At 63.7% G+C, this 57,671-nt stretch carries 45 protein-coding genes (1 of these 45 running past the window's edge); 18 read left to right on the forward strand and 27 right to left on the reverse strand.

Features of this window, described 5'->3' with window-relative positions:
- Positions 1–125: 125 nt before the first annotated feature.
- From BZL41_RS06125 to BZL41_RS06135, 3 genes are all read right to left on the reverse strand, one after another.
- Complete coding sequence (locus tag BZL41_RS06125; RefSeq protein WP_095598463.1) at positions 126–848, reverse strand: DUF892 family protein; 723 nt, start codon at positions 846–848, stop codon at positions 126–128.
- A gap of 10 nt (positions 849–858) precedes the next feature.
- The gene (locus BZL41_RS06130; protein WP_095598464.1) at positions 859–2,028 is read right to left on the reverse strand and encodes a hypothetical protein; all 1,170 of its coding nucleotides are present in this window, start codon (positions 2,026–2,028) and stop codon (positions 859–861) included.
- 409 nt (positions 2,029–2,437) lie between these two features.
- A complete protein-coding gene (locus tag BZL41_RS06135; RefSeq protein WP_095598465.1) occupies positions 2,438–2,908 on the reverse strand; it encodes a hemerythrin domain-containing protein in 471 nt (156 codons plus the stop codon).
- A gap of 297 nt (positions 2,909–3,205) precedes the next feature.
- On the opposite strand from BZL41_RS06135, the gene BZL41_RS06140 reads away from it, so the two are divergent.
- Together BZL41_RS06140 and cydB are read left to right on the forward strand one after the other, a co-directional pair.
- Positions 3,206–4,654 carry a cytochrome ubiquinol oxidase subunit I gene (locus BZL41_RS06140; RefSeq protein WP_095598466.1) on the forward strand — a complete coding sequence of 483 codons (1,449 nt, stop codon included), beginning with the start codon at positions 3,206–3,208 and terminating at the stop codon, positions 4,652–4,654.
- Positions 4,644–5,648 (forward strand): cytochrome d ubiquinol oxidase subunit II, encoded by a 1,005-nt coding sequence (cydB, locus tag BZL41_RS06145; RefSeq protein ID WP_095598467.1) that lies wholly within the window; start codon positions 4,644–4,646, stop codon positions 5,646–5,648. The genes BZL41_RS06140 and cydB overlap by 11 nt, the downstream gene beginning before the upstream one ends.
- 145 nt (positions 5,649–5,793) lie before the next feature.
- Here cydB and BZL41_RS06155 read toward each other — a convergent pair whose 3' ends face one another.
- The 5 genes from BZL41_RS06155 to BZL41_RS06175 form a co-directional block, all read right to left on the reverse strand.
- Positions 5,794–6,801, reverse strand: coding sequence for a TRAP transporter substrate-binding protein (locus tag BZL41_RS06155; RefSeq protein ID WP_095598469.1), 1,008 nt, complete (start codon positions 6,799–6,801; stop codon positions 5,794–5,796).
- A 457-nt stretch (positions 6,802–7,258) separates the two neighbouring features.
- On the reverse strand, positions 7,259–8,692 hold the full coding sequence (locus tag BZL41_RS06160; protein ID WP_095598470.1) for an efflux transporter outer membrane subunit: 1,434 nt from the start codon (positions 8,690–8,692) through the stop codon (positions 7,259–7,261).
- Entirely contained in the window at positions 8,689–11,859 is a 3,171-nt protein-coding gene (locus BZL41_RS06165; RefSeq protein ID WP_095598471.1) for an efflux RND transporter permease subunit, read from the reverse strand. The genes BZL41_RS06160 and BZL41_RS06165 overlap by 4 nt, the downstream gene beginning before the upstream one ends.
- Positions 11,860–11,946: 87 nt before the next feature.
- The gene (gene mexE / locus BZL41_RS06170) at positions 11,947–13,173 is read right to left on the reverse strand and encodes a multidrug efflux RND transporter periplasmic adaptor subunit MexE (RefSeq protein ID WP_095598472.1); all 1,227 of its coding nucleotides are present in this window, start codon (positions 13,171–13,173) and stop codon (positions 11,947–11,949) included.
- Between the two features lie 197 nt (positions 13,174–13,370).
- Positions 13,371–14,291, reverse strand: a complete 921-nt coding sequence (locus BZL41_RS06175; RefSeq protein WP_095598473.1) for a LysR family transcriptional regulator — start codon at positions 14,289–14,291, stop codon at positions 13,371–13,373.
- Between the two features lie 310 nt (positions 14,292–14,601).
- Between BZL41_RS06175 and BZL41_RS06180 the strand changes: the two genes are divergently transcribed.
- The 4 genes from BZL41_RS06180 to BZL41_RS06195 all read left to right on the forward strand — a co-directional run bounded on the left by BZL41_RS06180 (position 14,602) and on the right by BZL41_RS06195 (position 18,274).
- The gene (locus BZL41_RS06180; RefSeq protein ID WP_095598474.1) at positions 14,602–15,618 is read left to right on the forward strand and encodes a zinc-dependent alcohol dehydrogenase family protein; all 1,017 of its coding nucleotides are present in this window, start codon (positions 14,602–14,604) and stop codon (positions 15,616–15,618) included.
- Between the two features lie 435 nt (positions 15,619–16,053).
- On the forward strand, positions 16,054–16,284 hold the full coding sequence (locus tag BZL41_RS28995; RefSeq protein ID WP_095598475.1) for a DUF3077 domain-containing protein: 231 nt from the start codon (positions 16,054–16,056) through the stop codon (positions 16,282–16,284).
- A 180-nt stretch (positions 16,285–16,464) separates the two neighbouring features.
- Positions 16,465–17,325 carry an SDR family oxidoreductase gene (locus BZL41_RS06190; protein ID WP_095598476.1) on the forward strand — a complete coding sequence of 287 codons (861 nt, stop codon included), beginning with the start codon at positions 16,465–16,467 and terminating at the stop codon, positions 17,323–17,325.
- Positions 17,326–17,350: 25 nt separating this feature from the next.
- Positions 17,351–18,274 carry a Ku protein gene (locus BZL41_RS06195; protein ID WP_095598477.1) on the forward strand — a complete coding sequence of 308 codons (924 nt, stop codon included), beginning with the start codon at positions 17,351–17,353 and terminating at the stop codon, positions 18,272–18,274.
- Between the two features lie 279 nt (positions 18,275–18,553).
- On the opposite strand, the gene BZL41_RS06200 is transcribed toward BZL41_RS06195, so the two are convergent.
- From BZL41_RS06200 to BZL41_RS28465, 3 genes are all read right to left on the reverse strand, one after another.
- Complete coding sequence (locus BZL41_RS06200) at positions 18,554–18,730, reverse strand: general stress protein (RefSeq protein ID WP_084335279.1); 177 nt, start codon at positions 18,728–18,730, stop codon at positions 18,554–18,556.
- 178 nt (positions 18,731–18,908) lie between these two features.
- The gene (locus BZL41_RS06205; RefSeq protein WP_095598478.1) at positions 18,909–19,568 is read right to left on the reverse strand and encodes a DUF6766 family protein; all 660 of its coding nucleotides are present in this window, start codon (positions 19,566–19,568) and stop codon (positions 18,909–18,911) included.
- 72 nt (positions 19,569–19,640) lie between these two features.
- On the reverse strand, positions 19,641–19,799 hold the full coding sequence (locus tag BZL41_RS28465; protein WP_168190954.1) for a hypothetical protein: 159 nt from the start codon (positions 19,797–19,799) through the stop codon (positions 19,641–19,643).
- Between the two features lie 265 nt (positions 19,800–20,064).
- On the opposite strand from BZL41_RS28465, the gene BZL41_RS06210 reads away from it, so the two are divergent.
- Genes BZL41_RS06210 through glgB form a run of 3 tightly spaced genes read left to right on the forward strand, consistent with a single transcriptional unit; the run spans position 20,065 to position 27,645 of the window.
- Positions 20,065–22,062, forward strand: coding sequence for an alpha-1,4-glucan--maltose-1-phosphate maltosyltransferase (locus tag BZL41_RS06210; protein ID WP_095598479.1), 1,998 nt, complete (start codon positions 20,065–20,067; stop codon positions 22,060–22,062).
- 22 nt (positions 22,063–22,084) lie between these two features.
- Positions 22,085–25,429, forward strand: a complete 3,345-nt coding sequence (treS, locus tag BZL41_RS06215) for a maltose alpha-D-glucosyltransferase (RefSeq protein ID WP_095598480.1) — start codon at positions 22,085–22,087, stop codon at positions 25,427–25,429.
- The gene (glgB, locus tag BZL41_RS06220) at positions 25,426–27,645 is read left to right on the forward strand and encodes a 1,4-alpha-glucan branching protein GlgB (protein ID WP_095598481.1); all 2,220 of its coding nucleotides are present in this window, start codon (positions 25,426–25,428) and stop codon (positions 27,643–27,645) included. The genes treS and glgB overlap by 4 nt, the downstream gene beginning before the upstream one ends.
- 302 nt (positions 27,646–27,947) lie before the next feature.
- Here glgB and BZL41_RS06225 read toward each other — a convergent pair whose 3' ends face one another.
- From BZL41_RS06225 to BZL41_RS06235, 3 genes are all read right to left on the reverse strand, one after another.
- A complete protein-coding gene (locus tag BZL41_RS06225; RefSeq protein WP_095598482.1) occupies positions 27,948–28,280 on the reverse strand; it encodes a thioredoxin family protein in 333 nt (110 codons plus the stop codon).
- A gap of 124 nt (positions 28,281–28,404) precedes the next feature.
- Positions 28,405–29,442 (reverse strand): RNA methyltransferase, encoded by a 1,038-nt coding sequence (locus BZL41_RS06230; protein ID WP_095598483.1) that lies wholly within the window; start codon positions 29,440–29,442, stop codon positions 28,405–28,407.
- Positions 29,443–29,967: 525 nt separating this feature from the next.
- Positions 29,968–30,297 (reverse strand): DUF5629 family protein, encoded by a 330-nt coding sequence (locus BZL41_RS06235; RefSeq protein WP_095598484.1) that lies wholly within the window; start codon positions 30,295–30,297, stop codon positions 29,968–29,970.
- A 390-nt stretch (positions 30,298–30,687) separates the two neighbouring features.
- Here BZL41_RS06235 and BZL41_RS06240 point away from each other — a divergent pair, with 390 nt between their 5' ends.
- The 4 genes from BZL41_RS06240 to BZL41_RS06255 are packed head-to-tail and all read left to right on the forward strand — an operon-like array spanning position 30,688 to position 35,814.
- The gene (locus tag BZL41_RS06240; protein ID WP_095598485.1) at positions 30,688–31,170 is read left to right on the forward strand and encodes a formate dehydrogenase subunit gamma; all 483 of its coding nucleotides are present in this window, start codon (positions 30,688–30,690) and stop codon (positions 31,168–31,170) included.
- Positions 31,164–32,723, forward strand: coding sequence for an NADH-quinone oxidoreductase subunit NuoF (locus BZL41_RS06245; RefSeq protein WP_095598486.1), 1,560 nt, complete (start codon positions 31,164–31,166; stop codon positions 32,721–32,723). The genes BZL41_RS06240 and BZL41_RS06245 overlap by 7 nt, the downstream gene beginning before the upstream one ends.
- Positions 32,720–35,596 (forward strand): formate dehydrogenase subunit alpha, encoded by a 2,877-nt coding sequence (fdhF, locus tag BZL41_RS06250; RefSeq protein ID WP_095598487.1) that lies wholly within the window; start codon positions 32,720–32,722, stop codon positions 35,594–35,596. The genes BZL41_RS06245 and fdhF overlap by 4 nt, the downstream gene beginning before the upstream one ends.
- Positions 35,593–35,814 carry a formate dehydrogenase subunit delta gene (locus BZL41_RS06255; RefSeq protein WP_084335268.1) on the forward strand — a complete coding sequence of 74 codons (222 nt, stop codon included), beginning with the start codon at positions 35,593–35,595 and terminating at the stop codon, positions 35,812–35,814. The genes fdhF and BZL41_RS06255 overlap by 4 nt, the downstream gene beginning before the upstream one ends.
- A gap of 393 nt (positions 35,815–36,207) precedes the next feature.
- Here the strand turns inward: BZL41_RS06255 and BZL41_RS06260 are convergent, their stop codons facing one another.
- Together BZL41_RS06260 and metH are read right to left on the reverse strand one after the other, a co-directional pair.
- The gene (locus BZL41_RS06260; protein WP_095598488.1) at positions 36,208–36,468 is read right to left on the reverse strand and encodes a hypothetical protein; all 261 of its coding nucleotides are present in this window, start codon (positions 36,466–36,468) and stop codon (positions 36,208–36,210) included.
- Between the two features lie 49 nt (positions 36,469–36,517).
- The gene (gene metH / locus BZL41_RS06265) at positions 36,518–40,210 is read right to left on the reverse strand and encodes a methionine synthase (RefSeq protein ID WP_095598489.1); all 3,693 of its coding nucleotides are present in this window, start codon (positions 40,208–40,210) and stop codon (positions 36,518–36,520) included.
- Between the two features lie 160 nt (positions 40,211–40,370).
- Here metH and BZL41_RS06270 point away from each other — a divergent pair, with 160 nt between their 5' ends.
- The 5 genes from BZL41_RS06270 to BZL41_RS06290 all read left to right on the forward strand — a co-directional run bounded on the left by BZL41_RS06270 (position 40,371) and on the right by BZL41_RS06290 (position 46,636).
- Positions 40,371–42,650, forward strand: a complete 2,280-nt coding sequence (locus BZL41_RS06270; protein WP_095598490.1) for a fatty acid cis/trans isomerase — start codon at positions 40,371–40,373, stop codon at positions 42,648–42,650.
- A 184-nt stretch (positions 42,651–42,834) separates the two neighbouring features.
- On the forward strand, positions 42,835–43,869 hold the full coding sequence (locus BZL41_RS06275; RefSeq protein ID WP_095598491.1) for an acyltransferase: 1,035 nt from the start codon (positions 42,835–42,837) through the stop codon (positions 43,867–43,869).
- Positions 43,870–43,927: 58 nt separating this feature from the next.
- Positions 43,928–44,512 (forward strand): Fe-S biogenesis protein NfuA, encoded by a 585-nt coding sequence (gene nfuA / locus BZL41_RS06280; protein ID WP_084335262.1) that lies wholly within the window; start codon positions 43,928–43,930, stop codon positions 44,510–44,512.
- Between the two features lie 154 nt (positions 44,513–44,666).
- A complete protein-coding gene (locus BZL41_RS06285; RefSeq protein ID WP_095598492.1) occupies positions 44,667–45,668 on the forward strand; it encodes a response regulator in 1,002 nt (333 codons plus the stop codon).
- A gap of 2 nt (positions 45,669–45,670) precedes the next feature.
- Positions 45,671–46,636 carry a sensor domain-containing diguanylate cyclase gene (locus tag BZL41_RS06290; protein ID WP_095598493.1) on the forward strand — a complete coding sequence of 322 codons (966 nt, stop codon included), beginning with the start codon at positions 45,671–45,673 and terminating at the stop codon, positions 46,634–46,636.
- A 2-nt stretch (positions 46,637–46,638) separates the two neighbouring features.
- Here the strand turns inward: BZL41_RS06290 and BZL41_RS06295 are convergent, their stop codons facing one another.
- The 11 genes from BZL41_RS06295 to purB form a co-directional block, all read right to left on the reverse strand.
- Complete coding sequence (locus BZL41_RS06295) at positions 46,639–47,811, reverse strand: MFS transporter (RefSeq protein WP_095598494.1); 1,173 nt, start codon at positions 47,809–47,811, stop codon at positions 46,639–46,641.
- A 13-nt stretch (positions 47,812–47,824) separates the two neighbouring features.
- On the reverse strand, positions 47,825–48,055 hold the full coding sequence (locus BZL41_RS06300; RefSeq protein WP_095598495.1) for a DUF1272 domain-containing protein: 231 nt from the start codon (positions 48,053–48,055) through the stop codon (positions 47,825–47,827).
- Positions 48,048–49,073, reverse strand: coding sequence for a GlxA family transcriptional regulator (locus tag BZL41_RS06305; protein WP_095598496.1), 1,026 nt, complete (start codon positions 49,071–49,073; stop codon positions 48,048–48,050). The genes BZL41_RS06300 and BZL41_RS06305 overlap by 8 nt, the downstream gene beginning before the upstream one ends.
- Before the next feature lie 89 nt (positions 49,074–49,162).
- Entirely contained in the window at positions 49,163–49,750 is a 588-nt protein-coding gene (locus BZL41_RS06310) for a hypothetical protein (RefSeq protein ID WP_256578089.1), read from the reverse strand.
- A 160-nt stretch (positions 49,751–49,910) separates the two neighbouring features.
- On the reverse strand, positions 49,911–51,911 hold the full coding sequence (locus BZL41_RS06315; RefSeq protein WP_095598498.1) for a PhoX family phosphatase: 2,001 nt from the start codon (positions 51,909–51,911) through the stop codon (positions 49,911–49,913).
- 223 nt (positions 51,912–52,134) lie between these two features.
- Positions 52,135–53,733, reverse strand: a complete 1,599-nt coding sequence (locus BZL41_RS06320; protein WP_095598499.1) for an isocitrate lyase — start codon at positions 53,731–53,733, stop codon at positions 52,135–52,137.
- Between the two features lie 501 nt (positions 53,734–54,234).
- A complete protein-coding gene (locus BZL41_RS06325) occupies positions 54,235–55,044 on the reverse strand; it encodes a secretin N-terminal domain-containing protein (RefSeq protein WP_095598500.1) in 810 nt (269 codons plus the stop codon).
- The gene (locus BZL41_RS06330; protein WP_095598501.1) at positions 55,041–55,676 is read right to left on the reverse strand and encodes a histone acetyltransferase HPA2; all 636 of its coding nucleotides are present in this window, start codon (positions 55,674–55,676) and stop codon (positions 55,041–55,043) included. Before BZL41_RS06330 ends, BZL41_RS06325 begins: the two co-directional genes overlap by 4 nt.
- A gap of 6 nt (positions 55,677–55,682) precedes the next feature.
- Positions 55,683–56,108, reverse strand: a complete 426-nt coding sequence (locus tag BZL41_RS06335) for a GNAT family N-acetyltransferase (protein ID WP_095598502.1) — start codon at positions 56,106–56,108, stop codon at positions 55,683–55,685.
- Positions 56,101–57,267: a cupin domain-containing protein gene (locus BZL41_RS06340; protein WP_095598503.1), complete on the reverse strand. Its 1,167-nt coding sequence runs from the start codon at positions 57,265–57,267 to the stop codon at positions 56,101–56,103. Before BZL41_RS06340 ends, BZL41_RS06335 begins: the two co-directional genes overlap by 8 nt.
- Positions 57,268–57,327: 60 nt before the next feature.
- On the reverse strand, positions 57,328–57,671 hold the end of the coding sequence (purB, locus tag BZL41_RS06345) for an adenylosuccinate lyase (RefSeq protein ID WP_095598504.1). It continues 1,027 nt past the right edge of the window; only the last 344 of its 1,371 coding nucleotides appear in the window; the start codon falls outside the window, past its right edge; its stop codon occupies positions 57,328–57,330.

Genomic DNA, 57,671 nt, shown 5'->3' on the forward strand with positions numbered 1-57,671 from the left:
TAGCGTGATACGGACGGCCAGCCTTCTTTGAGGGCTGGCCGTGCCCCCTTCTAGGGGGCCAAAAGCAAGTCCACGTTCTACGAACGTGGATGTTTACTCACCCAAGGAGCACAAGACCAGTGGCCTCAGCTCAATTGGCTGGTCAGGTCTCTTTCCAGCCAGGCGCGGACGGTGACGAGGTGGTGCTGCTCCTGCTTCAGCGCCTTGCCGAAGGCTTCGGCGATTTCCGCCTGACCGGCCTGGCGGGCCAGCGCGATGAGCAACTCCCAGCCCGCGTTATCGGTCAGCTCGGCCATGAGGATGGCGTTGAGCGATTGCGACAGGGTGGTGCGCGGGTCGGTGATGACCTGCATGATGCCCATCGAGGCGACGCCGGTGACGTCGGCACAGGGCGTCTGCGCGGTCGGGTCGGCGCCGAGGCGTTCGATGGCTTCCGCCACCAATTGCATGTGGTCGGCCTCTTCCTTCTGGAAATGACGCAGGTCGCGCAGCATCGCCTCCGGCGTACCGTCCAGGGCTTCCGCCTTGGCGATCAGTGCTTCGTACAGGCGGGTGCCAGAGCGCTCGAAGGCCAGGCGTTCACCGAGCTTATCGATGAGCACTTCGGGTTGCTTGCCCATCAGCTTGTTGATGGCGGTTTTTACCATGCCCTTGGCCGTGCCAGGAATCGGCACCGAACCCACCTGGTCGGATTCCACCACGCGCAGGCGGCGCTGTTCGGCGATGCCCTTGGTGGTGCCCTTGACGTCGGGCTTGATCGACAAGGCGGCGTCGAGCATGCGTTCGCTGTCATCGGGCGACATCTGCGCCCCGGTCATGTTCAGGCCGGTCTTCACTTTGTTCTGCATGCTGATCTCCTCAGGCGCGCTTGCGTGCCAGTTCGGTGCCAGGTGCCCAGGTGTAGCCGGCCGAGACGATGTCGGCGGCGACCCCTTCGGAATTGAGCTGTTCGCGGTAAGCGATGCTCGCCTTGCTTTCCTGATTCAGCGGAACGTATTCGGTGCCCTTGCTGCGCAGGTCGACTTCTTCGGCGAGCACCTTGCGCACGAAGTCGCGCTGGCTCTTGAACTCCACCATGGCCGGCAGCTCGCCGCCGAGCACTTCTTCCGGGTCGCGCCGTTCGTATTTCTTGAACAGCTCGCAGACCAGGTTCAGATGGCCCAGTTCGTAGTCCAGGAAGCGCTCCCAGATCGCCTTGACCCGAGGATTCGGCTCCTGCTCGGCACAGCCGTGGTAGTTGTAGACCTCCATGGCCTCGTGGATCAGCCATTTCTCCAGGAAGCTCTCGTCCGGGTCCTGCAACGAGCCGTACTGGGTCACGTGCTGCTCTTCCACCGAGGCGATCTCGGCGTAGAGCTGACGCGCGATCGGGTCGGCGAAAGTCGGGCCGATGTTCATGTAGTAGTCGTGGGTCTGGTACTCCGCCGCGGTGATCATCGCCGCGTGGATCTTGGTGATCAGCGCGGCGTTCTCTTTGTCGTAACTCTCCCGCAGGTCGTCCTCGGGGGCGCGGAATTCCAGGGCGGTGCGGCGACCGGGGACGATGTCGGTATAGCCCTGGAGGATGTTGTTGGCATCCTTGCCTTCCACCCGGTCGAGCAGGGCGGAATAGCGGTAGAGGTGATCGAAATCCTCCAGCAGACCGTAGCGGTAGGTCTGGGCCTGATAGGGGTCGGGCTCCGTCTGGGCGACCGCGGCGGTCACTTCGATGGCCACCTGCTCGTAGGCGATGGTGGTTTCGATCGGCGAATGGTCGGCGGACAGCAGCCAGTTGACCATGGTGGCCTGGAAGTGCTCGACCCGCCGCACTTCCGCCAGCGGCAGGCGCAGCTCTCGGTTCATGCGTGCGCCGATGTGCTTCAGGCGCAAGGCATCGTTCTCTATGCCATTCATCAGGATGACCCGCACCCGGGTGAAGGCATCGTCATCCAGCTTGCTGATGGGCTTGCCGGTCAGGTCCTTCCAGGTGAACTTCTGTTTCTCGAGCGGGTACCCCTTTGCATCTAGCAGACTCGATAGTTTCTTCATGATTGCTCCCAATGGGTTGCGGATGGGGCCGTTGCGTTCAGGGTTGGGAGAGCCGTGGACGAAGCAGTCCTGCGATCCCAGGCAGCGCGGGCCGGACCATGTGGCGCGGCAGGCGGGCGGTGGCGACGGCGATGCCTCCTCCATGGGTGCTGGGGATCGGGGATTCGACTTCGTTTCTATCGACGACGGACATGACGGCAACTCCTCATGCGTAATCACGGAACCACCGGAGACCGGCGGAGGAGGGCTCGCAAGAGCGCGGGCACTCGAACAGTCGAACGACCGTACCAGCGATAGTTCGGGCCAGGCGGATGAGTGGTCGGCGGTTGTCGGGTCGTCGTTCCGATGAAGGCAGACCAAGCCGCGGGCCGAACATCGGGTCCGGCCCGCGGCGCCCGGCATCGGGCGATCAGGCAGCCTTGCGCTGCTCGCGCATCAGTTCCTTCTTGCGGTTCTCCATCCGCTCGCCCAGCTCCTGCAATTGCTGCTTGCCGAACAGCTCGCGGGCGCGGGGGAACATCGATTGCTCCTCTTCCTGGACGTGGTGCTCGACCAATTCCTTGAGGACCTTGACCCGGCCGGCGAACTCGGTGCCGATTGGCGAGGTTTTCTTCAGGTCCGGTACCACCAGGGCTTCCACTGCGCGGTGTTCCTCGACCGCCTCGAAGAACATCTTCTTGTCCTCCTTGGTGCCGGCGTCGCGGAAGGCGGGGTAGAAGATTTCTTCCTCGATAGTGGTGTGAACGTGCAGTTCCATTTCGATCTTTTGCAGTAGCTCCTGACGCTTCTTCTCGGCGCGGTCGGTGGTCTGGCTGAGTTCCTCCAAGAGGCCGCGTACCTTCTCGTGATCGCTGATGAGCAGTTCGATTGCGTCTTTCATGTCGTCTCCTTATCACGGGCTTCTTTGAATCACGGCAACGCTGGGCCACGGAAGCGGCCCTTGAAAGAGTGGATCGCACCCGCTTGCGGTAGTTCAGGGCGTGTCGCCGGATGGCGGTGCGCAGAAGCGCAAGGGAGAAACTTTGCCCACGCTTGCCCGTCATAACCCAGGGTATGGGTTGGCCAGGATCGGCGGCTACCCGCCGCAGCGGATCGGATGCCGGCTGATCGCGACCTGCCACCTGGAACGCCTGGCCCGTCGCCAGGGCCCGGCGTTTCGCCACCTGGGGGATGATTCATGTTCGGTCTGGACGCTTTCGAACTCGCGCGAATCCAGTTCGCCTTCACCATTTCGTTCCACATCATTTTTCCGGCCTTCAGCATCGGCCTGGCCAGCTACCTGGCGGTGCTGGAGGGGCTCTGGCTGCGCACTCACCAGGAGGTCTATCGCCAGCTCTATCGCTTCTGGCTGCAGATCTTCGCCGTTACCTTCGCCATGGGCGTGGTGTCCGGGGTCGTGATGAGCTACCAGTTCGGCACCAACTGGGCCGGTCTGTCGGAGAGTGCCGGGGCGATCATGGGGCCGCTGCTCACCTACGAGGTGCTCACCGCGTTCTTTCTCGAGGCGGGCTTCCTCGGGATCATGCTGTTCGGCTGGAACAAGGTGGGCCGGGGGCTGCACTTCTTCGCCACGCTGATGGTCGCCATCGGCACGTTGATCTCGACCTTCTGGATTCTCTCGTCGAACAGTTGGATGCACACACCCCAGGGTCACGAGCTGGTGGACGGGGTGTTCCGGCCGGTGGACTGGCTGCAGATCGTCTTCAACCCCTCGTTCCCGTTCCGTCTCGCCCACATGGCGATCGCCGCGTTCATCAGCACCGCCTTCATCGTCGGCGCCACCGCCGCCTGGCACCTGCTCAAGGGGCGCAGCGAGGAGCCGGGCATCCGCATGATGTTTTCCATGGCCATGTGGATGGCGCTGCTGGTGGCGCCGGTGCAGGCGGTGGTCGGCGACCTGCACGGGCTCAACACGCTGGAACACCAGCCGGCGAAAATCGCTGCCATCGAAGGCCACTGGGAAACCGGGCGCGGCGTGCCGCTGCTGCTGTTCGGCTTGCCGGACATGGAGGCGGAGACCACCCGCTATGCGCTGGGCATCCCCGGGCTCGGCAGCCTGATCCTGGCGCACGACTGGGAGGGCGAGATTCGCGGGCTGAAGGAGTGGGCCAAGGAGGACCGGCCCAACTCGCTGATCGTGTTCTGGAGCTTCCGGGTCATGGTCGGGCTCGGCCTGCTGATGATCCTCGCCGGGCTGATCGGCGGCTACCTGCGCTGGCGCGGCCGCCTGTACGACTCTCCCGGCTTTCACCGCTTCGTCATGCTGCTCGGCCCGTCGGGGCTGCTGGCATTGCTGGCCGGCTGGATCACCACCGAGGTCGGCCGCCAGCCCTGGGTGGTCTACGGCCTGCTGCGCACCTCCGACGCGGTGTCGGACCATGGGGTGGGGCAGATGAGCGTATCGCTCGGCATCTTCGTGGTGGCCTACATCGTGGTCTTCGGCGTCGGCATCACCTATCTGCTGCGCCTGATGCGCAAGGGCCCGCAGGAGATCGGCGAGATTCCCACGCCGGAAGATTCAGGCCCCGGCCATACCCGCCATCCGATGCGTCCGCTGTCGGGCGCCGAGCCGGATATCGAGGACGACGAGCGTCAGGATGTGAGGAGCGACCGCAATGGACATTGATCTTCCGCTGATCTGGACCGCCATCATCGGCTTCGGCATTTTCATGTACGTGGTGATGGATGGCTTCGACCTGGGCATCGGCATCCTCTTTCCGTTCATTCCGGAAAAGGACAACCGCGACGTGATGATGAACACCGTGGCGCCGATCTGGGACGGCAACGAAACCTGGCTGGTGCTTGGCGGTGCCGGTCTCTTCGCAGCCTTCCCGCTGGCCTATTCGGTGGTGCTGACGGCACTCTACATGCCGTTGATCCTGATGCTGGTGGCGCTGATCTTCCGGGGCGTGGCCTTCGAGTTCCGTTTCAAGGCCAAGCGCACCCGGCACTTGTGGGACGCCGCCTTCATTGGCGGCTCGGTGCTCGCCACCTTCGCCCAGGGTGTGGTGCTCGGTGCCTTCATCGACGGGATACCGGTGGAGGGGCGACGCTTTGCCGGCGGACCGTTCGACTGGCTGTCGCCGTTCCCGCTGTTCACCGGCCTGGCGCTGATCGTCGGCTACGCCATGCTCGGTTGCGGCTGGCTGATCATGAAGACCGCCGGCGACCTGCAGCAGCGCATGTTCAAGCTGATGCTGCCGCTGGCCTGCCTGCTGCTGGCGGCCATCGCCATCGTCAGCTTGTGGACGCCCTGGACCCATCCGGCCATCGCCGAACGCTGGTTCAGCCTGCCGAACCTGTTCTATTTCATGCCGGTGCCGATCCTGGTCGGGGTGACCATGCTGGCGCTGGTGCGGGCGGTGGTGCGGCACCGGGAGGTCCAGCCGTTCGTGCTGACCCTGGTGCTGATCGTGCTTTCCTACCTGGGGCTGGCCATCAGCCTGTGGCCGAACATCGTGCCGCCGTCGGTCTCTATCTGGGAGGCTTCGGCGCCGGAGAAAAGCCAGCTCTTCACCCTGGCGGGCGTGGTCATCCTGCTGCCGATCATCCTGAGCTACACGGTCTACAGCTACTGGGTGTTCCGCGGCAAGATCCACGTCGGCGAGGGCTATCACTGATGCACACGCGCTGGCGGCAACTGGCCTGGTTCGTCGGGCTCTGGTGCGGTGGCGTGGCGGCGGTGTCGCTGCTGGCCTACGGGGTGCGCTGGGCGATGGGCATGGGCTGAGCGCGGGCCGCCGCTCGGGCGGCCCGCAGGGGCGGTTACTGGCGTTGCTTGCGGTTGACCGCTTCGGCGGCCTTGATCACGTCCCTGCCGATCTGATCCTCGAACTGCTGCCACACCGGGCGCATGGCGGCGCGCCAGGCTTCGCGTTCTTCCGGGTTGAGGGTGATCAACTGGGTGCTGCCGGACGCCTGGATGCGGGCGCGGTCGGCGGTGTTGAGGGCTTCGGCCTCGCGGTTCACCGCGTAGGTCACTTCATCGATGATCGCTTCCAGCTCGACGCGGGTGCGATGCGGGATGCCGTACCAGAACTTGGCATTGCTCACCAGCATGTAGTCGAGCACACCGTGGTTGGTCTCGGTGATGTAGGGCTGCACTTGGTGCAACTGCTTGCTGTAGATGTTCGACCAGGGGTTCTCCGCGCCTTGCACCGTGCCGCTCTTCAGCGCGTTGAAGACCTCCGCGAACGGCAGCTTCTGGGTCTTCGCACCGATCTGCGCGAATTGCGCTTCAAGGACGCCGGAGGGCTGGATGCGGAAGTTCAGCCCGGCGGCATCCGCCGGAACACGCAGCGGGTGGGTAGCGGACAACTGTTTCATCCCGTTGTGCCAGTAGGCGAGGCCGACGATGTCGTGCTTCTCCATCGCGCGCAGCAACTGGCGGCCTTTGGAGCGCTTCTGGAAACGGTTGACCGCTTCCAGGTCGTCGAACAGGAACGGCAGATCGAAGACCTGCAATTGCTTGGTGTACTGCTCGAACTTGGCCAGCGACGGCGCCAGCAGCTGGACCTGGTTGTTGGCCAGGGCCTCCAGCTCGTTAGCGTCGCCGTACAGAGTGGAGTTAGGGTAGACCTCCACCTTGACCTGGCCCTCCAGGCGCTCTTCCACCAGTTGTTTGAAGAGCAGGGCACCGTGACCCTTGGGCGTGTCGTCGGCGACCACATGGGAAAACTTGATGACGATCGGCGAGCCGGGTTGGGCGCCGTGCGCGCTGGTCGAAACCAGCAGCAGGGCGCAGGCGGCCGAGGCGAAGAGTGACTTGAGCATGGCTGTCCTTTTTCTTTTTTATTCATCGATGTCGGGCGGCGAGGAGCTGCCCGGTGTGTGTCGGCTGTGGTTCGGATGACCTGATCGGCGAGAAGCGCCGTTCCCCATCGAAGGTCCATCCCAAACTTTGGCGCGACTGCATCGCAATGCCTGTGCCAAATAGTTGGCATTTGGCCATGCCTGATTTTAGCCAACGAATTGACGTGTCTAGCGCTGGATGTGGCGAAAGTTCGCCATTTTTGGTTTTGCGGTGAGCGGATTTTTGCCGATCCGCTCTAGGCCAACTCTGCTGACGAAGTTTCTGCGCTGTCGATTTCGCGAGCAGAGCTCGCTCCTACAATGGCAACGCCGAGCCTCCTCGTAGGTGAGACAGAGCTAAATAAAAAAGCCCGCGACCAGGAGCGTGGGGGTCGCGGGCTAGGCGATCGGCCAGGAGCACCGATCAGGGAGGAAACAATCAGGCCTGGGGCTGCCAGCCACCCCCGAGCGCCTTGTAGATGGCCACGATGCCCTGGTACAGCTCGACTTCCGCCTGGGCCTGGGCGTCTTCCGCCGACAGGCGTTCGCGTTCGGCATCGAGCAGCACGAGGAAATCCACCGTGCCTTCGCGGTAGCGGATCGCCGCCTGTTCGGCCGCCGCGCGGCTGGCTTCGGATTGGCGCAGCAGCGACAGCAGCCGTTGCTGGGTCTTGCCGTAGTCGCTGAAGGCGTTTTCCGACTCTTCCAATGCCAATAGCACCTGCTGCTCGTACTGGGCGAGGGCACCGTCGGCGTCGGCTTTCGCACCGCGCAGGCGGGCGCGGACGCTGCCCAGATCGAAGGCGGCCCAACTGATGGTCGGTGCCACGCCCCAGGCCCTGGCCGCCGAGGAACCGATCTGCGAACCGCGCCCGGCGGTGAAACCGAGGAAGCCGGACAGGCTGACCCGCGGGAACAGGTCGGCTGTGGCGACGCCGACGTTCGCCGTGGCGGCGGCCAACTGGCGCTCGGCCGCGCGGATGTCCGGCCGGCGGCGCAGCAGCTCGGCCGGGTCGCCCACCGGCAGGGCCTTGGCGATGGCCGGCAGCTCGCGGGGTGCCAGGTCTTCGCTCAGCTGATCCGGGCGCTGGCCGAGCAGGGTGGCGATACGGTTGCGCGCCCGCACCTGTTCGGCTTGCAGGCGCGGCAGCGTGGCCTCGGTAGATGCCAGACGGGCATCGGCGCGCAGCACGTCCAGCTCGCTGCCGACGCCGGCCTCGCGCAGTTGCTCGGTCAGGGCCCGCGATTCCTGCTGGTTCTTCAGGTTTTCCCGGGCAATCCGCTCGCGCAACTGGGCGCCGCGCAGGTTGCCGTAGGCGTCCACCAGCTCGGCGATCAGGCTGACCTGCAATTGCTGCAGTTCGGCCTCGGCGACGCCGATCTCGGCATCGCTGGCCTCGATCTGGCGCTGGATGCGGCCGAACAGGTCCAGCTCCCAGGCCATGTCCAGGCCGAGGTCGTAACGCTCGGCATTGACCCGGTTCTCGGTCTGCCCCGGCTGCTGGCCCTTGCCGATCTCGGCGCTGGCGCGGCTGGTGACCGTGGGCAACGGGTCGTTGCCGACATCGTCGCGGATCGCTCGCGCCGCCTGCAGGCGGGCATAGGCGACACGCAGTTGGCGGTTTTCCGCCAGGGCCTTGTCGACCAGGCGATCCAGGGTCGGATCGTCGAACTGGTGCCACCAGGCCGACTCGAAGCGCGCACGGTCATAGTCCGCGTCCTGTGCTTGGGCGAGGCGCGCCGGCTCGGTTTGCGGCGCCTGGTAATCGGGGCCCACGGCACAGGCGGAAAGGACCAGGCTCAGCGCCAGGGCCAGCGGCGCGTGTAGCGCCGTGGGCCGCGAGGTGGTCGGGGTTGCGAACGGCCGCGTCATGCGTGGGCCTCCTTCAGCAGGGCTTTCTTCGCTTCGCGTTTCTCCACGAACGCACGGATCAACAGGTAGAACACCGGGGTCAGCAGCAGGCCGAAGAAGGTCACCCCGAGCATGCCGGAGAACACCGCCACACCCATGGCGTGGCGCATTTCGGCACCGGCGCCGGAGGAGAGCACCAGCGGCACCACCCCCATGATGAAGGCGAAGCTGGTCATCAGGATCGGTCGCAGACGCAGGCGGCAGGCTTCCAGCACCGCGCTGAGACGATCCATGCCTTCCTCCTGCTTGTCCTTGGCGAACTCGACGATGAGGATCGCGTTCTTGCACGCCAGGCCCACCAGTACGATCAGGCCGATCTGGGTGAAGATGTTGTTGTCGCCGCCGGAGAGAATCACCCCGGTGATGGCGGACAGCAGGGTCATCGGCACGATCAGGATCACCGCCAGCGGCAGGCTCCAGCTTTCGTACTGCGCGGCCAGCACCAGGAAGGCCAGCAGCACGCAGAGCGGGAAGACGAAGATCGCGGTGTTGCCGGCGAGAATCTGCTGGTAGGTCAGGTCGGTCCATTCGTAGGTCATGCCGTTGGGCAATTCCTCGCGCAGCAGTTTTTCCATGGCGGCCTCGGCCTGGCCGGAGCTGTAGCCCGGTGCGGCGGCGCCGTTGATCTCGGCGGTGAGGAAGCCGTTGTAGTGCATCACCCGGTCCGGCCCGGAGGCATCGCTGACCTTGACGAAGGTGGACAGCGGGACCATCTCGCCCCGGTTGTTGCGCACCTTGAGCTGGCCGATCTGCTCGGGTTCCAGGCGGAACTGCTGCTCGGCCTGGACGTTCACCTGATAGGTACGGCCAAAGCGGTTGAAATCGTTGGCGTACAGCGAGCCCAGGTAGATCTGCAGGGTATCGAAGATGTCGCTGATCGCCACGCCATGGGTCTTGGCCTTTTCGCGGTCGATGGCGGCGTCGATCTGCGGCACGTTCACCTGGTAGCTGGAGAACAACCCGGCCAGCTCCGGTACGCTCTGGCTCTTGGCGATGACGTTCTGCATCTGGGCGTAGAGTTCTTCATAGCCGAGGCTGCCGCGATCCTGGATCTGCACGCGGAAACCGCCGATGGTCCCGAGCCCCATGACGGGCGGCGGCGGGAAGATGGCGATGAAGGCTTCCTGGATCGCACCGAACTGCCCTTGCAGCGCGCCGGCGATGGCATTGGCCGAGAGCGACGGGTCCTTGCGCTGGTCGAACGGCTTCAGCGTGACGAAGACGATGCCGCTGTTCGGGCTGTTGGTGAAACCGTTGATCGACAGGCCGGGGAAGGCCACGGTGCTTTCCACGCCTGGATGCTTGCTGGCGATGGCCGACATCTGGCGGATCACGTCTTCGCTGCGGTCGAGGGTGGAGGCGTCGGGCAACTGGGCGAAGGCCACCAGGTACTGCTTGTCTTGCCCCGGCACGAAGCCGGTCGGGGTGCTGGAGAAGCCCAGGTAGGTGAGACCCATCAAGCCGCCGTAGACGATCAGCGCGATGGAGCTGCCGCGCAACACGCGGCGCACGGTACCGACGTAGCCATGGCTGGCACGGTCGAACAGGCGGTTGAACGGCTTGAACAGCCAGCCGCCGAGCAGCTTGTCGAGGAAGCGCGAGAAAGCGTCCTTCGGCTCGTGATGCCCCTTGAGCAGGGTGGCGGCCAGGGCCGGCGACAGAGTCAGCGAGTTGAACGCCGAGATCACCGTGGAGATCGCGATGGTCAGTGCGAACTGCTGGTAGAACTGGCCGGTGAGGCCGGAAATGAACGCGGTCGGCACGAACACGGCGCAGAGTACCAGGGCCGTGGCGATGATCGGCCCGGTCACTTCCTTCATCGCCTGCTTGGTGGCCTCCACCGGCGTCTTGCCGAGGCCGATGTTGCGCTCGACGTTCTCCACCACCACGATGGCGTCGTCCACCACGATACCGATGGCCAGCACCAGGCCGAACAGCGACAGCGCGTTGAGCGAGAAGCCGAACAGGTGCATCACCGCGAAGGTACCGATCAGCGATACCGGAACGGCCGCCAGCGGGATGATCGAGGCGCGCCAGGTCTGCAGGAACAGCACCACCACCAGGACCACCAGAACGATGGCCTCCAGCAGGGTGTGCACCACGGCCTCGATGGAGCCACGGACGAAGATGGTCGGGTCATAGACGATGGAATAGTCCACGCCTTCCGGGAAGTTCTTCTTCAATTCCGCCATGCGCTCGCGCACCAAGTCGGAGATGGCGATGGCGTTGGAGCCGGGCCGCTGGAAGATCGGGATGGCCACCGCCGGCTTGTTGTCCAGCAGCGAGCGCAGGGCGTACTGGCTGGAGCCCAGCTCGATGCGGGCGATGTCCTTCAGCCGGGTGATCTCGCCGTCGTCGCCGGCGCGGATGATGATGTTCTCGAACTCTTCCTCGGTGACCAGGCGGCCCTGGGTGTTGATGGACAACTGAAAGCTGGTTTCGCCCGGCGCCGGCGGAGCGCCCAGGGAGCCGGCCGCCACCTGGCGGTTCTGCTCGCGGATGGCGTTGACCACATCGGTGGCGGTGAGGTTGCGCGAGGCCACCTTGTTCGGGTCCAGCCAGACGCGCAGCGAATAGTTGCCGAGGCCGAAGAGCTGCACGTCGCCCACGCCGTCCAGCCGTGCCAACTCGTCCTTGACGTTGAGCGCGGCGTAGTTGGACAGGTAGAGCATGTCGTAGCGGTCGTCCGGCGAGGTCAGGTGCACCACCATGGTCAGGTCGGGGGAGGCCTTGTCCACGGTCACGCCGAGACGCTGCACCTCGGTGGGCAGGGTCGGCATGGTGCGGGTCACCCGGTTCTGCACCTGGACCTGGGCGTTATCCAGGTCGGTACCGAGGGCGAAGGTGATGGTCAGTGTCATCTTGCCGTCGGCGGTGGCCTGGGACGACATGTACAGCATGCCCTCGACGCCGGTGATCGCCTGTTCCAGCGGCGAGGCGACGGTTTCGCCGATCACCTTGGGGTTGGCGCCGGGGAAGTTGGCGCGCACCACCACGGTGGGCGGTACCACGTCCGGGTATTCGCTGATCGGCAACTGGAACAGCGAGATGGCTCCGCCGATCAGGATGATCAGCGAGAGCACCGCGGCGAAGATCGGCCGCTGGATGAAGAATTGCGAGAATTTCATGGAAGCGCTCCTGGAAAATGCCGCACGCAGGCAGCAGTCCGCTTCGGTGTTCTGTCATGGCGGCGGGTTGGTCCGGCCGCTCGGTTATCAGCTTCTCGGTTTGGCCGGTGCGCGCTGGTCGGCGACTCGTGGCGCCTCGGCCGCTTCCACGGCACGGCGCTCTTCCCGTAGGGCGGCGATGGTTTCCTCGTCGGCCATCGGTACGTCCTTGGCTTCTACCGCCATGCCCGGGCGTACCCGTTGCAGGCCGTTGACCACGATGCGGTCGCCTTCGCCAAGACCGTTGCGGACGATTCGCAGGCCGTGCAGCTTCGGGCCGAGGTCGATGGAGCGGTAATTCACCTTGCCTTCCGCGTCGAGTACCAGGACGAACTTCTTGCCCAGGTCGGTGCCCACCGCGACGTCCTTGATCAGCACGGCGTCGTAGGTGCCGCTGCCGACCAGCTTGAGGCGGGCATAGAGGCCGGGGGTGAAACGGCCGTCTCGGTTGTCGAACACGGCACGACCACGGATGGTGCCGGTACGCGGGTCGACCTGGTTGTCCATGAAGTCCATGTGGCCCAGATATGGGTGGCCGTCCTCGTTGCTCAGGCCGAGGTAGACCGGGCTTTCCTCGCTGCGCGCGCCCTGGCGGGCCAGCTCGTTGTACTTGAGGAAGACACGCTCGTCGGCCTCGAAGTAGGCGTAGACCTTGTCGGTGGAAACCAGGGTGGTGAGCAGCGATTCGCCGGTATTGACGAGGTTGCCGGCGGTCACTTCGGCGCGGCCGACGCGGCCATCGATGGGGGCGGTGACCTGGGTGAAGCTGAGGTTGAGGCGGGCAGCCTCCAGTTGCGCCTGGATCGCGGCGACCGCGGCCTTGGCTTCCTGGGCGGCGCTGGCGCGGGCATCGGCCAGTTCGGCGGAGATCGCGTTGCTCGAACGCAGGCGCTCGCCACGCTGGGCCTCGCTGGCGGTACGGGTCTGGTTGGCGCGGGCCTGTTGCAATTGCGCTTCCAGACGCTTCACCTCAGCCTCGAACGGACGCGGGTCGATCTGGAACAGCAGGTCGCCTTTCTTCACCAGCGAGCCTTCGGTGAAGGCGACGCGGTCGATATAGCCGGAAACGCGCGGGCGTATCTCCACCGATTCCGGTGCTTCCAGGCGGCCGGTGAGTTCGTCCCATTCATTGATGGGCTGCTGAATCACCTTGGCCACGCTGACGCTGGGCACCGGAGCCGCGGTAGTGGCTTCCGGCGCACGGCCGCAAGCACTGAGTACGACGACGGCAAGAGCGGCCAGGGGCAAACGCAAGGCCTTGAGTGACTGTTCCATTGCTGACTCCGCTAGTCGGATTAGTAGACCCGTGAAGTCTGCTGGCGGCCCCTGCCGAGCGCTAATCGAACGCTAAGATTTTGATTATCACGAACAATGATGTTTGCACTGCACCAAGGTGGCGCCATCGATGGACGGAAAGACGGCGGTCGGCCCGAATGGACGGGCATCGTGAGCCATGACGGTGCCGCCCGAAGTCATTGCAGGCTGTCCGGATCGCCGACGAACATCTGGATGCGCGAGCGCAGCCAGCGCTCGGCGGGGTCGTTGTCCAGGGCACCGCGCCAGGCCATGGACAGCTCGAAGGAGCGTTCGGTCTCGAAGGGTAGATCCTCCACCCGCAGGCCGCCACCGGCTGCCAGCACGTCGGCGGCGTAGTCCGGCACCGTGGCGACCAGATCGGTGCCGGCCAGCAGGCTGCCCAGGCCATTGAACTGCGGCACCGCCAGGACCACCTTGCGGGTGCGGTCGAGCACGGCCAGTTCTTCATCGATGAAGCCGTCGAGGTCGCCGGCGAACGACACCATGGCATGCGGGCGGGTGCAGAAGTCGTCCAGGCTCATGGGCCCCGGCGCCGAGTCGGCACGCAACAGCTTGGGACGGCTGCGTCGCAGCGTCTTGCGCTTGGAGTTGGCCGGCAGCTCGTCGGTGTAGCTCACACCTACGGAAATCTCGCCGGAGGCCAGCAGGCTGGGCATCAATAGATAGTTGGCGCGTCGCACCACCAGCACCACCCCCGGCGCCTCGGTGCGGATGCGCCGTAGCATCGGCGGCAGCAGGGCGAATTCCACTTCGTCGGACAGGCCGATGCGGAACACCGCCTCGGCGGTGGCTGGGTCGAAGCTTTGCGAGCGGCTGATGGCAGTGGAGATTGAGTCCAGCGCCGGCGACAGGTGGTTGAAGATCTCCTGGGCCCGGGCGGTGGGCTCCATGCTGCGGCCAGTACGGACGAACAGCGGGTCGTCGAACAACGAGCGCAGGCGGGCGAGGGCGGCGCTGATCGCCGGCTGGCCGAGGAAGAGTTTTTCCGCCGCGCGTGTCACGCTGCGCTCGTGCATGAGCGTTTCGAACACGATCAGCAGGTTGAGGTCGACGCGGCGCAGGTCGTTGCGATTCATTCCCTTTCACTCGAAATGCCGGGGGCTCGATCAGTGTCCAATGCTACGCCTGTGCCCGCCAAGCCGAACCGCGCTTTCAAAGCGAAATTGCCAGGGTAACCACAGCAGGGGTGTATAAATATACACATGTTTTTCCACGTGAACAGTCTCACGTGCATTGGCGGAACCATCGCACGGGAGCCCATAATGCGCTCCCGCTGCCGCCTTGAATCACTCTCAGGCATGACAACTATCGATCCGGGCGGGTAGTTTTGTCGAACGACAGGGGCTAGAGTCCCCAAGCAATGAAGTGTCAATCCGTGAGGTAGCAATGTCCCGGGTTATCCGTTTTCACCAGTTCGGCCAGGCCGACGTGCTCAAATTCGAAGAGCAACCCACGCCGCAGCCGGGGCCGGGCGAGGTGCTGGTCCGCGTGGCGGCCATCGGCGTGAGCTGGAGCGACGTGCTCTGGCGCCAGGACTTGGCTCCGCAGCATGCGCGGCTCCCGGCCGGGCTCGGCCATGAACTGGCGGGCGAGGTGCTGGCCGTCGGCGAGGGCGTCGACGACCTGCCGGTGGGCTCGCGTGTCGCCAGCTTCCCGGCGCATAGCGTCAACCAGTACCCGGCCTACGGCGACTGCATGCTGATGCCGCGTACCGCACTGACCCGCTATCCGGACCTGCTGACCCCGGTCGAGGCCAGCGTCCATTACACGCCGCTGCTGATCGCCTATTTCGCCTTCGCCGAGCTGGCCCGCCTGCAACCCGGCCAGCGCGTATTGGTGACCGACGGCAGCCGCTGTTCCGGACCGGCTGCGATCCAGTTGGCCAAGGCCATGGGCGCCCAGGTGATCACTACCACGTCGACGGAAGACGATCGTGAGTACCTGGTCCAGCTCGGCGCGGACAAAGTGATCAATACCGAAGAGGAAGACCTCGTCGGACGCATCGCCAAGCTCACCGACAGCCGTGGCGTCGAGGTGGTCTTCGATGCCCTGGGCGGCCCACAGATGTGCATGCTCGGCGACGTGATGGCGCCGTGCGGCAAGCTGATCCTCTACGGTCTCAACGGTGGTAACCAGACGCCGTTCCCGGCCTGTGCGGCGTTCAAGAAGAACTTCAAGTTCTTCGTTCACTGTGTCTTCGATTTCACCGGTGACCCCGAACTGGGCATCGTCCAGGAGCGCGAAGCGCTGGAACGCGCCCTGGCGCGGATCAACCAGATGACTGCCGACCGGCTGCTCACGCCGCAGATCGACCGGGTTTTCGCCTTCGACAAGGTGCAGGACGCCCATCGCTACATGGAAACCTGCCCGAGCCGCGGCCGGGTGGTGTTGCAGGTGGAGTGAGGGTTGCTGGGCGGAGTTTGTTTGCGAGTGGGGCAATGCAAAGAGCTTCGCCAGTAGAGCTGGCTCCTACGAAAAGCGGGCGGGTGTCGCGCTCAGCAAGTCACGACCGGGGCATCGCTGGACGAATGAATTCGCCCCTACAGGTGTATCTGCGAAGTTAAACGCCCGCACGGACTGCCCCTCGCCCCACTGGGGAGAGGGCTGGGGTGGGGGCGGAGTTGAGGGCGACACGAATTCATCGGCGATCATTGGCTTAGGTGCAACCAGCATTCGCGAATGAATTCGCTCCCATCGCAATGTGCGCTTGCCCGTTTCTTTGCCTACGTCCTATGCCGTCGCCGCGGCAGAATCCGTGTCCGGGCTTGGCCGCCCGATTTGTTAGGTTCAGCAGCTCTCCCTGTCTGCTGACGTACTTTCGCGTCTGCAACGTGCGTTATCCAGGTTGCGTGGGGACACCTTCGGGGGGCCGGTGTCCGGTTTGATAGGGGCAAGTCCACCTCCCAACCCTCCCACCCTTGCAGCGATGGCATCCGCCGTCTGTTCTCGGTCCAACCCGACATCCCTCTGACCGATGCGTTGGAAAGCGCCTGCCATCTGCTGGATGCCGCCGAGGTGCTGGCGAGTCAGGGCGGCGACGAACACGGGCAGAGGCTTGCGGCTACCTGATCAATATGGCCAGGGCGACCCTGGTGGCTTGCTTGGAGGGGCAGTCGGCTTGATGTGATTTGACCTCTCCCGTGCGGGAGAGAGGTGCTGGCCCCCCGGTCAGGAATATGGAAACTTTTCCCACCCTCTGTCAGTCCTCCAAAGACAAGTTGGATTTTTCGACGACGGGAGGAAAACAGCATGTCTCAAGCCAAGCAAACCATGCCGCCGCAACACCAGGAACGCACGCCCGGCAAGGAAAGCCTGATGCATCCGCGCCCCGACTATAAGGCCGAAGAGTACAAGGCGGCGGGCAAGCTGGAAGGCAAGGTGGCGATGATCAGCGGCGCTGACAGCGGCATCGGTCGCGCCGTGGCCGTGACTTACGCGAAGGAGGGCGCGGACGTCGTGGTGCTCTATCTCGACCAGCGCGAGGATGCCGAGGAGACCCGCCGCGAGATCGAGAAGCTCGGGCGCCGTTGCCTGACCATCGCCGGCGATATCGGCGACCCCGCCTTCTGCCGCAAGGCGGTGGAGCAGGCGATGAGTACCTTCGGCCATCTCGACATCCTGGTGAACAATGCCGCCGAGCAGCACCCGCAGCAGCGTCTGGAAGACATCAGCGACGAGCAGTGGGAGCGCACCTTCCGCACCAATATCTTCGGCATGTTCCTGCTGACCAAGGCGGCGCTGCCGCATTTGCAGTCCGGCGCGGCGATCATCAATACCACCTCGATCACTGCCTACAAGGGCAATCCGATGCTGATCGATTATTCGACCACCAAGGGCGCGATCACCGCCTTCACCCGTTCGCTGTCGCTGAACCTCGTATCGCGCGGTATCCGCGTGAACGCGGTGGCGCCGGGGCCGATCTGGACGCCGCTGATTCCGTCCACCTTCAACGAGAAGACGGTCTCCGAGTTCGGTGCCAACACACCGATGGGCCGCCCCGGCCAGCCGGAAGAACTGGCGCCGGCTTATGTCTACCTGGCCTGCAACGATTCGTCCTACGTCAGCGGCCAAGTGATGCACATCAACGGCGGTTCGGTGGTCAACGGTTGATCCGTCGCGAGCGGGAGGACACGGCATGCCTCGTGTGATCTGGAAAGGCGCGGTCAGCTTCGGCCTGGTGCACATTCCGGTGTCGCTGGTGCCGGCGACGACCCGCAAGGGCATCGATTTCGATTGGTTGGACAAGCGCAGCATGGACCCGGTGGGCTACAAGCGGGTCAACAAGATCACCGGGAAGGAAATCGAGAAGGAGAACATCGTCAAGGGCATCGAGTACGAGAAGGGGCGCTACGTGGTGATCAGCGAGGAGGAGATCCGAGCGGCGCATCCCAAGGCCACGCAGACGGTGGACATCATTGCCTTCGTCGATGCCGAGAAGATTCCCTTCCTTTATATCGACACGCCGTACTACCTGACGCCGGACCGGCGCGGCGAGAAGGTATATGCGTTGCTGCGCGAGACCCTGGAATCCACCGGCAAGGTCGGCCTGGCCAATGTGGTGCTGCGCTCCAAGCAACACCTGGCGGTGGTCATGCCGCTTGGCCCAGCGCTGGTGCTCAACACCTTGCGCTGGGCCGACGAGGTGCGCGGGGTGGAGGCGATCGATCTGAAGGACGAGGCGGTGAACGCCAAGCTGGCGGAGCGGGAGCTGGACATGGCGCGGCGGCTGGTCGAGGACATGAGCGAGGAGTGGAACCCCGAGCAGTACCGCGACAGCTTCGAGGAGCAGATCATGGCCCTGGTCGAACGCAAGGCCACCGAGGGCAAGATCGAGTCGGTGCGCGCCGCTGAAGAACCTGATGAACGCCGTAGCGCCGATGTCATCGACTTGACCGAGCTGCTCAAGCGCAGCCTGGGTGGCGGTGGCAAGGCCGGCGACAAGGCAAGTAGCCCCAGCCGCGCCAAGACAGCAACCAAGGAAGAGAGCAAGAGTAAGCCGGCCGCCAAGCGCACGCGCAAGGCGGCCCCTGCGAAGGGTGAGAAGAAGAAGGCCGGCTGACATCGATTTTCGAAAACAGCAAACGATCGCCGGGCGAACTTTGCCGGGCGATCGTTTGTTTTTGGGATTTGGAAGCAGAGAGTTGATTGCGTTGCGCTATCAGCTTTTTATTGCCGCTTCGTTGTTATTGTCAGGGTGTCAATTTGTCCGTTTCGCTCGTTTTGAAGTCAAGTTGATATCGCTTTGATATTTTTCTTCAAATGAATTGCTAATTAAAAAAGAAGAACGGATTACAGATATAAAAGTGGGGCGTCCCTGCCCCTCGGTCGGACGCCAGCCTTAGCTGTTGTTGCGTCCGCCATGGCTGTTCTTGCCACCTTTGCGGCCTGCCTCGGAGGCGCGCTCCGGGTCATTCTTGAAGTTGCCGCCGCTAACTTGGCCGCCTTTCTGACCCGCTTCGGATGCGCGTTGCGGATCTTCAGCAAAGTTGCCACGACCACCGCGATGTTCTGCCATTGCGAGTACTCCTCTGTGCATTCAAAAAGGAATTTGCCCAACGGAAGCTGGGCTATTAAGGACGTCTTCATGACGCCTCATAAAGTGAGAAGCAAGCGGCAGAAAAAGGTTCATAATATTTTTTGCTATTTATTCGCTGAACATATGCACTTGCGTAATTGTTGTTTTGCGCCTTGGTTCATTCACTGCCGGTTTTACTGTGGGGGGCATCGACGGCTTTCGATTCCGGCGAACCTTTCTGTCGCAGGAAGATGCTCAGCACCACCATGAAGCCAATGGAAAAGAATTCGCTCTGCCAGTTCTGCAACGATTCGAACCAGAACTGGGCGGTGCCCAGGTACTCCAGGGTGGTGACCGCCGTACCGCCGTGGAGCAGCTCCTCCTGGCTGAACTCGCGGGCACCGCTGACGGCATGGAGGACGAAGGAGAGCAGGAATAGCGCGAACAACGCGATGCTGAGCGAGTATTCGTAGAGTCTGAGCACCCATCCGCCACGTCGGACCGGCCATGGCGCGTCCGGGTTGACCTTGTACGGGGGGACGTCGGAGGGCGGCGTGTCGCCGAACGGCCGCGATTCGGCCGAGCCTTTCTGGAACAGGTAAGCGGTGAGCAGGACGTAGGCGAACATTTGCAGGAACTCGCTCTCCCAGTTCTCCATGGTCGCCTCCATGAAGTGATCGCTGGTCAGGTAGGCGAGGTAGCCGAGCGTGGGTTGCTGGTGGCTGATCTGGTCCTGGTTGTGCTGCTCGAAACCGACCAGGCTTAGACCGATCTGAAATATCAGGAACAAGCCGAAGAGACTCAACGACAGGCCATTCCTGTGCCATATGCCTTTCATAGCGTTTCCCCATACGGGTCGATTGAGGCGGCATCCCTGCCTCGTTGTCCGTGGCGGTGCGTGCTGGCGTGCTCAGTAAGTGGAGGGTTCGCTGTCCGGAATTTTTTCGCCGACCAGCGGCACGCCTGGCTGATCGTCGAGCGGTTCGTATTCCGGGACCAGGGGAACGTCGCCCGGGTTGTCGTGCACCACCGGGTCGGGCTGCGGAACGTCAGGACGGTGTTGCGACATGGCTGTCTCCTCCCTACGTAAAAAAGCGATCACCACTGCAATGGAGGGCCCCGGACGAGCAGAAGTTCCGGTTCGCAGCAGGGCGGGCGATCGGTGGGAAGCCGCGGGATAGTGAACTTTTTACCCTGTCGACGGCTCGGAAAAGACAGGCTGGCTTGTTGCTGTCCCCGTCTATCACCGCCTTCCTCCGCTACATGACAAGCCAGGTGCCGGCTAAACCTAAGGGGAAGGTGCCGTTGCGCCCGAAGGCGAAGGAGAATGCTCGATGGCCGAAGCCAGACCCCCGTTCGAAACCGATGCCCGGAACGCTCTGGAAAGGGCCATGGCGGCCCCGCGCATCGCCATCGAGTCCACCTCGCCGGTCATCGAACAGGGGCGTTTCGCGGCCAAGGCCATCGTCGGACTGCCGGTCGTCGTCACCAGCAAGATTTTCGCCGACGGTCACGACCAACTGGCCGCTGCGCTGTTCTGGCGCGCCGAGGGCGAGCAGGGCTGGCACCGTACCCGCCTGAAGCACCTGGGCAACGATTTGTGGCAGGCACAGTTCGTTCCGACGAAGATCGGCCCGCACCAGTTCGCCATCGAGGCCTGGTGGGACCTTTTCGAAACCTACCGCTACGAGCTGACCAAGAAGCATGCCGCCGGCGTGCCTATCGCGCTGGAGCTGGAAGAGGGGCGGCTGCAGTTCGTCCAGGCCGTCGAGCGCAGCCAGGGCGAGACCCGGGCGGTGCTGGTGGAACTGCTCGAGCGCTACAACGCGGCGCCCCACGAGCTGGATAAAGTGACGCTGCTGCTCTCCGGCGAGACGGCCGCCGCCATGGCTGCCGCCGATCCTCATCGCCATCGGGTGCGTAGCCCGGAATACCCACTGGACGTCGATCGGCCCCTGGCCCAGTTCGCCAGTTGGTACGAGCTCTTTCCACGCTCGGAGACCGACGATCCGGCCCGTCACGGCACCTTCGACGATGTGATCGCGCGGCTGCCAAAGATTCGCGACATGTGTTTCGACGTGCTGTATTTCCCGCCGATCCATCCCATCGGCCGCAAGCACCGCAAGGGCCGCAACAATTCGCTCAACGCCGGCCCGGACGACCCCGGCAGCCCCTATGCCATTGGCAGTGTCGAGGGCGGCCACGATGCCATCCACCCGCAACTGGGCAGCCGCGAGGACTTCCGTCGCCTGGTGGCCGCCGCGGCGGACCACGGCCTGGAAATCGCCCTGGATTTCGCCATTCAGTGCTCGCCCGATCACCCCTGGCTGAAGCAGCATCCCGGCTGGTTCGCCTGGCGGCCGGACGGCAGCATCCGCTATGCGGAAAACCCGCCGAAGAAATATCAGGACATCGTCAACGTGGATTTCTACGCAAAGGACGCGATGCCCGATCTCTGGCTGGCGTTGCGCGATGTGGTTGTGCATTGGGTGGAAGAGGGAGTCAAGCTGTTCCGCGTGGACAACCCGCACACCAAGCCGTTGCCGTTCTGGGAGTGGCTGATCGCCGATGTGCGGGCCAAGTATCCCGAGGTGATCTTCCTTGCCGAGGCGTTCACCCGCCCGGCGATGATGGCGCGCCTGGGCAAGCTCGGCTTCGCCCAGAGCTACACCTATTTCACCTGGCGCAACAGCAAGACCGAGCTGAGCGAGTACCTGACCGAACTGAACCGGCCACCGTTGAGCGAGTGCTACCGGCCGAACTTCTTCGTCAACACGCCGGACATCAATCCGTATTTCCTGCAGACCAGCGGGCGGCCGGGGTTTCTCATCCGTGCCGCGCTGGCGACCATGGGCTCCGGACTGTGGGGCATGTATTCGGGCTTCGAACTGTGCGAGTCGGCACCGGTGCCGGGCAAGGAAGAGTACCTGGACTCGGAGAAGTACGAGATCCGCCCACGGGACTACCAGGCACCGGGCAACATCGTCGCAGAGATCGCCCAGCTCAACCGCATCCGCCGGGAAAACGCAGCCCTGCAGACGCACTTGGGGCTGAAGCTCTACAACGCCTGGAACGACCACATTCTTTATTTCGGCAAGCACACGGCCGACCTGAGCAACTTCGTGCTGGTGGCGGTGAACCTCGACCCGCACCACGCCCAGGAGGCGCATTTCGAGATTCCGCTGTGGGAGTTCGGCCTGCCGGACGACGCGGCGATGCACGGCGAGGACCTGATGACCGGGCACCGCTGGACCTGGTACGGCAAGACCCAGTGGATGCGTCTCGAACCGACGATGCCGTTTGGCATCTGGCGTATCCATCCGGCCCGCTGAGGCCCCATAGAAGGACGGCAAGATGGCTCAAGCGAAGAAAGCCCGCGCCCGCAAACCGGCTGCCTTTATCGACGATCCGCTGTGGTACAAGGACGCGATCATCTACCAGGTGCATGTGAAGTCGTACTTCGATTCCAACAACGACGGGATCGGCGACTTCCCCGGCCTGATCGACAAGCTCGACTACATCGCCCAACTTGGCGTCAATACCATCTGGCTCCTGCCGTTCTACCCGTCGCCACGCCGCGACGATGGCTACGATATCGCCGAGTACCGGGGCATTCACCCGGACTACGGCAGCATGGCCGATGCCAAGCGCTTCATCGCCGAGGCGCACAAGCGCGGGCTGCGCGTGATTACCGAGCTGGTCATCAACCACACCTCGGACCAGCACCCATGGTTCCAGCGGGCGCGCAAGGCCAAGCCGGGGTCGTCGGCGCGCAACTTCTACGTGTGGTCGGACAGCGACCAGAAATACCCGGAAACCCGGATCATCTTCCTCGATACCGAGAAGTCCAATTGGACCTGGGACCCGGTCGCCGGCCAGTACTTCTGGCACCGCTTCTACTCGCACCAGCCGGACCTGAACTTCGATAACCCGCAGGTGTTGCGCGCCGTGCTCAGCATCATGCGCTACTGGCTGGACCTCGGTGTCGACGGCCTGCGCCTGGATGCCATTCCCTACCTGGTGGAGCGTGAAGGCACCAACAACGAAAACCTGCCGGAGACCCATGAGGTCCTGAAGAAGATCCGCGCCGAGATCGACGCCAACTACCCGGATCGCATGCTGCTGGCCGAAGCCAACCAGTGGCCGGAAGACACCCAGCTGTATTTTGGCGGCAAGGAGGGCGGTGGTGGCGACGAATGCCACATGGCCTTCCACTTCCCGCTGATGCCGCGGATGTACATGGCCATCGCCCAGGAGGACCGCTTCCCGGTCACCGACATCCTGCGCCAGACGCCGGACATCCCGGCCAACTGCCAGTGGGCGATCTTCCTGCGCAACCACGATGAGCTGACCCTGGAGATGGTCACCGACAAGGAGCGCGACTACCTCTGGAACTACTACGCCGCCGACCGCCGCGCCCGGATCAACCTGGGCATCCGTCGGCGCCTGGCGCCGCTGATGGAGCGCGACCGCCGCCGCATCGAGCTGCTCAACAGCCTGCTGCTGTCGATGCCGGGCACGCCGGTGATCTACTACGGCGACGAAATCGGCATGGGCGACAACATCTTCCTCGGCGACCGCGACGGCGTGCGTACGCCGATGCAGTGGAGCATCGACCGCAACGGCGGTTTCTCCCGCGCCGACCCGGCGAGCCTGGTGCTGCCGCCGATCATGGACCCGCTGTATGGCTTCCAGACCATCAACGTGGAGGCCCAGCTGCGCGACCCGCATTCGCTGCTCAACTGGACGCGGCGGATGTTGTCGATCCGCAAGCACCAGAAGGCCTTTGGCCGTGGCACGTTGAAGCTGCTGTATCCGGCCAACCGGCGCATCCTCGCTTACCTGCGCGAATTCACCGGGCCCGACGGCAGCAACGAGACCATCCTCTGCGTGGCCAACGTTTCGCGCTCGGCGCAGGCGGTGGAGCTGGACCTCTCGCTGTTCGCCGGTATGGTGCCGGTGGAGATGGTCGGTGGCAGCGCTTTCCCGCCGATTGGCCAGCTCACCTACCTGCTGACCCTGCCGCCCTATGGCTTCTACTGGTTCCTGCTCGCGCCGCAGGCGCAGATGCCGGCCTGGCATGCCGAGGCGCCGGAGCCGATGCCGGACTTCAACACGGTGGTGATCAAGCGCGACATGAGCGAGCTGCTGGACGGCCCGGCGCGGCGCATTCTCGAGCAGGACGCCTTGCCTGCCTACCTGCCGAAGCGCCGCTGGTACGCCGCCAAGGATGAGAAGATCGAGCGTGCCCGGATCGCCTATGGCGTGCCGTTCTGCACCGGTTCGCAGCCGTGCCTGCTAGCCGAGGTGGAGGTCGAGAACGCTAAGGGGACCGAGCGCTACCTGCTGCCGTTCGGCACGTTCGGCGAGGACGATCAGGTCGGCGCCTTGCCCCAGCAGTTGGCCATGGCTCGTCTGCGCCGGGTGCGTCAGGTGGGGCTGATCACCGATGCCTTCACCCTCAACGGCTTCATCGGCGAGGTGCTCAAGGCGCTGCGTGAAGAGCGGCGCATCGCCTGCCTGGATGGCGAGTTGCAGTTCCTGCCCACGTCGTTGCTCGCCGGCCTGGAGCTGCCGGCGGACGCCGAGTCGCGCTACCTCACCGCCGAGCAGTCGAACAGCTCGGTGGTGGTCGGCGATGCCCTGGTGATGAAGCTGATTCGCCGGGTCATCGGCGGCGTCCATCCCGAGGCGGAGATGGGACGCTACCTCACCGAGCACGGTTTCGCTCACATCGCGCCGCTGCTCGGCGAGGTCCGCAGGGTTTCCGCCGACGGCACGCCCCATGCGCTGATCATCGTGCAGCGCTACCTGAACAACCAGGGCGATGCCTGGGAATGGACCCAGGACACCCTGGAGCGGGCGATCCGCGACACCATTACCGGCGGTATTTCCGAAGTGGAAAACCAGTTCAGCGCCATGGTGGAGCTGGAAAACTTCGCCCGTATGCTCGGCCAGCGCCTGGGCGAGATGCACAGCCTGCTGGCGCAGGCCAACGATGATCCGGCCTTTGCCGTGAAGGTCAGCGACGAGGCGGATGCCAGGGGCTGGAGCGAGGCGATCGGCCGGCAACTGAGCGGGGCCCTGGAGATTCTTGCCGCGCGGCGTGACAGTCTGCGTGCCGAGGACGGGGTCATCGTCGAGCAATTGATCGGCGAGGGCGATGCCTTGCTGCGGGCCATCGATGGCCTGGCGCAGCGGGCGATCGGCGGTTTGCGCATGCGTGTGCACGGTGACCTGCATCTGGGCCAGGTCCTGGTGGTGCAGGGCGATGCCTACCTCATCGACTTCGAAGGCGAGCCCGCGCGTTCCCTGGACGAGCGTCGGGCGAAGCACAGCCCCTACAAGGACGTTGCCGGCATCCTGCGCTCCATCGAGTATGCCGCCGCCATGGCCATGCGCCGCGCGCAGAGCGCCGACAGTTCGGAAGAGGCCAACCTCGCGCGCAGCCAGACCGCCGCGACTTACCGCAGCACCACCCGCGAGGCCTTCCTCGAGGCCTATCGCCAGGCCGCCGGAGGCATCCCGCACCGCTGGCGCGACGAGCGCGGCGAACAAGCGGCCCTGGATCTCTTCACGTTGGAGAAGGCCGCCTACGAAATCGCTTACGAGGCCGCCAACCGGCCGGCCTGGTTGTCCATATCCCTGCAGGGCCTCGCGGCCCTGGCCGATAAGCTCATCGCTGGAGGTAACCCATGATCGACCGCCTCGCGCAGTCCGCCCGGCAGGACGAGGCGCTGCTGATTCCCACGGCCCTGGTGGATGCGCTGGTCAGCGCCACCCAGGCTGATCCTTTTGCCGTGCTCGGCCCCCATTCGGTACGCGATGGGCTGGTGGTGCGCACTTATCAGCCGGGGGCACTGGGGGTCACTGCCATCGCCCGTGACAACGGGGAAACCCTGGCCGAATTGGAGCCGGTGCAGGCGCCGGGCCTGTTCGTCGGTCGTTTGCCGGAGGCCCGGCCGTATCGCCTGCGTGTCCGCTGGGCCGGTGGCGACCACGAGGCCGAGGACCCCTACAGCTTCGGGCCGTTGCTCGGCGAGATGGATCTCTATCTGTTCGCCGAGGGCAATCACCGTGACCTGGGCCACTGCCTGGGGGCCCAGCCGATGACCATCGAAGGCGTGGAGGGCGTGCGTTTCGCCGTCTGGGCGCCGAATGCCCGGCGCGTGTCGGTGGTTGGCCATTTCAACAGTTGGGACGGCCGCCGGCACCCCATGCGCCTGCGCTATCCGGCGGGCGTGTGGGAGCTGTTCATCCCGCGCCTGGGGCCGGGCGAGCCCTATCAGTATGAAATCCTCGGCCCCAACGGCCTGCTGCCACTGAAGGCCGACCCGGTCGCCCTGGCCACCGAAGCGCCGCCCGGCACCTCGTCGGTGGTGGCGCAGCCGCTGGATTTCGCCTGGAACGATCAGGCCTGGATGCAGCAACGCGCCTCACGCCAGGCGGCCAATGCGCCGATCTCCATCTACGAGCTGCATGCCGGCTCCTGGCGCCGTGAGAGCGGGGAGCTCTACAACTGGCGAGAGCTGGCGGAGCGGCTGATCCCCTACGTCATCGACATGGGCTTCAGCCATATCGAGCTGCTGCCGATCATGGAGCACCCGTTCGGTGGCTCCTGGGGCTACCAGCCGCTCTCGATGTTCGCCCCCAGCGGCCGCTACGGAACGCCGCAGGACTTCGCCGCCTTCATCGACGCCTGTCACGTGGCCGGCATCGGCGTGATCCTCGACTGGGTACCCGCGCACTTTCCCACCGACGAACACGGCCTGGCGCGTTTCGACGGCACCGCACTGTACGAATACGAGCACCCGTTCGAGGGCTTCCATCAAGACTGGGACACCTACATCTATAACCTTGGCCGCACCGAGGTGCATGGCTTCATGATTGCCTCGGCTTTGCACTGGCTGCGGCAGTTCCACATCGATGGGTTACGGGTGGATGCGGTGGCCTCGATGCTCTATCGCGACTATTCGCGCAAGGAAGGCGAGTGGATACCGAACCGCTACGGCGGGCGCGAGAACCTGGAGGCCATCGAGTTCCTCCGTCACCTGAACGACGTGGTAGCCCTGGAAACCCCCGGCGCTTTGGTGATCGCCGAGGAGTCCACCGCCTGGCCGGGCGTGACTCAGGCGACCCAGGAGGGCGGGCTTGGCTTCTCCTACAAATGGAACATGGGTTGGATGCACGACACCCTGAAGTACATGGCCGAAGACCCGGTGCACCGTTCCTATCACCACGACAAGATGACCTTCGGGCTGATCTATGCGTTTTCCGAGCGCTTCATTCTGCCGATTTCCCACGACGAAGTGGTGCACGGTAAACGCTCGCTGCTGGACAAGATGCCCGGCGACCGCTGGCAGAAGTTCGCCAACCTGCGCGCCTACCTGAGCTTCATGTGGACCCAGCCGGGCAAGAAGCTGCTGTTCATGGGCTGCGAGTTCGGCCAGTGGCGCGAGTGGAACCACGACACCGAACTGGACTGGTACCTGCTCAACTATGGCGAGCACCAGGGTGTGCAACGCCTGCTGCGCGACCTCAACCGGCTCTACAACCAGGAACCGGCGCTGTACGAGCGCGATTGCGAACCCGATGGCTTCCAGTGGCTGATCGGCGACGACCGCGCCAACAGCGTCTATGCCTGGCTGCGCTGGAGTTCCACCGGGCATCCGCTATTGGTGGTGGCCAACTTTACCCCGGTGGTGCGGCATGGCTATAGGATCGGCGTGCCGCTGGCGGGGCACTGGATGGAAGTGCTCAACAGCGACGCCGAATGCTACGCCGGCTCCAACGTCGGCAATGCCGGCGGCGTGCTGACCGATACCATCGAAAGCCACGGCGAGTCGGTTTCCCTGTCATTGAACCTGCCGCCGCTGGGGGTGCTCATCCTGCGACCGACGCCGGTGGGCGGATGATCGAGGCATGAACCTGCAGGAGCCAGCTTTGCTGGCGAAGCGCCGGCTCCTGTAGGGGCGAATTCATTCCCCCAAACCAACCTCCATCGGGCGAATAAATTCGCCCCAACGGGCAGTCGCCGGGCTTGATTCGTAGGAGCGAACCCCGCTCGCGAAGCGGAGTATCGCCGAACGCACGAATCGCCAGCAGAGCTGGCTCCTACAAAAACGGGGCCATGCGGCTCAGCCTGTGAGGGCGAATTCATCCGAGATAGAGGGCTGGGCCCATCGCGAACGAATTCGCTCCCACAGAATGCGCCGCCTCACGCCGCCAGGCTGATCCGGGCCAGGGCGCGTTCGATGGCGCTCGAGTCGGTCGGCCGGACCAGCCGGGCCACTTCCTTGCCCTGATCGAGGAAGATCAGCGTGGGCCACAGCGTCACCCGGAACGACCGCCCCAGCGGGCGGCCCTTGCCGTCTTCGATCTTGATATGGCGGATTTCCGGGTGCCGGGCGAAAGCCTTGGCGAGGAGGGGTTGCGCCGCCTGGCAGTGCCCACACCAGGAAGCGCCGAACTCCAGGACGGTCGGTTCTTCCAGGGCTTCCACTTCGGCGCGCGTCGGTTCGGTCGCGGGATAAATTCTGCTCATGTTCATGGGGCGATCTCGAAAAGCGGAGACACACCTTGTTAGAAGCTGTCCAAAGAGGTGTGTTCCCGTCCCCGACACCACGTCCACCCTGTGGGGGCGAATTCATCGCCCGGCGGACGTATGACGGCCCTCAGGCAGGTTTTCGCAACCGCCGCGTATTGACGATATCCACCGCGCGGGCCCGCAGTTGGCCGCAGCCGCCGTCGATATCCTGGCCGGCCGAGTTGCGTACCTTGGTCAGTACGCCGCGGCTGTGCAGGTAGCGAACCATCTGCACGATGCGCTCGCCGTCCGGGCGCTGGTAGTCGTCCATTTCCAGGCTGTTGTAAGGGATCAGGTTCATCACCGCGTACCTGCCCTTGAGCAGGCGCAGGATGCCGTCCATTTCTTCCTGGCTGTCGTTGATGCCCTTGAGCAGCGTCCACTGGTACTGGATGGGGTAGCCGACCTGACGGGCATAGGCTTCGCCCAGTTCGACCAGCTCCTCGGGAGCGATTTTCGGTGCACGGGGCAGCAGCTTCTCGCGCAGCGCGGCGTCGGTGGTGTGGAGGGAAAGGGCGAGGCCGGGTTTGACCCGCTGCTGCGGCAGGCGCTCGAACACGCGCATGTCGCCGACCGTGGAGAACACCAGGTTCTTATGGCCGATGCCGCCCTCGGTGCCGAGCAGGTCGATGGCTTCCAGTACGTTGTCCAGGTTGTGCGCCGGCTCGCCCATGCCCATGAAAACCACCTTCTTCACCGGGCGGAAGCGCCGGGCAAGGGCGACCTGGGCGACGATTTCGGCGCTGCTTACCTGGCGCAGCAGGCCGCTCTTACCGGTCATGCAGAATACGCAACCCACCGCGCAACCCACCTGGGTCGAGACGCACAACCCGTCGCGGGGCAGCAGCACGCTTTCCACCATCTGGCCATCGTTCAGTTCCACCAGCAGCCGGGCGGAACCGTCGGCGGCCGGATGTTCCGAGCGCAACCGCGCCAGCCCGGCGAGTTGTTCGGACAGTGCGGGAAGCGCCTCGCGCACGCTGAGCGGCAGGAAGTTCTCCGCCTGTTGGTGGCGCCGACCGCTGTCGAGGGGCAGCCCCTTCAGCCAGGCACGGACGATCCGTCCGGCATGCCGGGGATTGGCGCCGAGGTCGGCGAGGCGTTGTTGGATTTCAGGGATGCGCATGGGGGGCGCATGCTACCACCGGCTGCGCTTGCCGCGTAGCGGGGGAGATGAGCCACCGGTCTGCGGGCCGAGGTTCAATGCCGCACTGGCTTAGAGTTTGATCATGGTCGCTAGGAAAGGCTCACAAGAGCCATTTCATCATTGCAAACAGGGTTACTCCATAATTGCGTAGGTTATATACAGTTGGAGACTCTGGCTACTTCATTGTTATCGATCATCACACGATAAACCGCATGTAATACGAAGCATGGCCGGCCCTGAAACAACGTGGCCCTCAACTGAACTATCTATAACAACCGAAAACGAATTCCGAACCACAGTAGGCGAGGGCTGGCGTAGCTCTCGATATCAATCGTGTGGCCGTTCCAGTTGTGAGTTGTCATAGTGCCAATCCTTGAGGTGAAAGTGGCTTATTCGTTTGGGATAAGTTTAAAAATGCTTCGCTTGAAAAGGCTGTTGGCGGCCTTGCGAGGTGGGATCTAATCGTTAAGCCGGTTTTATATGAATGTTAATGGGCCAAACTTTTTATTCCGGCTCGTCATCGGCAGAAACAGCACTCAAACACTTCACCCGATGCTTACCCTCGTCGAGCATCCATACGTCTTCCTCGGCTCGATACTCGGCTTCCATCACCTGGTTGTAGCTGAAGCGCCACGTGCGGCGGTCGCGGCCGTCAAGGGCTTCGATGGTGAGTACGGTTTCCCCGCTGGCGAAGGGGTGGTCGGCTTCCGCGGCGGCATCGGTCTGGTCCAGCAGGTCTTCGTTGAGGCTGAACTGCCAGGCGTGCAGGCCGTCGATTTCCAGCATGTCGGCGGTTTCCAGTTGGTCGAGAAGGTAGAGGGGAGCGTCTGTCATGGGCGTATCCGGGTTGGCTGGTCGAGGCGAGAGGGTAAGGGGCTCGCGTCGGGGGAACAAGCGTTGCGTTGCCGTCCTGCGCGTGGGTTCCACTGTGCTTGCGGCGGGGTACTACGCTTTCGGATAGCGACAGGTCTGCATCGCGGTTTCCGCTCCTTTCGTCCAGGGTCGGTTTCAGGATGTGGGGGGTCGTTCAGGGGCAATTTCCAGGCGCTGGGAATGGCAAGCTGCCCCAATGCTCCGTACCAGTGCACGAAGAGGCCTGGGCGATGCACAAGGATGGCTCCAGCGAGGTCACGCTGCCGTGACGTGGCGTACGCTGCAGCCGAAGATTTCCGGATGGCCGCCGGTATGGGTCAGCGTCGTCCGTGATGCCGAGGAAAACGCTGCATGCCTGACGAGACACTTCACCTGCCCCTGATTCTCAGCGTGCTGGAGCGCGAGAAGGACACCCCCGGTGCCCTGTTGCCGATCCTGCATGCCATCCAGGAGGGCGTCGGGTATATCCCGGATGCCGCCGTCCCCGAGATCGCCCATGCCCTCAACCTCAGCCAGGCCGAAGTGCGCGGAGTGATCAGCTTCTACCACGACTTCCGTACCACGCCCCCGGCGCGTCATATCTTGCGCCTTTGCCACGCCGAGTCCTGCCAGAGCATGGGCGGCGCGCAATTGGCCGCGCAGTTGCGCGAGCACCTGGGGCTGGACGACCACGGCACCACGGCCGACGGGCAGGTCAGCCTGCGGCCGGTCTATTGCCTGGGTGCCTGCGCCTGTTCGCCGGCCCTGGAACTGGATGGCCAACTGCACGCACGGCTCACCCCCGAGGGGCTGCGTGAGCTGGTCAACCGTTGCCTGGAGGATGGGACATGCTGACGCTGTGCATCCCCGGCGATTCGATTGCCCGCGCAGTAGGCGCGGATGAGGTGGCCGTGGCGCTGGCCCGCGAGGCCGAACGGCGCAACCTGCCGCTGGAACTCAAACGCACCAGTTCCCGTGGCCTCTATTGGCTGGAGCCGCTGGTGGAGCTTGAGAGCGCCGACGGCCGCCTGGGCTTCGGCCCGATCACTTCCAAGGATGTCCCGTCCTTGCTGGATGCCTTGCAGGGCGATACCAGCACCCATCCGCTGGCACTGGGGCCGGTGGAGGAATTGCCCTATCTCAAGAGTCAGCAGCGCCTGATCTTCGCCCGCGCCGGCATTACCCGTCCGCTGTCCCTGGACGACTACCGGGACCTGGGCGGCTTCGAAGGGCTGGCCCGCGCCATCGGCCAGAGCGGCGAGGAAATCGTCGCCTCTGTGCTGGATTCCGGCCTGCGAGGCCGGGGCGGTGCGGCGTTCCCGGCCGGGATAAAGTGGCGCACCGTGCGCGAGGCCAAGGCTGCGCAGAAGTACGTGGTGTGCAATGCCGACGAAGGCGATTCCGGCACGTTCGCCGACCGTATGTTGATGGAGGGCGACCCCTTCCTGTTGATCGAAGGCATGGCCATCGCCGGCCTCGCGGTAGGTGCCAGCATGGGCTACATCTACGTGCGCTCGGAGTACCCGCAGGCGGCGCAAACCCTGCGCGCGGCCATCGATATCGCCCGCGAGGCCGGCTATCTCGGAGCCGACGTGGCGGGAAGCGGACGTGTCTTCGAACTGGAGGTGCGGGTCGGTGCCGGTGCCTACATCTGCGGTGAGGAAACCTCCCTGCTGGATTCCCTCGAAGGCAAGCGCGGCACGGTACGCGCCAAGCCGCCGCTACCGGCCCTGCAAGGGCTGTTCGGACTGCCGACCCTGGTGCACAACGTGCTCACCCTGGCTTCGGTGCCGATCATCCTGGCCCGTGGCGCACAGTTCTACCGCGACTTCGGCATGGGCCGCTCGTTGGGCACCATGCCGTTTCAACTGGCTGGCAACATCCGTCACGGTGGCTTGGTGGAGCGGGCTTTCGGCCTGACCCTGCGCGAGCTGGTGGAAGACTATGGCGGTGGTACGGCTACGGGCCGGCCGATCAAGGCCGCCCAGGTGGGCGGGCCGCTGGGTGCCTGGGTGCCGCCGTCGCAATTCGATACTCCGCTGGACTACGAGGCGTTCGCCGCCATGGGCGCAATGCTTGGCCACGGTGGTGTGGTGCTGGCCGACGACAGCCTGGACATGGCGCGCATGGCGCGTTTCGCCCTGCAATTCTGCGCCGAGGAGTCCTGTGGCAAGTGCACGCCGTGCCGCATCGGCTCCACCCGCGGTGTCGAAGTGGTGGATCGCCTCTTGGCGGCGCCCGACGATGCGACGCGGGATGAGCAGGTGATCCTGCTCAAGGACCTCTGCGACACCCTGACTTATGGCTCTCTCTGCGCCCTGGGCGGCATGACTGCCTACCCGGTGACCAGCGCGCTCAAGCATTTCCCTGCCGACTTCGGGCTGAAGTCTTCGGAGGCCGACCAATGATCAACATCTTCGACCCCGCCAGCGATATCGACCTCGGTACCCCGGCCCGCGAAAGCGAGGTGCAGGTCAGCCTGACCATCGATGGCCGCGAGATCAGCGTGCCCGCCGGCACCTCGGTGATGCGCGCCGCCGCACTGCTCGGCACCACCATTCCCAAACTCTGCGCCACCGAGAGCCTGGAAGCCTTCGGCTCCTGCCGTATGTGCCTGGTGGAAATCGACGGCATGCGCGGCTATCCGGCCTCCTGCACCACGCCGGTGAGCGAGGGCATGGTGGTGCGCACCCAGACCTCCAAGCTCGCCACCCTGCGGCGCAACGTGATGGAGCTGTACATCTCCGACCACCCGTTGGACTGCCTGACCTGTTCGGCCAACGGCAACTGCGAACTGCAGACAGTGGCGGGGCAGGTGGGCCTGCGCGAAGTGCGTTACGGCTATGACGGTGCCAATCACCTGGAAGAGGCCAAGGACGTATCCAACCCCTATTTCGACTACGACCCGAGCAAGTGCATCGTCTGCAACCGCTGCGTGCGCGCCTGCGAGGAAACCCAGGGCACTTTCGCCCTGACCATCAGCGGTCGCGGCTTCGAGTCCCGCGTGGCGGCGGCCGGTGGCGAGAACTTCCTCGACTCCGAATGCGTGTCCTGCGGCGCCTGCGTGCAGGCCTGCCCGACTGCCACGCTGATGGAGAAGAGCGTGGTGGAGAAGGGCCAGCCGGAGCGCAGCATCATTACCACCTGCGCCTACTGCGGCGTGGGCTGTTCCTTCCGCGCCGAGGTGAAGGGCGACCAACTGGTACGCATGGTGCCGGACAAGAACGGCCGGGCCAACCACGGCCACGCCTGCGTCAAAGGGCGTTTCGCCTGGGGCTATGCCACCCATCCGGACCGCATCACCAAGCCGATGATCCGCAAACACATCGACGACCCCTGGCAGGAAGTCAGCTGGGACGAGGCGGTGAGCTACGCGGCCAGCGAATTCCGCCGCATCCAGCTTAAGTACGGGCGCGACTCCATCGGTGGCATCACCTCCAGCCGTTGCACCAACGAAGAAGCCTACCTGGTCCAGAAGCTGGTACGTGCGGGCTTCGGCAACAACAACGTCGACACCTGTGCGCGGGTCTGCCACTCGCCCACCGGCTATGGTCTCAAGCAGACCCTGGGCGAGTCGGCCGGCACCCAGAGCTTCGATTCGATCATGCAGGCCGACGTGATTCTGGTGATCGGCGCCAACCCCACCGACGCCCACCCCGTCTTCGGCTCCCAGCTCAAGCGCCGCCTGCGCGAGGGCGCGCGGCTGATCGTCATCGACCCGCGCCGCATCGATCTGGTGGATTCGCCTCACGCCCGCGCCGAGCTGCACCTGGCGCTGCGTCCCGGCACCAACGTGGCCATGCTCAATGCCTTGGCCCATGTGATCGTCACCGAAGGGCTGGTCAATCAGGATTTCGTCGACGCCCGTTGCGAAGCGGCGGATTTCTCCCGCTGGCGCGATTTCGTCAGCAAGTCGGAGAACTCTCCGGAAATCCTCGGCCCGGTCTGCGGCGTGCCCGCTGCGCAGATCCGCGCCGCCGCGCGCCTGTATGCCACCGGCGGCAATGCGGCGATCTACTATGGCCTCGGCGTGACCGAGCACAGCCAGGGCAGCACCGCGGTAATGGCCATCGCCAACCTCGCCATGGCCACCGGCAACATCGGCCGCGAAGGGGTAGGGGTGAACCCGCTGCGTGGGCAGAACAATGTGCAGGGCTCCTGCGACATGGGCTCCTTTCCCCATGAATTGCCGGGCTACCGCCACGTCTCCAACGAGGCGGTGCGCGCCCAGTTCGAACAGGCTTGGGGTGTGACCCTGCAGCCCGATCCCGGCCTGCGCATCCCCAACATGTTCGAGGCGGCCCTGGACGGCAGCTTCAAGGCGCTGTACTGCCAGGGCGAGGACATCGCCCAGAGCGACCCCAACACCCAGCATGTCACCGCTGCGTTGTCGGCGATGGAATGCGTGGTGGTGCAGGACATCTTCCTCAACGAAACCGCCAAGTTCGCCCATGTGTTCCTGCCGGGCAGCTCCTTCCTGGAGAAGGACGGCACCTTTACCAACGCCGAGCGGCGCATTTCCCGCGTGCGCAAGGTGATGGAGCCGCTGGGCGGCAAGGCCGACTGGGAAGCGACCCAACTCCTGGCCAATGCTCTGGGCTACAAGATGGACTACAAGCATCCGTCCGAAATCATGGACGAGATCGCCCGTCTGACCCCGACCTTCACCCGCGTCAGCTACGCCGAATTGGACCGCCACGGCAGTCTGCAATGGCCTTGCAACGACACCGCGCCGGACGGCACACCGACCATGCACATCGAGGAATTCGTGCGTGGCAAGGGGCGCTTCATGCTCACCGGCTACGTGCCCACCGAGGAGAAGGTCAATAGCCGCTATCCGCTACTGCTGACCACCGGCCGCATCCTCAGCCAGTACAACGTCGGTGCCCAGACCCGACGCACCGACAACGTCGCCTGGCACGGGGAAGACCGCCTGGAAATCCACCCGACCGACGCCGAAAGCCGTGGCATCGTCGATGGCGACTGGGTCGGCGTCGGCAGCCGCGCCGGGCAGACGGTGCTGCGCGCCAAGGTCAGCGAGCGGGTGGCACCGGGCGTGGTCTACACCACCTTCCACTTCCCTGAATCGGGGGCCAACGTGATCACCACGGACAACTCCGACTGGGCCACCAACTGTCCGGAATACAAGGTCACGGCAGTGGAAGTCTCGCGGGTCTACCAACCTTCCGAATGGCAAAAACGCTACCAGGCGTTCAGCGACGAACAACGGCGCCTGCTCAAGGAGCGCCGCCGCGCCGAGAAAGCAGAGGTACGTAGATGAGCAGCGAAAACCTGATCAAGATGGCCAACCAGATCGCCCAGTTCTTCGACTCCGAGCCGGACAATGCAGAGGCCGTGCATGGTGTACGCCAACACCTGCAAAGCTTCTGGACCCCCGCCATGCGCATCGAGCTGATGGCCTGGCAAGTGGAACACGGCGGCGCCTCCCTGCATCCCCTGGTGCAGGCAGCGTTGGCGGAGGTGGGGAGGGAGGTTTAGAAAGGCAGATTGGATTGCAAATAAAGAGGGTCATGTTGGGTGGGATACAGCGGCGCCGCAAGGCGCCCGCTGGAATGATGATTAGACTTGAGCTGGATCATTCAGTTACGGGTCGTGCCCCCTATCTCCGCCTGAATCAGCTCTCATCTGGATGCTGAACTAGCTATAGGCGACCCACAAATGCAGGCGCACGTCTGAGCACGTACCAAGCGCTGTGTACTTTTCGTTTTTCTGTATTACATGGTCGGGATACAACAAGCCTGTGTAGAGGCCTAGCAAAAGTTGATTTGCCACGCTCTACAAATACAGACCCTGACATTCCTGGCGCTCCAGCGCTTTCTAGAAGAATTTCTTGATGGCGGCCGGCAATTCGAGTTGCCGCAACGAATCGAGTTAGTACGACTGGGGTGGCTGGTTAGCGCCGTGAGCACTAAACTCATAAGGGAATCCAACGACATACAGTTTGTCTCCTACAGTAAGCAATGTGTTGCTCGGGAAGGAGTCCAGCTCTTCAAAATTTTTCGCCTTCTCTGCGGTGAAGCCACTGGCGTAGCTCAACGGCTGACGTTGCTCATCTAGGCAGCGGATAAGGGCGGCTTTGAATGGCAATTCAAAGAGTTGGTTGAGTAGAGAGTTCTCTTCGGAGTTGTTCATGTTGCATCCTGAGTACAGGGGCGACCTTCCATGATCGCCCGTCGCTCAATCAACCGTCATACCCCAAATTCGGCGCCAGCCAGCGCTCGGTCACGGCGAGGTCCTGGCCCTTGCGCTTCGTGTAGCTTTCCACTTGGTCCTTGTCCACTTTGCCCACGGCGAAGTATTGCGCTTGCGGGTGGGCGAAGTACCAGCCGCTGACGGCGGCGGCGGGGAACATGGCGTAGTGTTCGGTCAGGGTGACTCCGCTCTGGCCTTGCGGGTCGAGCAGTTGGAACAGGGTGCCCTTTTCGGTGTGGTCGGGGCAGGCCGGGTAGCCGGGGGCGGGGCGGATGCCGACGTACTCTTCCTTGATCAGCGCTTCGTTATCCAGGTGCTCGTCCGGCTGGTAGCCCCACCAGTGCTTGCGCACTTCGGCGTGCAGCCATTCGGCACAGGCTTCGGCGAGGCGGTCGGCCAGGGCCTTGACCATGATCGCGTTGTAGTCGTCGCCCTTGGCCTCGTAGGCCTTGGCGACTTCCTCGGCGCCGATGCCGGCAGTGGTAATGAAGCCGCCCACGTAGTCGGTCAGGCCGCTGTCCTTGGGGGCGACGAAATCGGCCAGGGAGAAGTTGGGTTTGCCGTCCGGCTTGATGGTCTGCTGGCGCAGGTGGTGGAGGCGGGCCAGTGGCTGGCCGTCGCCGCCGTAGACTTCGATGTCGTCGTCATCCACCTGGTTGGCCGGCCAGAAGCCGAACACTGCCTTGGCGCGGATGAGCTTTTCGTCGATCAGCTTCTTCAGCATGGCCTGGGCGTCGTTGAACAGCGCGGTGGCGGCCTCGCCGACCACTTCGTCAGTGAGGATGCGCGGGTACTTGCCGGCCAGGTCCCAGGAGATGAAGAAGGGCGTCCAGTCGATGTACTCGGCCAGCACCTTCAGGTCGATATCCTCCAGCACCTTGATGCCGGTGAAGCTGGGCTTCGGCGGCTGGTAGCCGGCCCAGTCGAACGGCGGCTTGTTGGCCACGGCCTGGGCATAGGGCAGGCGCTCGGTGCGGGCGCTGCGGTTGGCGGTGCGCTCGCGGACTTCGACGTACTCGGCGCGGGTGCGCTCGACGAAGCCGGCTTTCAGTTCCTTGGACAGCAATTGGGTTGCCACGCCCACGGCACGGGAGGCATCGGTGACATAAACCACCGCGTCGTTCTTGTACTGCGGGTCGATCTTCACCGCCGTATGGGCCTTGGAGGTGGTGGCGCCGCCGATCATCAGGGGCAGGGTGAAGCCCTGGCGCTGCATTTCCTTGGCGACGTGGACCATTTCGTCCAGCGATGGGGTAATCAGTCCGGACAGGCCGATGATGTCGCACTTCTCGTCCTTGGCGGTCTGCAGAATCTTCTCCGCCGGGACCATTACACCGAGGTCGACCACGTCGTAGCCGTTACAGCCGAGCACTACGCCGACGATGTTCTTGCCGATGTCGTGCACGTCGCCCTTGACCGTAGCCATGAGGATCTTGCCCTTGGCTTCCGGCTTGTCGCCTTTCTCCGCTTCGATGAAGGGGATCAGGTGGGCCACGGCCTGCTTCATCACGCGGGCGGATTTCACCACCTGGGGCAGGAACATCTTGCCCGAGCCGAACAGGTCGCCGACCACGTTCATGCCGGCCATCAGCGGCCCTTCGATGACCTCGATCGGCCGCGCGCATTGCTGGCGGCACTCCTCCGTGTCTTCGACGATGTAGGTGGTGATGCCCTTGACCAGCGCGTGCTCCAGGCGCTTGTCCACCGGCAGGCTGCGCCACTCTTCGTTTTCCACTTCTTTGGCGCTGCCGTCGCCCTTGTACTGGTCGGCGATGGCCAGCAGTGCTTCGGTGGCGCCGGGGTGGCGGTTGAGCACTACGTCCTCGACCTTGTCGCGCAGCTCCTTGGGAATCTCGTCGTAGATTTCCAACTGACCGGCGTTGACGATGCCCATGGTCAGGCCGTTCTTGATCGCGTAGTAGAGGAACACCGAGTGGATGGCTTCGCGCACCGGGTTGTTGCCGCGGAACGAGAAGGACACGTTGGACACCCCGCCCGAGCTCAGGGCATAGGGCAGGTTGTCGCGGATATAGGCGCAGGCGTTGATGAAGTCGACCGCGTAGTTGTTGTGCTCTTCGATGCCGGTGGCCACGGCGAAGATGTTCGGGTCGAAGATGATGTCTTCCGGCGGGAAGCCGACTTCGTTGACCAGAATGTCGTAGGAGCGCTGGCAGATTTCTTCCTTGCGCGCCTGGGTGTCGGCCTGGCCGGCTTCGTCGAAGGCCATCACCACCACGGCCGCGCCGTAGCGCTTGCACAGCTTGGCGTGGTGCTTGAAGGCGTCGACGCCTTCCTTCATGGAGATCGAGTTGACGATGCCCTTGCCCTGGATGCACTTGAGGCCGGCCTCGATCACTTCCCACTTGGAGGAGTCGATCATGATCGGCACGCGGGAGATGTCCGGCTCGCCGGCGATCAGGTTGAGGAAGGTCACCATGGCCTTCTTCGAGTCCAGCATGCCCTCGTCCATATTGATGTCGATCACCTGGGCGCCGGCTTCCACCTGCTGCAGGGCGACTTCGAGGGCTTCACTGTAGTTTTCCTCGCGGATCAGGCGGGCGAACTTGGCGCTGCCGGTGATGTTGGTGCGCTCGCCGACGTTCACGAACAGCGAGTTGCGATCGATGGTGAAGGGCTCCAGGCCGGACAGGCGGCACGCCTTGGGAATCTCCGGGATGGCGCGCGGCGGGTACTTGGCCACCGCCTCGGCGATCGCCTGGATGTGCGCGGGCGTGGTGCCGCAGCAGCCGCCGACGATATTGAGGAAGCCGGAGGCGGCGAATTCCTCGACCACCGCGGCCATTTCCGCCGGGGTTTCGTCGTATTCACCGAAGGCGTTGGGCAGGCCGGCGTTGGGGTGGGCGGAGACGTGAGTCTCGGCCTTGGTCGCCAGCTCTTCGAGGTACGGGCGCAGGTCCTTGGCGCCGAGGGCACAGTTCAGGCCGACGGAAATCGGCTGGGCATGGCGCACCGAGTTCCAGAAGGCTTCGGTGGTCTGGCCGGACAGGGTGCGGCCAGAGGCATCGGTGATGGTGCCGGAGATCATGATCGGCAGCTCGATGCCGAGTTGTTCGAAAACTTCCTGGACCGCGAAGATCGCCGCCTTGGCGTTGAGCGTGTCGAAGATGGTCTCGATCAGAATCAGGTCCGCGCCGCCCTCGATCAGGCCACGGGTGGCCTCGGTGTAGTTCTCCACCAGTTCGTCGAAGGTGACGTTGCGGTAGCCGGGGTTGTTCACGTCCGGGGAGATGGAGCAGGTGCGGCTGGTCGGGCCGAGCACGCCGGCGACGAAGCGCGGTTTGGCCGGGTTCTCGGCGGTCTTGGCGTCGGCCACCTGGCGGGCGAGGCGGGCGCCTTCGACGTTCAGTTCGTAGACCAGCTCTTCCATGCCGTAGTCCGCCTGGGATACGCGGGTGGCGTTGAAGGTATTGGTTTCGAGGATGTCGGCGCCGGCGTCCAGATAAGCCTTTTCGATGGCCTGGATCACGTCCGGGCGGCTCAGTAGCAGCAGGTCGTTGTTGCCCTTGACGTCGCTCGGCCAGTCGGCGAAGCGGGCGCCACGGTAGTCCGTCTCTTCCAGCTTGTAGCTCTGGATCATGGTTCCCATGCCGCCGTCCAGGATCAGGATGCGCTCCTTGAGAGCTTGCTGGAGGGCTGCGAGACGTGCGCTGCGGTCGGACATGGGGACTACCTGGGAATGCCGGAAAACGAGGTCGGGGATGATAGCAAACCTGCGCGGTTTCGGAGTGGACCACACTTTTGCATGAATTATGCTCAAGTTGGATCGCTTCGCCGGTACGCCAAGCTAGAATCGCCGCTCAACCGCGCCAAGGACCCCTGTCATGCCGTACCGCGCGCTCGCCAGCGCTTTCTTTCTGTTCATCTACGGCGCTGCCCAGGCCGAGCCGATTTCCTACACCCGTGACGTCCAGCCGATCTTCACCGCCAAGTGCGTGGCCTGCCATGCCTGCTACGACTCACCGTGCCAGCTCAACCTCGGTAGCGCCGAAGGGGTGACCCGTGGTGCGAATAAGCAGCCGGTCTACGACGGAACCCGGACCAAGGCGCAGGAGACGACCCGGCTGTTCCTCGATGCCCATGGGGCGGATGCCTGGCGGAGCCGGGGTTTCCATTCGGTGCTGCAGCCGAAGGGCGGCCAGGCCGCCTTGATGGCGCGGATGCTGGAGTTGGGGCACGAGGCGCCGTTCGAGGCCAATGCCAAGTTGCCGGACGACCTGGCGATCGGTATTTCCCGGGAAAACCAGTGCCCGTTGCCAGGCGAGTTCGAGCAGTTCGCCAATAAGAACCCGCGGGTTGGTATGCCGTTCGCGGTAACCGGCCTGAGCGAGAAGGAATACCGCACCCTGCAGGATTGGCTGACACAGGGGGCTCCGGTGGACGAACAGGCGTGGCGACCCAGTGCGGCGGAGGCCAGGCAGATCGCTGTCTGGGAATCGTTGCTGAATGCGCCGGGCGCGCGGGAGGAGCTGGTATCCCGTTGGCTCTACGAACACCTGTTCCTGGCCCACCTGTATTTCGAGGATGACGAGGCGGGGCACTTTTTCCAGATGGTGCGCTCGCGTACGCCGAGCGGCAAGCCGATCGATCCGATTGCCACACGGCGGCCGAACGACGATCCCGGTATCGATTTCCACTATCGCCTGCGGCCGATCCAGGGTGTGATCGTGCACAAGACGCATATCACCTATCCCCTCAGCGAGAAAAAGCTGGGGCGGGTGCGCGAGCTGTTCCTACAGGGTGATTGGCGGGTGGATGCGTTGCCGGGCTACGGGCCGCAGCGGCGCGCCAATCCATTCGAGACGTTCGCGGCGATTCCGGCCCGGGCGCGTTACCAGTTCATGCTGGATAACGCCGAGTATTTCGTGCGCACCTTCATCCGCGGGCCGGTGTGTCGCGGCCAGATCGCGACGGATGTGATCCGCGATAACTTCTGGACCTTCTTCCAGGCGCCCGAACACGACCTCTATATCACCGACGCCGCCTATCGCGAAAAGACCACGCCATTGCTGGCGCTGCCGGGGCAGATCGACGATCTGGGCAGCATGCTCGGGCTGTGGCGGGCGTATCGCGATAAACGCAACCAGTACGAAGAGCTGCGTCAGGCTGTCTATGCGAAAGCACCCGCGCCGAGCTGGTCGCATATCTGGACCGGCAATAACAACGCGCTGCTATCGATCTTCCGCCAGTACGACAGCGCCTCTGTGCGCAAGGGGCTGGTCGGTGAGATTCCGCAGACGCTCTGGTGGATGGACTATCCGCTGCTGGAACGCACCTACTACCAACTGGTGGTCAATTTCGATGTGTACGGCAATCTCTCTCACCAGGCACAGACCCGGCTGTATTTCGATCTGATCCGCAACGGCGCCGAGCAGAACTTCCTGCGCTTGCTGCCGGCGGATTCCCGTGTGGAGATCCTCGACGACTGGTACCAGCGCAGCGGCAAACTGAAGCAATGGCTGGATTACCAGCCCATCGACACGCGCACACCGACCGGCCTGCAACTCGCCGGCAATGACCCGAAGCGCGCGTTCGCCGAGGCCTTGCTGCAGCGCTATGTCGATCTCAATGCGCGTCCCGACCCGATCAACCGTTGCCGCACGGCGCATTGCTATCGCGCCGGGATCGACCCGGCCCGTCAGGACATCGATCAGACCCTCAGCCGCCTGACCAGTCGGCCCGCCGCTGGATTGCCGGTGATTGGCATGCTGCCGGAGGCGGTGCTGCTGCGCGTCGAGCTGCCGGACGGTTCGCGCGAGATCTACAGCGTGTTACGCAATCGTGCCCACAGCAACGTGGCGTTCATGCTCGGCGAATCGCTGCGCTACCAGCCAACCCTGGATACCCTGACGATCTATCCCGGTGTGCTGAGCAGCTATCCCAACTTCATGTTCAACCTGGAGGCGGGTGAGGTCGGGAGTTTCGTCGCGGCGCTGGAGCAGGCGAAGGATGCCGTGACCTTCGACAAGGTGGTCGGGCGCTGGGGCGTTCGCCGAACGCACCCGGAGTTCTGGCGCTACTTCCATGATCTGTCGCACTACATCCGGGAAACCGAGCCGGTGGAGTACGGCGAACTGGACATGAACCGCTACATGAATTTGTAGCGCCGACCCATCCAATACGGGCCGCGCTGCTGTGCGCGGCCCGCGATGCCTGCCCCGACGGGGAATCTTTTCCTACACCCTGCGGTCCGACCCTGTGACGGGACGGCAGGCACCGGGCAGGTGTCTGCCCTCGAATTTCGACGATGCACCTCTGTGTGTATCAGGAGAGGAGGGTATTCGCGGGATGTTGATGTCGCTGCAAGCGCTCAGGGCACTGGCAGCATGGTTGGTGGTTTTTCATCATTTCATGCAGATTTTTTTCGACTTGCGGTCGGATGGACCGGTTGGCGATTTCTTTTCGGACAAGGGGGCGGTGGGCGTCGACCTGTTTTTCGTCATCAGCGGTACCGTCATCTATCTCTCGACCCAGGGCAAGGACATCGGTCCCGGCCGCTTCCTGCTCAATCGTCTGTTACGTATCGTGCCGGCCTACTGGTTGTATTCGCTGCTGGCGGCCGGGTTGATCCTGTATTTCAATCCGGTCATGCCAACGCAGACGTTCGAGCTTGGCCATTTCCTCCTCTCGCTGCTGTTCATCCCGGCGGAAAATCCGGCGGGCTATGGTGAGTTTCCGACGCTCTATGTGGGCTGGACGCTCAACTACGAAATGTTCTTCTACCTGTTGTTCTCCCTCTCGCTGCTGGTGAACGAGCGCTTCCGGCCCTGGCTGACGGCGGCGTCGTTGGGCGTTGTGAGCCTGGTGCTGGCGCGTCAGGAGTGGGTAAGTGATTTCTACCGCAACAGCATCGTCTTCGAGTTTCTCCTCGGCCTGATGATCGGCGTGTGCTACCGGCGCGGCTGGATCGTCCAGGGGTTCTGGATACCCATTGCGCTGATCGTCGCGTCATTGCTGGCGATCCTGCATCTGCAGCCGTACCCACGCCTGTCGCACTGGGGCCTGCCCAGTGCGGTGATCGTTGCGGCCTGCCTGTCGCTGGAGCCGTATTTCCGCAGGAGCGGGTTGCTGAAGATGCTTGGCGACTGCTCCTACTCGGTGTACTTGCTACACGTCATCGTGCTGTCCCTGGGCTGGTACTTGAGTCAGCGTTTCGCCCTGAACCCTTACGCCGTGCTGGGCGCCTGTGTGCCGCTGATCCTCATCGCCGGCTGGTGCAGCTACGAGTTGATCGAGAAGCGCCTGATGCTGGGGATGAAGCTCTGGTTGTCGTCGGGTGGCGTGGTTTCCGAGCCGCTGTCATTTTTCCGACAAAAATACTAGGACTTTATCTGGCAAAGCCGATTGGCGTACACTGCGTGCATGTTTGCGAGGAGTTGCCATGAGCGCCATCACCATTACCGACGCGGCCCACGATTACCTGGCTGATCTGCTGGCCAAGCAGAACACCCCCGGCATCGGTATCCGCATCTTCATCACACAGCCGGGCACCCAGTATGCGGAAACCTGTATCGCCTATTGCAAGCCGGGCGAACAGAAGCCGGAAGACACCGCCCTGGCGCTGAAAAGCTTCACGGCCTGGATCGATGCGATGAGCGAGCCCTTTCTGGACGACGCCGTGGTGGATTACGCCACCGACCGCATGGGCGGCCAGCTCACCATCAAGGCGCCGAACGCCAAGGTGCCGATGGTCAACGAGGACAGCCCGCTCAACGAGCGGATCAACTACTACCTGCAGACCGAGATCAACCCCGGTCTGGCCAGCCACGGCGGTCAGGTGTCGCTGGTCGATATCGTCGAGGAAGGCATCGCCGTGCTGCAGTTCGGCGGTGGCTGCCAGGGCTGCGGCATGGTCGATGTGACGCTCAAGGACGGCGTGGAAAAGACACTTATGGAGCGTATCCCGGAATTGAAGGGCGTACGTGACGTTACCGACCACAGCAATCGGGAAAACGCCTACTACTGACAGGCGACGACACGAAAAGGCGACCCGCGGGTCGCCTTTTTCATGTCTGCGATTGGCGTAAGACCGGCTGATCGGCGATCACTGGCGCAACTTCACGGTCCAACAGGCATGCCCCGACCGCTTCGCCATGAAGGACTACCCGCCAGGAGCTTTTATGTCAGCCACTCGATTGCTGGTCTGCGACGACTCGGCGATGGCCCGCAAGCAACTGATCCGTGGCTTGCCGGAAGGTTGGCCGGTGTCCGTCAGTCAGGCTGCCAACGGACGTGAGGGGTTGGAGGCGATACGCCAGGGGCGGGGCGATGTGGTGTTGCTCGACCTGACCATGCCTGAGGTGGACGGCTACGAAGTGCTCGAAGCGCTGCGGCGTGAGGGCTTGCCCAGTCGAGTGATCGTGGTGTCCGGCGATGTGCAGGACGAAGCGGTCCGGCGAGTGGAGCAACTCGGAGCGCTGGCCTTCATCCGGAAGCCCGCCGATCCGGTGCTGCTGAAGGAAACGTTGGAGCGTCTCGATCTTCTGGCGCCTCCGTCTTCTGAGCCCGATGCCACGATATCGGTCGGCGGCGAGCCGGATGTCAGTTTTCATGATGCGTTTCGCGAGGTGGTCAACATCGCCATGGGCCGGGCAGGTGCCATGTTGGCCCGGGTACTGGGTGTTTTCGTCCAGTTGCCGATCCCCAACGTGAATGAGTTCGAGGCCGGCGAGCTGCACATGGCGCTGCTCGATGCCCAGGAGGGCGAGCGGCTGACGGCGATATGCCAGGGTTTTATCGGCGGAGGAATCGCCGGCGAGGCCCTGCTGATCTTTCACGATTCGGAAGTTTCCGACATGGCCAAGCTGATGCGTTGGCATGCCCAGGCCTATCCTGAACTGGAGATGCTGCTGGATCTGTCCTGTCTGCTGGTAGGCGCCTGCCTGAGTGGTCTGGCCGAGATGATCGATGTGGCGTTTTCACAAAGCCATCCTTTGATTCTCGGCGAACATGCTTCCATCGACGAACTGATCCGTCTCAATCGACATCGGTGGAAGAAGACGCTCGCCGTTGAAATCAGCTATAGCCTGGAAGGGCACGCCATTCATTTCGATCTGCTGTTCCTGTTTACCGAAGACTCGCTGGACCTGCTATCACGCAAGCTCAACTACCTGATGGATTGATCATGACTGAAGGGGCCGATCTCAAGGAGTTCCATTGGTTACTGGCGGTGGTGCAGAGCATCGACGTCGGTGTCGTTGTGCTGGATCGCCAGTACCGCGTAGAGGTATGGAACACCTTTATGGAGAATCGCTCCGGGCGGTTGCCGAGCGAGGTCCATGAGCAATTCTTTTTCAGCCTGTTTCCAGAGGTGGACGAGGCTTGGTTCCGGCATAAGGCAGAAAGCGTGGCGACCCTGGGTACCCCATCGTTCACCATCTGGGAGCAGCGCCCCTATCTGGTGCGTTTCAAGAATTATCAGCCGATCACCGGGCAGGAAAGCTTCATGTATCAGAACACTACGTTGTTGCCGCTACGGGCGGCCAACGGCGAGGTCGAACACTTCTGCCTGATTATCTATGACGTCACCCATGTGGCGCTGAACCGCCGTCTGCTACTGGCCGCAAACGAGCAATTGCAACATTTGTCCAACACCGACCGTCTGACCGGGTTGTTCAATCGAGGGCACTGGGAGGAGCGGCTTCGCCATGAGCTCGCCCGGCACCGCCGCTATGCGACCAAGGCAGCCTTGGTGATGTTCGACATCGATCACTTCAAGCGCGTCAATGACACCTATGGCCATCAGGCGGGAGACCAGGTGATACGGTTGGTCGCCGAAGTGCTGCGCGAGCATGTGCGCGATGTCGATGTGGCCGGTCGCTACGGGGGTGAGGAGTTCGTCGTCCTGATGCCGGATACCGACCAGAACGGCGCGGTGTGTTTCGCCGAGCGCTTGCGCCGATCCATCGAGTCGCTGTGGGCGCCTCATGAGGAGCATACGATCACGTTCACCGTCAGCCTGGGCGTCGCCGATCTGAGCGTGCCTACGACCGAGCATGTCCAACTGATCGAGCGGGCAGACCAGGCGCTGTATGCCTCCAAGAAGGGGGGCCGCAATCGGGTGAGCGTCTACGGCCAGTCAGAAGAGTGACTTCAGGACGGTTGTGGTGCCGGACGGCGGGCTCCGATCAATACCGCCGACAGCGCCACCAGCAAGAGCGGCAGCATGCCTATATTCACCGGCCCCCAGCCGATGCTGGTGATCATCGCCCCGGACGCGAGGGACATGACGGCCGCCACGCTGCCATTACCCAACTCCATCAGGCCTTGCGCGTGGCCTTTTTCCTCCGCCCCGTGCCCCTCCGCGAGCAGGGTGGTGCCGGCGACCAGCATCAGGTTCCAGCCGGCACCCAGGAGGAACGAGCTGACCAGAAAGTGCGCCTGGGCGATGCCGCTCAACGCGATGGCGGCACTGGCGATCAAGAGGGCGATGCCGATCAGGGCCACCCTCCGGCTGCCCAGCCGATCCACAAGCGGACCGGCAGCGAAGGCGGGCAGGAACATGCCGACCAGATGCCAGCGGATCACTTCGGCGCCAACTTCCACATCGAAGCCGCAGAAGCTCATGGCCAGGGGCGTGGCGTTCATCACCAGGATCATCAGCCCGTGGCCGATGGCGGTAATGGTCATGGCGGTACGGATCGCCGGGCGGGCCAGCAACAGCCGGATCATCGCCAGGCCTCCACTGCCCGGGCGCGGCGCGGCGCCTTCGCGCAGCTGCGCCATCAATAGCAGGCCGACCAGCGCCAGAACGGCGATTGCCAGGTAGGCGCCAACGAAGGGAGTGTCCAGGGCGTTGCGCGACCACAGCGCCAGCGACGGGGCGAACAGGGCGGCACACAGCCCGCCACCGATCACATAGGCTGTCGCCCGGCCTTTCTGTTGCTCGTTCACCGACTCCAGCGCGGCGAAGCGGTAATACATGGCCGACGCTTGGTAGGTGCCGATTGCCAGACTGCCGAGGCAGAACAACAGGAAATCGCCCAGCCATACGCCCAGCGCACTGAGCAGACCGCCCAGCACACCGCCGCCGGCCCCGAGCATCAGCCCGGCGCGCCGTCCGCGGCGCTGCATGAACAACGACAGCGGTTGCACTGCCAGCAGGTTGCCGACGACCAGCAAGGCCAGGGGCAGGGTGGCCAGGATGTTCAACGGCGCCAGTTGCATGCCCACCAGCGAGGTGAGGGTGATGCCGATCAGGGCGCAACTCCAGTACAGCGCTTGGCCGGCGAACAACAGGCGGATCGAGGGATTGCTCAGCAGCATAGGGGTTTCCTTTTCAGCAGGGCTTGAAGGTGCGCGAGGTGGTGGCGGGGAAGCGTTCCAACTTGCCCGTGGGGCGGCGCGGTCGGTTGACCAGCTCGCCGCCGCAGTTCGGGCAGCGCAACTGGAGCTTTTCTTCCGCGCAACCGCGGCAGAAGGTGCATTCGAAGGAGCAGATCAGCGCATCGGCGCTGTCAGGTGGCAGGTCGCGGTCACAGCATTCGCAACCAGGGCGCAGTTCAAGCATGACGGGTCTCCTTGAGCGGGCGCAGCCCGAAGCGCTCGGCGTATTCCTGCGGACTGACGGACAAGTGTTTATGGAAGGTGCGGCGCAGGTTCTCCGGGTGGCCAAAGCCCGTCAGCCGCGCGACGGTGGCGATCGACGCCTGGGCGTCCTGCAGCAAGGCGCGGGCGGCTTCCAGGCGGACGCGCTCGACGTAGCGACCGGGGCCCATGCCCAGCTCCTGGACGAAGACCCGCGACAGGGTGCGGGGCGCCATGCGTGCCTGCTCGGCCAGCGCCTCGAGAGACAGGTCGTCGCCAAGGTGGGCCGGTATCCAGTCGAGCAGGGCCGCCAGCCGCGAGGTGCGGTTGGGGTCTGGGGCGAGCAGGGCGCTGAACTGTGCCTGGCCACCCGGCCGGCGAAGGAACATCACCAGGCGCCGGGCCACGGCGAGGGCCAGCGAGCGACCGAGGTCGGCTTCCACCAGCGCCAGGGCCAGATCGATTCCGGCGGTCACCCCGGCGGAGGTGAACACATGGGCATCGCCATCACGCTCGAAGGGATCGTAGGTGTGCAGGCGGTTGTCCTGGACCTGCACGGCGGGATGTTCGCGCCGCAGGGTCTCGAGGTCCGCCCAGTGAGTCGTGGCGGGGCGCTGGTCGAGCAGTCCGGCCGCCGCCAGCAATAGCGCACCCGAACAGACCGAGCCGAGCCGGCGAACCTGAGGTTCGGTCTGACGTAGCCAGTCGAGCAGCGCCTGGTCCTCGCATTGCCGCTCGACACCCAGGCCGCCGGGCACCAGCAGCGTATCCAAGGTCGAAGTGTCCAGGCCACGCCAACTGAGTTCGGCGCAAATGCTCAGGCCGGCGGAGGTCGCCACCGGGCCGACGGCATCGCCGAGCACGTTCAACCGATAGGCAGGAGGAAGCCCTTGGCGCTGGCGTTCGACATTGGCGGAAGCAAAGACCTGCATGGGCCCGGTCACGTCCAGGCTCATCACATCGGGGTAAATCAAACAAGCGATCCAGCGTTGGTTTTCCACGGCACGCACCTCGGAGGAGATGTGGCCAGTGTGCGGCGTCGTGCTATTGGCGACAATGACAATAAACCCACAAATATTGCCATTTCCGCTCAGGGCGGCGTAATTCGCTCCTGGTAGGCTTGTTCACGGGCCTCCTGCAGGCGCTCCCGCAGGTATTGATCGCGACTGAGCCCGCCGGGGACCTGCTGCATGGCGAGAACTTCCTCGACGATTCGTTTTTCCTCGGTCTTGTAGCGTGCGAAGTTCGCATCGGGCGATCGCTCCGCCTCGCGTGCCGCACTGCGTGCCTTGTAGCGGGCGGTCATGGCGGCGGCCCTGGCTTTTTGTTCCGCCTCGTCTAGTCCGCTGGCCTGGATGAGGCCAATCTGGAGCAGCAGGGCTTCGCTGAGTGCCAATTCGCCGCGCTCCTCGTAGCGGTCGATTTCCCTGGAAAGATTTTTGGCTTGCCGCGCTCTCTCCGTGGCGGAGAGGTCGGCGGCCCGGTTGGTGAAGCGTCGATAGTCGTTGCGGAAGACAAGACGCTCCTGCTGCTGCGCCAGCATCACGGAATCGAGGATGGCGCCGGACCGTCGCGATGCAACGGGCTGTTCCGGTAGCGGTGTCGATATTGGATCGCTGCCAGTGACGGTCGATTGAGAGGCCGGGGGCGAGTCGTCGCCTGGCGTCAGCCAGAGCATGGAGGCCAGGCCGCCAGTTAGGGCGAGAAGCGTTCCGAACGCAACGGGAGTCCAGCGAGGCATGGGACACCTGGGGAGCGATGCTGACCTTTCACAGGGTAGACGATGGCCAGAATAAAGAAGCCCGGCGCCAGGGCCGGGCTTCTTTGGGGCGGTGGAATTACAGCAGGCGTTTGCCGTTCTCGCGGGTGACGATGACCGTCGCCGCGCGCGGACGCTTGCCGGGGCCATCCGGCCAGGTGCTCAGCAGGTTGGAGGGGGTGGAACCTTCGCCGGGATGTTGGATGTTCACGAACAGCGTCTTGAAGTCCGGAGTCGCGGTGATGCCGGTCACCTCACAACCCGACGGGCCGACCAGGAAGCGCTTCAGTTCGCCGGTGCGCGGGTCGGCCACCAACATCTGGTTGTTACCGAACGGACCCGAGCTGAGCTGGCTGCCGCTCATGTCGGTCTGGATCCACAGGCGGCCGTCTTCGTCGAACCACAAACCGTCCGGGCTGGCCAGGATGTTGTCGGCATTCAGCGGCTGGCCGTTCGGGCCACGGCTGTCGGACGTCGGACCGGCAAGCAGGAAGAGGTTCCAGGCGAAGCGGGTGCCGGCATGGTCGCGGCTCAGTTCGCGCCAGCGGATGATGTGGCCATAGGCGTTGGCGGCACGCGGGTTGGCCGCATCCGCCGTGGTACGTGAACTGTTATTGGTCAGGGTGAAGTAGATTTCCCCGGTGTCTGGATGGGCGGCGCCCCATTCCGGGCGGTCCATCTTGGTGGCGCCGACGACATCGGCGGCCAGACGGGTATTGATCAGCACTTCGCCCTGGTCGGCGAAGCTCACGCCAGCGGCGGCGCAGGCGGCCTGGAACGCCGGATCGTCGATGTCCAGGGCCAGCCAGTCGCCACTGCCATCGGCATTGAAGCGGGCGACGTAGAGGGTGCCCTCGTCGAGCAGGCGGCTATTGGCGCGGCTGCCGGGACGGAACTTGCCACGGCTGACGTACTTGTAGATGTACTCGTTCTGTGAGTCGTCACCCGAATAGCAGACCACGCGCTTACCCGGACGGGTCGGGGCGAAAACCAGTCCTTCGTGGGCGAAGCGGCCCAGAGCGGTGTGCTTGACCGGCGTCGAGTCCGGGTTGAATGGATCGATCTCGACGATCCAGCCGAAGTGGTTCGGTTCATTGCGGTAGTCACCGGTGGCGTCCGCCGCCTTGCGGGTGGCGTCGAAGCGTTCGAACTCGTCGCCGGCAAGGGTATCCCAGCCGAAGCGGCTGGTATTGCGCAGACCATAGCGGCTCAGTTCGCGCGGCAGCGTGGTGTCCTGGGTGGCGAAGTAGCCGGCCCAGTTCTCTTCGCAGGTCAGGTAGGTGCCCCAAGGGGTATAGCCGTTGGCGCAGTTGTTCTGGGTGCCCCGAGTGGCGGTGCCGTCCGGGCTGTAGCGGGTGCGCATGAGCGCGTGGCCGCGCGCCGGGCCGCGGATCTGCATCGGCGTGGCCGCGGTGATACGGCGGTTGCGTGCGCTCGGCAGGACTTCCCATTCACCCTGCTGGTTGCGGCGGATTTCTACCACCGAGACGCCATGGGCGTTGATCTCCTTGCGGACTTCCTCGGCGCTGGTGCGCTTGCCGTTGACCACGGTCGGACCGTTGGGGTGCAGCAGATTGACGTCGATGTACTCGTGGTTGAGCACCAGCAGGCCATGGTCGCTGCGACGGCCATAGCCCCACTGGGCGTCGATGGGGAAGAAGTGCATGCCGTCATGGTGCATGCCGGTCTGTTCTGCCTGGTCCTGGGCGCTGTTGCTGGCGTCTTCCAGGAACGCCGGGTAGCGGCCTGTGATCGGGGTGCCCCACGGAATGAAAGCCGTAGCCTTGTAGCCTTGCGGAACCGTGATGGTGTCGGCGCGGGTCACCGGCACCGGTGTGAAGGGCAGGCGCGAACGGGGCTTGAAGATACCCAGGCCTTGTGTGGTGGCTTGGGCCGCCTCGCTACTGCCGGGCAGGCTGACGCCGAGGAAGGCGAGAGCACCGAGCGCGGCACCACCGGCCAATACCTGACGGCGGCCGAGGCCTTCGATCAATTCATTGATATGCGGGTTCTGCGAGTGGTTGCTGGGCAACTCATCGCCGTTGCCGAACAGCACGGCGTTCTCGTTATCGCGGTTCAAGGCGAGGCTCCTTCTTCTGTGAGGCGAATCGACGGAGCCATGACGCTAACCAGCGGACACGACAAAACCATGACAGGGAGTGTGATCGATTGCACGGTTTCGAGGTGGCCATTATTTGGCCGTCATGCTGCATGGAGCAGTCTTTCTGCCGGAAATGCAAAGCCCCGGCCGAGGCCGGGGCTTGCAGTCTGGCGGTCTCGGTCGGAGCCGAGCGAACCGGTTCTTAGTGGAACTGGTTCATGGTGTTGTCTTTACCGCTCGCCTTCAGAGCTGCTTCGCCAGCGAAGTACTCCTTGTGGTTGTCGCCGATGTCGGAGCCAGCCATATTCTGGTGCTTGACGCAGGCGATACCCTGGCGCAGTTCCTGACGCTGCACGCCCTTCACGTAGGCCAGCATGCCCTGGTCGGCGAAGTAACCCTTGGCCAGGTTGTCGGTGGACAGCGCGGCGGTGTGGTAGGTCGGCAGGGTAATCAGGTGGTGGAAGATACCGGCCTGAGCGGAACCGTCACGCTGGAAGGTGCGGATGCGCTCGTCGGCTTCCTTGGCCAGGTCGGTTTCGTCGTACTCGACGCTCATCAGCTGGGCGCGGTCGTAGGCGGAAACGTCCTTGCCGGCAGCAGCCCAGGCATCGAACACCTGCTGACGGAAGTTCAGCGTCCAGTTGAAGGACGGGCTGTTGTTGTACACCAGCTTGGCGTTCGGGATGACCTCACGGATGCGGTCGACCATGCCCTTGATCTGGCCCACGTGCGGTTTCTCGGTTTCGATCCACAGCAGGTCGGCGCCGTTCTGCAGGCTGGTGATGCAGTCCAGGACGCAGCGGTCTTCGCCGGTGCCCTTGCGGAACTGGAACAGGCCGGAAGCCAGGCGCTTCGGCTTGAGCAGCTTGCCGTTGGCCTTGACCACCACGTCGCCGTTGGCGATGTCGGCGGCGGATTCGACGTAATCGCCATCGAGGAAGCTGTTGTACAGGTCGCCCAGGTCGCCCGGCTCCTTGGTCACGGCGATCTGCTTGGTCAGGCCGGCACCCAGGGAGTCGGTACGGGCAACGATGACGCCATCGTCAACGCCCAGCTCGAGGAAGGCGTAGCGAACGGCATTGATCTTGGCGAGGAAGTCTTCGTGCGGAACGGTCACTTTGCCATCCTGGTGGCCGCACTGCTTCTCATCGGAAACCTGGTTTTCGATTTGGATGCAGCAGGCACCGGCTTCGATCATCTTCTTGGCCAGCAGGTAGGTGGCCTCGGCGTTGCCGAAACCGGCGTCGATGTCGGCGATGATCGGTACGACGTGGGTTTCGAAGTTGTCGATCTGGCTCAGCAGGTCGGCTTCCTTGGCCTTGTCGCCTTCGGCGCGGGCCTTGTCCAGGGCGGTGAAGAGCAGGTCCAGTTCGCGGGCGTCGGCTTGGCGCAGGAAGGTGTACAGCTCTTCGATCAGACCGGAAACGGCAGTCTTCTCGTGCATGGATTGATCCGGCAGCGGGCCGAAGTCAGAGCGCAGCGCGGCGACCATCCAGCCGGACAGGTAGAGGTAGCGCTTGTTGGTGGTCTTCAGGTGCTTCTTGATGGAGATCAGCTTCTGCTGACCGATGAAGCCGTGCCAGCAGCCCAGGGACTGGGTGTAGACGGAAGAGTCGGCATCATACTCGGCCATGTCTTTGCGCATGATGGCCGCAGTGTATTTGGCGATGTCCAGGCCGGTCTTGAAGCGGTTCTGGATGCGCATGCGAGCGGCGTATTCCGGGTTGATAGCGCCCCAGCTGCTGCCATTTTTCTCTTTCAGGGCGGCAACGGCCTTGATCTCGTTTTGATATGCGGACATGGTCAATCCTTCAAAGTTTGAGTTTGGTTGAGCACTGACTTTCCCACCCAAAACCTACGTGCTGGAGCTCGCTCTGGGGCGTCACGCCGCAGAAAACGTCGAAGTATTGACCGGAGGAGTGAAGCTGGAGAGGAGGGGTGTTTCGAGACGAACAGTTCGGAGACTGGGCGCAGGATGCGGACGCTAGCCGGCTCGTGGATGCCGCTGGGCGAGCGCTGATGCTGTGCCTGTCGTTCTCGCTGATACGTTGATCGCTTCCCCGTCCCTCAGGACAACTTCGTTCCAGTCGCAACCTCGTCGAACCGCCTTGTGGGCTGTTAGGACACGGACCGCCCCGAATGGTGTTACGGGTGCGATCTGGGGACCCTTTAGAGGTCCCTGGCTAGCGGGAGCGAGGCCATGATGCGCTTCAAACAAGTGTTCGTCAAACGTTTTGTAGTGTTTTTTTATCACTACTACATGGTGCTTTAGTAGGAAACCGATCGGTCAGAAAATACACCTTCAGTCGAGGGTCTCGACTTTCAGGCGGAGGGTCATATCGTTGCGTCCCTGGGTGCTGTGACGGCGGACGAAGCCGCTCTGGTCGGCCTGGCTGCTTTCATTGACGCCGCCCAGGGTTATCCATTCACCGAGCCGGCCGCTGACGCGGGTATCGGTGCTCTGGATGTCGATGGCGCCCGGCATGTTCTGGCTCAAGCGATCGCGGTTGCTGCTGATGCTCACATGGACGATATCGCCGGTGAGGCTGGCGGTGACATAGAAGCCCTGGGTGACGTTGCGGTAGTGCGTTTCCTGGTAAACCTGACCGTACGGTCCGACGCTGGTAGAGGTGAGGGGAACGCTCTGGCCGATCTGGATCAGCGCCGGGTAGCCCTCGGTCGCCTGGACCTGCTGGGTACCTCCGCTGCGGCTGTCGGTGCTGCGGCGGATGATGCGTACCTGATCGCGGCCGTTGACTTCTCCGCGCCCGCTGTCGATGCGCACGCCACCGCTGCTGATGCTGCCGTCGACAGCATAGCCACGGTCGTCCTGGTAGTTGGAGTCGCTGGTATCCACGGTGATCAGCAGGCGCCGTGGTTGGGTATCCAATTGGGAAAGGAGATCGCGAAGCTCTTGGATTTTGGTGGGCGATGCGTTGACGATCAGTTGATTGCCGTAAGCCGTCACCTTGCCTTCGCCACCCAGCACGGACTGGACCACCGGCATGACGTCTTCGGCCGTCCGGTAGTTGAGCGGGATGACCTCCGTCGCAGCCTGCAATGGCAGGCAGACGGCGAGCAGTAGGGCAGCGAACAGCGCGCGTGGCGTCATAGCAGGAAGCTCCGTAGATCGGGATCGGTAATGCTGGTATCCCAGGCTTGGTTGAACTGCGCCTGACGTAGACGGACCCGCCCGGGGTCGTTGTACAGCGCATAGCCGGCGTACTGGTCGAGTTGCGGTCGCAGCAAGAGGCCGCGATCGTCGATCAGCAGGTAGGCGGACTCCTCCGTGGGGTAGTCCGGATGGAGTTTGCGAATCTGGCAGTTGCTCGGCAGTCTTCGTGCCAGGGTGATCAGGCGATGACCATCCTTCACGGCTCGGGTTGTATCGCGGACCAGTATGCGCAGGCGATTTCTCGGATGGGCCAGGAGAAAGCGGGTACAGGCGTCCTGGATACTGCTGTGGTGATAGAGCCAGGGTTCCAGGTCGTCGCTGTACAGGTTGATGCTGCGTTGTGCCTGGCTCAGCAGGGCCAGAGCATGGGCCCTGGCTTCATGGGGTTGGGCGAAACGTTCCAGCGAGCCGTGACGCCCCAGCAAGAAGGGCGCGGATTCCCATGCCTCGGCTTCCGGCAGATCGGGTTGCGGATTGTGTACGGCGAAGCGCCCCGGCGACTGGAATTCGATGGCCGGAAGCTCGGCTTCCTCGGGCAGGTCGGTTCCTTGCGGGGCGTCTTCGTTCATGGGGTCTCAGGCGCTTTCGCGCAACATATCCACATGGGGGATGCCGGCTTCGAGGAATTCGTCGCTGACGATTCGGAAGCCGTGCTTTTCGTAGAACGGCGTGGCGTGGACCTGGGCGCTCAGCCGTTGCTCCTTCAGCCCTTGGCGTTCGGCTTCGGCGATCACTGCGCGCAGCAGTGCGTCGCCGACTTTCAAGCCGCGCCAGTCCTTAAGCACGGCGACCCGGCCGATGTGGCCGTCCGGCAGCAGGCGGGCGGTACCGATGGCGTAATCGCCTTCGAAGGCCAGGAAGTGCACCGCGTTGGCGTCGTCGGAGTCCCATTCCAGCTCCGGCGGGACCGCTTGCTCGGCGATGAAGACGGTCTCGCGGATACGGCGGAGATCGGCAATATCCTTCTGCCAGCTGGCGACGCGGACATGGATATCACTCATCGGCAAACTCCAGGCTACCTTGCTTGACCAGTTCCCAGAGAAGATTACGCCCATCCTCGTCGGCCAGCCATTGGCCGAGATTATCCAGATGCAACGCATCGGCCGAGCAGATCGACTTCAACAATTCGCGCAAATGGTTCGGCAGCAGTCGGCTCTGACCGCTGGCGAACAGCAGCAGGCCGATGTCCACTTCGCTCCAGGCCAGACGTGCGCTGGGGTTGCGCACCAGGACAGCGCCGTCTTCCAGGGTCTGGACGAAATCGTCCAGTTGCAATTCCTCACCCGCGACCAGTTCGGGATAGCGCGGCTCGGTCATGAACTGGCCGAACCAGGTGAGCAGCAGTCGCTCGTCGCTCATGTGCTCCTGCAGCAATGCCTTCAGACGGTCCAGTGCGTCGCGCTGAATCTGGTGCGGGTCTCCGCTCGGCTCGATTCCGGCATCGCTGTAGCGATCTTCATCCGGCAGGAACTGGGCGAGGAAGTCGGTGAAATGGGTCAGCACTTCGGCGGCGCTGGGAGCGCGGAAGCCGACCGAGTAGGTCATGCAGTCGTCCACCGCGATCCCCAGGTGTGCCAGGCGTGGCGGGAGGTAAAGCATGTCGCCGGGCTCCAGCACCCATTCGTCGGTGCCCTGGAAGTCCGAGAGAATGCGCAGGTCCGAGTGCTCCAGAAGCGGGCTGTCGGCATCGCACATCTGGCCGATCCGCCAGTGGCGACGACCGTGGGCCTGGAGCAGGAACACGTCGTAATTGTCATAGTGCGGGCCGACACCACCACCTGGTGCGGCGAAACTGATCATGACGTCATCGATGCGCCAGCTCGGCAGGAAACGGAAATGTTCCAGTAGTTCGGCGACTTCGGGAACGAACTGGTCGACTGCCTGTACCAGCAATGTCCATTCGCGCTCCGGCAGTTGGCTGAAGGTGTCTTCGGCGAACGGGCCGCGGCGCAATTCCCACGGGCGCTCGCCATGCTCGATGACCAGTCGCGATTCGACTTCTTCCTCAAGGGAGAGGCCGGCCAGCTCGTCCGGTGTGATCAGGCTTTCGAAACCGGGCAGGGCCTGGCGGATCAGGAGGGGTTTCTGTTGCCAGTAGTCGCGCAGGAATTCGCGGGCTGTCAGGCCGCCGAGAAGTTGCAGTGGAGTATCAGGATTCATGGCTAAGCCCTTGAAATAAAAACGCCCGGCACAGCCGGGCGTGCAAAAGAGAGATATCGATCAGATACGTTTGGCCTGAGCGGCGGCGTTACCGATGTAGCTGGCCGGTGTCAGTTTGTGCAGCTCGGCCTTGGCGGCAGCCGGAATATCCAGGCCATCGATGAAGGCTTTCAGGGCTTCGGGGCTGATGCCCTTGCCACGTGTCAGTTCCTTCAGCTTCTCGTAGGGGTTCTCGATGGCGTAGCGGCGCATCACGGTTTGGATCGGCTCGGCGAGGACTTCCCAGCAGGCGTCCAAGTCTTCAGCGATTCGTTGAGCATTCAGTTCCAACTTACTGATTCCTTTAAGCGTTGCCTCGTAGGCAATGACGCTATGGGCAAAGCCTACGCCGAGGTTGCGCAGGA

The organism is Pseudomonas sp. PIC25, from assembly GCF_002286785.1.
Lineage (GTDB): Bacteria > Pseudomonadota > Gammaproteobacteria > Pseudomonadales > Pseudomonadaceae > Pseudomonas_M.

What these genes read in the sequence shown, in the direction of transcription:
- BZL41_RS06125 (WP_095598463.1), bottom strand. Translation starts at nt 848, where the DNA reads ATGCAGAACAAAGTGAAGACCGGCCTGAACATGACCGGGGCGCAGATG.
- BZL41_RS06130 (WP_095598464.1), bottom strand. Translation starts at nt 2,028, where the DNA reads ATGAAGAAACTATCGAGTCTGCTAGATGCAAAGGGGTACCCGCTCGAG.
- BZL41_RS06135 (WP_095598465.1), bottom strand. Translation starts at nt 2,908, where the DNA reads ATGAAAGACGCAATCGAACTGCTCATCAGCGATCACGAGAAGGTACGC.
- BZL41_RS06140 (WP_095598466.1), top strand. Translation starts at nt 3,206, where the DNA reads ATGTTCGGTCTGGACGCTTTCGAACTCGCGCGAATCCAGTTCGCCTTC.
- cydB (WP_095598467.1), top strand. Translation starts at nt 4,644, where the DNA reads ATGGACATTGATCTTCCGCTGATCTGGACCGCCATCATCGGCTTCGGC.
- BZL41_RS06155 (WP_095598469.1), bottom strand. Translation starts at nt 6,801, where the DNA reads ATGCTCAAGTCACTCTTCGCCTCGGCCGCCTGCGCCCTGCTGCTGGTT.
- BZL41_RS06160 (WP_095598470.1), bottom strand. Translation starts at nt 8,692, where the DNA reads ATGACGCGGCCGTTCGCAACCCCGACCACCTCGCGGCCCACGGCGCTA.
- BZL41_RS06165 (WP_095598471.1), bottom strand. Translation starts at nt 11,859, where the DNA reads ATGAAATTCTCGCAATTCTTCATCCAGCGGCCGATCTTCGCCGCGGTG.
- mexE (WP_095598472.1), bottom strand. Translation starts at nt 13,173, where the DNA reads ATGGAACAGTCACTCAAGGCCTTGCGTTTGCCCCTGGCCGCTCTTGCC.
- BZL41_RS06175 (WP_095598473.1), bottom strand. Translation starts at nt 14,291, where the DNA reads ATGAATCGCAACGACCTGCGCCGCGTCGACCTCAACCTGCTGATCGTG.
- BZL41_RS06180 (WP_095598474.1), top strand. Translation starts at nt 14,602, where the DNA reads ATGTCCCGGGTTATCCGTTTTCACCAGTTCGGCCAGGCCGACGTGCTC.
- BZL41_RS06190 (WP_095598476.1), top strand. Translation starts at nt 16,465, where the DNA reads ATGTCTCAAGCCAAGCAAACCATGCCGCCGCAACACCAGGAACGCACG.
- BZL41_RS06195 (WP_095598477.1), top strand. Translation starts at nt 17,351, where the DNA reads ATGCCTCGTGTGATCTGGAAAGGCGCGGTCAGCTTCGGCCTGGTGCAC.
- BZL41_RS06200 (WP_084335279.1), bottom strand. Translation starts at nt 18,730, where the DNA reads ATGGCAGAACATCGCGGTGGTCGTGGCAACTTTGCTGAAGATCCGCAA.
- BZL41_RS06205 (WP_095598478.1), bottom strand. Translation starts at nt 19,568, where the DNA reads ATGAAAGGCATATGGCACAGGAATGGCCTGTCGTTGAGTCTCTTCGGC.
- BZL41_RS28465 (WP_168190954.1), bottom strand. Translation starts at nt 19,799, where the DNA reads ATGTCGCAACACCGTCCTGACGTTCCGCAGCCCGACCCGGTGGTGCAC.
- BZL41_RS06210 (WP_095598479.1), top strand. Translation starts at nt 20,065, where the DNA reads ATGGCCGAAGCCAGACCCCCGTTCGAAACCGATGCCCGGAACGCTCTG.
- treS (WP_095598480.1), top strand. Translation starts at nt 22,085, where the DNA reads ATGGCTCAAGCGAAGAAAGCCCGCGCCCGCAAACCGGCTGCCTTTATC.
- glgB (WP_095598481.1), top strand. Translation starts at nt 25,426, where the DNA reads ATGATCGACCGCCTCGCGCAGTCCGCCCGGCAGGACGAGGCGCTGCTG.
- BZL41_RS06225 (WP_095598482.1), bottom strand. Translation starts at nt 28,280, where the DNA reads ATGAACATGAGCAGAATTTATCCCGCGACCGAACCGACGCGCGCCGAA.
- BZL41_RS06230 (WP_095598483.1), bottom strand. Translation starts at nt 29,442, where the DNA reads ATGCGCATCCCTGAAATCCAACAACGCCTCGCCGACCTCGGCGCCAAT.
- BZL41_RS06235 (WP_095598484.1), bottom strand. Translation starts at nt 30,297, where the DNA reads ATGACAGACGCTCCCCTCTACCTTCTCGACCAACTGGAAACCGCCGAC.
- BZL41_RS06240 (WP_095598485.1), top strand. Translation starts at nt 30,688, where the DNA reads ATGCCTGACGAGACACTTCACCTGCCCCTGATTCTCAGCGTGCTGGAG.
- BZL41_RS06245 (WP_095598486.1), top strand. Translation starts at nt 31,164, where the DNA reads ATGCTGACGCTGTGCATCCCCGGCGATTCGATTGCCCGCGCAGTAGGC.
- fdhF (WP_095598487.1), top strand. Translation starts at nt 32,720, where the DNA reads ATGATCAACATCTTCGACCCCGCCAGCGATATCGACCTCGGTACCCCG.
- BZL41_RS06255 (WP_084335268.1), top strand. Translation starts at nt 35,593, where the DNA reads ATGAGCAGCGAAAACCTGATCAAGATGGCCAACCAGATCGCCCAGTTC.
- BZL41_RS06260 (WP_095598488.1), bottom strand. Translation starts at nt 36,468, where the DNA reads ATGAACAACTCCGAAGAGAACTCTCTACTCAACCAACTCTTTGAATTG.
- metH (WP_095598489.1), bottom strand. Translation starts at nt 40,210, where the DNA reads ATGTCCGACCGCAGCGCACGTCTCGCAGCCCTCCAGCAAGCTCTCAAG.
- BZL41_RS06270 (WP_095598490.1), top strand. Translation starts at nt 40,371, where the DNA reads ATGCCGTACCGCGCGCTCGCCAGCGCTTTCTTTCTGTTCATCTACGGC.
- BZL41_RS06275 (WP_095598491.1), top strand. Translation starts at nt 42,835, where the DNA reads ATGTTGATGTCGCTGCAAGCGCTCAGGGCACTGGCAGCATGGTTGGTG.
- nfuA (WP_084335262.1), top strand. Translation starts at nt 43,928, where the DNA reads ATGAGCGCCATCACCATTACCGACGCGGCCCACGATTACCTGGCTGAT.
- BZL41_RS06285 (WP_095598492.1), top strand. Translation starts at nt 44,667, where the DNA reads ATGTCAGCCACTCGATTGCTGGTCTGCGACGACTCGGCGATGGCCCGC.
- BZL41_RS06290 (WP_095598493.1), top strand. Translation starts at nt 45,671, where the DNA reads ATGACTGAAGGGGCCGATCTCAAGGAGTTCCATTGGTTACTGGCGGTG.
- BZL41_RS06295 (WP_095598494.1), bottom strand. Translation starts at nt 47,811, where the DNA reads ATGCTGCTGAGCAATCCCTCGATCCGCCTGTTGTTCGCCGGCCAAGCG.
- BZL41_RS06300 (WP_095598495.1), bottom strand. Translation starts at nt 48,055, where the DNA reads ATGCTTGAACTGCGCCCTGGTTGCGAATGCTGTGACCGCGACCTGCCA.
- BZL41_RS06310 (WP_256578089.1), bottom strand. Translation starts at nt 49,750, where the DNA reads ATGCTCTGGCTGACGCCAGGCGACGACTCGCCCCCGGCCTCTCAATCG.
- BZL41_RS06320 (WP_095598499.1), bottom strand. Translation starts at nt 53,733, where the DNA reads ATGTCCGCATATCAAAACGAGATCAAGGCCGTTGCCGCCCTGAAAGAG.
- BZL41_RS06325 (WP_095598500.1), bottom strand. Translation starts at nt 55,044, where the DNA reads ATGACGCCACGCGCGCTGTTCGCTGCCCTACTGCTCGCCGTCTGCCTG.
- BZL41_RS06330 (WP_095598501.1), bottom strand. Translation starts at nt 55,676, where the DNA reads ATGAACGAAGACGCCCCGCAAGGAACCGACCTGCCCGAGGAAGCCGAG.
- BZL41_RS06335 (WP_095598502.1), bottom strand. Translation starts at nt 56,108, where the DNA reads ATGAGTGATATCCATGTCCGCGTCGCCAGCTGGCAGAAGGATATTGCC.
- BZL41_RS06340 (WP_095598503.1), bottom strand. Translation starts at nt 57,267, where the DNA reads ATGAATCCTGATACTCCACTGCAACTTCTCGGCGGCCTGACAGCCCGC.